This is a genomic window from Faecalibacterium intestinale, assembly GCF_040096575.1.
GTDB classification, from domain to species: Bacteria; Bacillota; Clostridia; order Oscillospirales; family Ruminococcaceae; genus Faecalibacterium; species Faecalibacterium intestinale.
Window position 1 is genome coordinate 1 of sequence record NZ_JBBMEN010000012.1, and the last position, 57,487, is coordinate 57,487.

General features: G+C 60.1%; 53 protein-coding genes (1 of these 53 cut by a window edge). 28 read left to right on the plus strand and 25 right to left on the minus strand.

Annotation, left to right across the window (positions count from 1 at the left end):
* Positions 1-207 precede the first annotated feature (207 nt).
* Together aroD and WMO20_RS09070 are read left to right on the plus strand one after the other, a co-directional pair.
* Positions 208-963, plus strand: coding sequence for a type I 3-dehydroquinate dehydratase (aroD, locus tag WMO20_RS09065; protein WP_349186560.1), 756 nt, complete (start codon positions 208-210; stop codon positions 961-963).
* Between the two features lie 140 nt (positions 964-1,103).
* Positions 1,104-1,706: a Type 1 glutamine amidotransferase-like domain-containing protein gene (locus WMO20_RS09070; protein ID WP_316545362.1), complete on the plus strand. Its 603-nt coding sequence runs from the start codon at positions 1,104-1,106 to the stop codon at positions 1,704-1,706.
* A gap of 92 nt (positions 1,707-1,798) precedes the next feature.
* On the opposite strand, the gene WMO20_RS09075 is transcribed toward WMO20_RS09070, so the two are convergent.
* The 12 genes from WMO20_RS09075 to WMO20_RS09130 form a co-directional block, all read right to left on the minus strand.
* The gene (locus WMO20_RS09075) at positions 1,799-3,010 is read right to left on the minus strand and encodes an NADP-dependent isocitrate dehydrogenase (protein WP_349186563.1); all 1,212 of its coding nucleotides are present in this window, start codon (positions 3,008-3,010) and stop codon (positions 1,799-1,801) included.
* 60 nt (positions 3,011-3,070) lie between these two features.
* The gene (locus WMO20_RS09080; RefSeq protein ID WP_349186564.1) at positions 3,071-4,258 is read right to left on the minus strand and encodes a pyridoxal phosphate-dependent aminotransferase; all 1,188 of its coding nucleotides are present in this window, start codon (positions 4,256-4,258) and stop codon (positions 3,071-3,073) included.
* 231 nt (positions 4,259-4,489) lie between these two features.
* Entirely contained in the window at positions 4,490-5,674 is a 1,185-nt protein-coding gene (locus WMO20_RS09085) for a cation diffusion facilitator family transporter (RefSeq protein WP_349186565.1), read from the minus strand.
* Positions 5,675-5,905: 231 nt separating this feature from the next.
* Positions 5,906-7,102: a dicarboxylate/amino acid:cation symporter gene (locus tag WMO20_RS09090; protein WP_349186566.1), complete on the minus strand. Its 1,197-nt coding sequence runs from the start codon at positions 7,100-7,102 to the stop codon at positions 5,906-5,908.
* Positions 7,103-7,154: 52 nt separating this feature from the next.
* Positions 7,155-8,480, minus strand: coding sequence for an L-cysteine desulfidase family protein (locus WMO20_RS09095; RefSeq protein WP_349186567.1), 1,326 nt, complete (start codon positions 8,478-8,480; stop codon positions 7,155-7,157).
* Between the two features lie 37 nt (positions 8,481-8,517).
* Complete coding sequence (locus WMO20_RS09100; protein ID WP_349186569.1) at positions 8,518-8,697, minus strand: Rid family hydrolase; 180 nt, start codon at positions 8,695-8,697, stop codon at positions 8,518-8,520.
* Positions 8,698-8,872: 175 nt separating this feature from the next.
* Positions 8,873-10,279: an NAD(P)/FAD-dependent oxidoreductase gene (locus WMO20_RS09105; RefSeq protein ID WP_005921675.1), complete on the minus strand. Its 1,407-nt coding sequence runs from the start codon at positions 10,277-10,279 to the stop codon at positions 8,873-8,875.
* A 255-nt stretch (positions 10,280-10,534) separates the two neighbouring features.
* Entirely contained in the window at positions 10,535-11,239 is a 705-nt protein-coding gene (locus WMO20_RS09110; protein WP_316545352.1) for an HdeD family acid-resistance protein, read from the minus strand.
* Between the two features lie 46 nt (positions 11,240-11,285).
* Complete coding sequence (locus tag WMO20_RS09115; RefSeq protein ID WP_349186571.1) at positions 11,286-12,671, minus strand: MATE family efflux transporter; 1,386 nt, start codon at positions 12,669-12,671, stop codon at positions 11,286-11,288.
* An 83-nt stretch (positions 12,672-12,754) separates the two neighbouring features.
* On the minus strand, positions 12,755-13,357 hold the full coding sequence (locus WMO20_RS09120) for a cytidylate kinase-like family protein (RefSeq protein ID WP_055186304.1): 603 nt from the start codon (positions 13,355-13,357) through the stop codon (positions 12,755-12,757).
* 39 nt (positions 13,358-13,396) lie between these two features.
* Entirely contained in the window at positions 13,397-14,776 is a 1,380-nt protein-coding gene (locus tag WMO20_RS09125) for a hypothetical protein (protein WP_349186572.1), read from the minus strand.
* A gap of 31 nt (positions 14,777-14,807) precedes the next feature.
* On the minus strand, positions 14,808-15,647 hold the full coding sequence (locus WMO20_RS09130) for a DUF624 domain-containing protein (protein ID WP_256265941.1): 840 nt from the start codon (positions 15,645-15,647) through the stop codon (positions 14,808-14,810).
* 218 nt (positions 15,648-15,865) lie between these two features.
* Between WMO20_RS09130 and WMO20_RS09135 the strand changes: the two genes are divergently transcribed.
* From WMO20_RS09135 to WMO20_RS09200, 14 genes are all read left to right on the plus strand, one after another.
* Positions 15,866-16,594, plus strand: a complete 729-nt coding sequence (locus WMO20_RS09135) for a lysophospholipid acyltransferase family protein (RefSeq protein WP_349186573.1) — start codon at positions 15,866-15,868, stop codon at positions 16,592-16,594.
* A gap of 41 nt (positions 16,595-16,635) precedes the next feature.
* Positions 16,636-17,388: a hypothetical protein gene (locus WMO20_RS09140; protein ID WP_349186574.1), complete on the plus strand. Its 753-nt coding sequence runs from the start codon at positions 16,636-16,638 to the stop codon at positions 17,386-17,388.
* Positions 17,389-17,390: 2 nt separating this feature from the next.
* Complete coding sequence (locus WMO20_RS09145) at positions 17,391-17,561, plus strand: hypothetical protein (RefSeq protein ID WP_181573081.1); 171 nt, start codon at positions 17,391-17,393, stop codon at positions 17,559-17,561.
* A gap of 357 nt (positions 17,562-17,918) precedes the next feature.
* Positions 17,919-18,989: a bifunctional chorismate mutase/prephenate dehydratase gene (locus WMO20_RS09150; protein WP_349186577.1), complete on the plus strand. Its 1,071-nt coding sequence runs from the start codon at positions 17,919-17,921 to the stop codon at positions 18,987-18,989.
* Complete coding sequence (gene aroB, locus WMO20_RS09155) at positions 18,986-20,029, plus strand: 3-dehydroquinate synthase (RefSeq protein ID WP_112091408.1); 1,044 nt, start codon at positions 18,986-18,988, stop codon at positions 20,027-20,029. The genes WMO20_RS09150 and aroB overlap by 4 nt, the downstream gene beginning before the upstream one ends.
* A gap of 3 nt (positions 20,030-20,032) precedes the next feature.
* A complete protein-coding gene (gene aroC / locus WMO20_RS09160) occupies positions 20,033-21,175 on the plus strand; it encodes a chorismate synthase (RefSeq protein WP_349186580.1) in 1,143 nt (380 codons plus the stop codon).
* A gap of 1 nt (position 21,176) precedes the next feature.
* A complete protein-coding gene (locus tag WMO20_RS09165; protein WP_349186582.1) occupies positions 21,177-22,439 on the plus strand; it encodes a shikimate kinase in 1,263 nt (420 codons plus the stop codon).
* On the plus strand, positions 22,420-22,884 hold the full coding sequence (locus WMO20_RS09170; RefSeq protein ID WP_015537199.1) for a type II 3-dehydroquinate dehydratase: 465 nt from the start codon (positions 22,420-22,422) through the stop codon (positions 22,882-22,884). The genes WMO20_RS09165 and WMO20_RS09170 overlap by 20 nt, the downstream gene beginning before the upstream one ends.
* Before the next feature lie 28 nt (positions 22,885-22,912).
* Positions 22,913-23,929, plus strand: a complete 1,017-nt coding sequence (gene aroF / locus WMO20_RS09175; RefSeq protein WP_015537198.1) for a 3-deoxy-7-phosphoheptulonate synthase — start codon at positions 22,913-22,915, stop codon at positions 23,927-23,929.
* 91 nt (positions 23,930-24,020) lie between these two features.
* Entirely contained in the window at positions 24,021-25,295 is a 1,275-nt protein-coding gene (aroA, locus tag WMO20_RS09180) for a 3-phosphoshikimate 1-carboxyvinyltransferase (RefSeq protein ID WP_349186585.1), read from the plus strand.
* Positions 25,288-26,151 (plus strand): prephenate dehydrogenase, encoded by an 864-nt coding sequence (locus WMO20_RS09185; protein ID WP_349186594.1) that lies wholly within the window; start codon positions 25,288-25,290, stop codon positions 26,149-26,151. Before aroA ends, WMO20_RS09185 begins: the two co-directional genes overlap by 8 nt.
* Positions 26,152-26,173: 22 nt before the next feature.
* On the plus strand, positions 26,174-27,130 hold the full coding sequence (locus WMO20_RS09190) for a helix-turn-helix transcriptional regulator (protein ID WP_308563984.1): 957 nt from the start codon (positions 26,174-26,176) through the stop codon (positions 27,128-27,130).
* A 152-nt stretch (positions 27,131-27,282) separates the two neighbouring features.
* The gene (locus tag WMO20_RS09195) at positions 27,283-28,503 is read left to right on the plus strand and encodes a DUF3048 domain-containing protein (protein WP_349186600.1); all 1,221 of its coding nucleotides are present in this window, start codon (positions 27,283-27,285) and stop codon (positions 28,501-28,503) included.
* Positions 28,504-28,515: 12 nt separating this feature from the next.
* Positions 28,516-29,592: a DUF3048 domain-containing protein gene (locus WMO20_RS09200; protein WP_349186601.1), complete on the plus strand. Its 1,077-nt coding sequence runs from the start codon at positions 28,516-28,518 to the stop codon at positions 29,590-29,592.
* 263 nt (positions 29,593-29,855) lie between these two features.
* Here the strand turns inward: WMO20_RS09200 and WMO20_RS09205 are convergent, their stop codons facing one another.
* From WMO20_RS09205 to WMO20_RS09215, 3 genes are all read right to left on the minus strand, one after another.
* Positions 29,856-30,461 (minus strand): Tat pathway signal sequence, encoded by a 606-nt coding sequence (locus tag WMO20_RS09205; RefSeq protein ID WP_349186602.1) that lies wholly within the window; start codon positions 30,459-30,461, stop codon positions 29,856-29,858.
* 96 nt (positions 30,462-30,557) lie between these two features.
* Positions 30,558-31,232, minus strand: coding sequence for a histidine phosphatase family protein (locus tag WMO20_RS09210; RefSeq protein WP_112091398.1), 675 nt, complete (start codon positions 31,230-31,232; stop codon positions 30,558-30,560).
* A gap of 38 nt (positions 31,233-31,270) precedes the next feature.
* Positions 31,271-31,834: a leucine-rich repeat domain-containing protein gene (locus WMO20_RS09215; protein ID WP_349186603.1), complete on the minus strand. Its 564-nt coding sequence runs from the start codon at positions 31,832-31,834 to the stop codon at positions 31,271-31,273.
* A gap of 412 nt (positions 31,835-32,246) precedes the next feature.
* Here WMO20_RS09215 and WMO20_RS09220 point away from each other — a divergent pair, with 412 nt between their 5' ends.
* The 7 genes from WMO20_RS09220 (at position 32,247) to WMO20_RS09250 (ending at position 37,394) form a co-directional block, all read left to right on the plus strand.
* Positions 32,247-32,942 (plus strand): helix-turn-helix domain-containing protein, encoded by a 696-nt coding sequence (locus WMO20_RS09220; protein ID WP_112091396.1) that lies wholly within the window; start codon positions 32,247-32,249, stop codon positions 32,940-32,942.
* A gap of 117 nt (positions 32,943-33,059) precedes the next feature.
* Positions 33,060-33,677: a twin-arginine translocation signal domain-containing protein gene (locus WMO20_RS09225; protein WP_112091395.1), complete on the plus strand. Its 618-nt coding sequence runs from the start codon at positions 33,060-33,062 to the stop codon at positions 33,675-33,677.
* Positions 33,678-33,847: 170 nt separating this feature from the next.
* Positions 33,848-34,339 carry a twin-arginine translocation signal domain-containing protein gene (locus WMO20_RS09230; RefSeq protein WP_349186606.1) on the plus strand — a complete coding sequence of 164 codons (492 nt, stop codon included), beginning with the start codon at positions 33,848-33,850 and terminating at the stop codon, positions 34,337-34,339.
* A gap of 36 nt (positions 34,340-34,375) precedes the next feature.
* Entirely contained in the window at positions 34,376-34,918 is a 543-nt protein-coding gene (locus WMO20_RS09235; RefSeq protein WP_316540074.1) for a twin-arginine translocation signal domain-containing protein, read from the plus strand.
* A 253-nt stretch (positions 34,919-35,171) separates the two neighbouring features.
* Positions 35,172-35,807 carry a phosphoribosyltransferase gene (locus WMO20_RS09240; protein WP_112091392.1) on the plus strand — a complete coding sequence of 212 codons (636 nt, stop codon included), beginning with the start codon at positions 35,172-35,174 and terminating at the stop codon, positions 35,805-35,807.
* Between the two features lie 479 nt (positions 35,808-36,286).
* A complete protein-coding gene (locus tag WMO20_RS09245) occupies positions 36,287-37,117 on the plus strand; it encodes an MYG1 family protein (protein ID WP_349186608.1) in 831 nt (276 codons plus the stop codon).
* Positions 37,101-37,394, plus strand: coding sequence for a GIY-YIG nuclease family protein (locus WMO20_RS09250; RefSeq protein WP_316540077.1), 294 nt, complete (start codon positions 37,101-37,103; stop codon positions 37,392-37,394). Before WMO20_RS09245 ends, WMO20_RS09250 begins: the two co-directional genes overlap by 17 nt.
* Positions 37,395-38,709: 1,315 nt before the next feature.
* On the opposite strand, the gene WMO20_RS09255 is transcribed toward WMO20_RS09250, so the two are convergent.
* The 10 genes from WMO20_RS09255 to WMO20_RS09300 all read right to left on the minus strand — a co-directional run bounded on the left by WMO20_RS09255 (position 38,710) and on the right by WMO20_RS09300 (position 53,377).
* Complete coding sequence (locus tag WMO20_RS09255; protein ID WP_349186609.1) at positions 38,710-42,561, minus strand: S-layer homology domain-containing protein; 3,852 nt, start codon at positions 42,559-42,561, stop codon at positions 38,710-38,712.
* 19 nt (positions 42,562-42,580) lie between these two features.
* Positions 42,581-42,856: a hypothetical protein gene (locus tag WMO20_RS09260; protein WP_349186610.1), complete on the minus strand. Its 276-nt coding sequence runs from the start codon at positions 42,854-42,856 to the stop codon at positions 42,581-42,583.
* Positions 42,857-43,332: 476 nt separating this feature from the next.
* Positions 43,333-44,247 (minus strand): ornithine carbamoyltransferase, encoded by a 915-nt coding sequence (gene argF / locus WMO20_RS09265; RefSeq protein WP_349186612.1) that lies wholly within the window; start codon positions 44,245-44,247, stop codon positions 43,333-43,335.
* On the minus strand, positions 44,244-45,446 hold the full coding sequence (locus tag WMO20_RS09270) for an aspartate aminotransferase family protein (protein WP_113992464.1): 1,203 nt from the start codon (positions 45,444-45,446) through the stop codon (positions 44,244-44,246). The genes argF and WMO20_RS09270 overlap by 4 nt, the downstream gene beginning before the upstream one ends.
* Positions 45,447-45,815: 369 nt before the next feature.
* Positions 45,816-46,670 (minus strand): acetylglutamate kinase, encoded by an 855-nt coding sequence (argB, locus tag WMO20_RS09275; protein WP_055186682.1) that lies wholly within the window; start codon positions 46,668-46,670, stop codon positions 45,816-45,818.
* A 16-nt stretch (positions 46,671-46,686) separates the two neighbouring features.
* The gene (argJ, locus tag WMO20_RS09280; protein ID WP_349186613.1) at positions 46,687-47,916 is read right to left on the minus strand and encodes a bifunctional glutamate N-acetyltransferase/amino-acid acetyltransferase ArgJ; all 1,230 of its coding nucleotides are present in this window, start codon (positions 47,914-47,916) and stop codon (positions 46,687-46,689) included.
* 33 nt (positions 47,917-47,949) lie between these two features.
* Positions 47,950-48,891 (minus strand): N-acetyl-gamma-glutamyl-phosphate reductase, encoded by a 942-nt coding sequence (argC, locus tag WMO20_RS09285; RefSeq protein ID WP_316540083.1) that lies wholly within the window; start codon positions 48,889-48,891, stop codon positions 47,950-47,952.
* Positions 48,888-50,288 (minus strand): argininosuccinate lyase, encoded by a 1,401-nt coding sequence (gene argH / locus WMO20_RS09290; RefSeq protein ID WP_316540084.1) that lies wholly within the window; start codon positions 50,286-50,288, stop codon positions 48,888-48,890. Before argH ends, argC begins: the two co-directional genes overlap by 4 nt.
* A 134-nt stretch (positions 50,289-50,422) precedes the next feature.
* On the minus strand, positions 50,423-51,655 hold the full coding sequence (locus WMO20_RS09295) for an argininosuccinate synthase (RefSeq protein WP_349186618.1): 1,233 nt from the start codon (positions 51,653-51,655) through the stop codon (positions 50,423-50,425).
* Between the two features lie 663 nt (positions 51,656-52,318).
* Complete coding sequence (locus tag WMO20_RS09300; RefSeq protein ID WP_113992470.1) at positions 52,319-53,377, minus strand: PTS sugar transporter subunit IIC; 1,059 nt, start codon at positions 53,375-53,377, stop codon at positions 52,319-52,321.
* Between the two features lie 391 nt (positions 53,378-53,768).
* Between WMO20_RS09300 and WMO20_RS09305 the strand changes: the two genes are divergently transcribed.
* From WMO20_RS09305 to ptsP, 5 genes are all read left to right on the plus strand, one after another.
* Positions 53,769-55,196, plus strand: coding sequence for a GH25 family lysozyme (locus WMO20_RS09305; RefSeq protein ID WP_349186625.1), 1,428 nt, complete (start codon positions 53,769-53,771; stop codon positions 55,194-55,196).
* A 27-nt stretch (positions 55,197-55,223) separates the two neighbouring features.
* Positions 55,224-55,460, plus strand: coding sequence for a hypothetical protein (locus WMO20_RS09310; RefSeq protein ID WP_349186628.1), 237 nt, complete (start codon positions 55,224-55,226; stop codon positions 55,458-55,460).
* A gap of 148 nt (positions 55,461-55,608) precedes the next feature.
* On the plus strand, positions 55,609-56,262 hold the full coding sequence (locus tag WMO20_RS09315; RefSeq protein ID WP_349186631.1) for a DUF4830 domain-containing protein: 654 nt from the start codon (positions 55,609-55,611) through the stop codon (positions 56,260-56,262).
* A gap of 282 nt (positions 56,263-56,544) precedes the next feature.
* Positions 56,545-56,808: an HPr family phosphocarrier protein gene (locus WMO20_RS09320; RefSeq protein WP_112091379.1), complete on the plus strand. Its 264-nt coding sequence runs from the start codon at positions 56,545-56,547 to the stop codon at positions 56,806-56,808.
* A 103-nt stretch (positions 56,809-56,911) separates the two neighbouring features.
* A protein-coding gene (ptsP, locus tag WMO20_RS09325; RefSeq protein WP_113992473.1) for a phosphoenolpyruvate--protein phosphotransferase crosses the window boundary here: on the plus strand, positions 56,912-57,487 show its 5' end (the start). 1,068 nt of this gene lie beyond the right edge of the window; only the first 576 of its 1,644 coding nucleotides appear in the window; the start codon lies at positions 56,912-56,914; its stop codon lies off the right edge, out of view.

Consider the following 57,487-nt stretch of genomic DNA (forward strand, 5'->3'; position numbering starts at 1 on the left):
CGCTCAAGTATAATACCACACCCCGGGGCGCTTGTCAACACTTTTTGACAAGTTTTTTCCAATTTCTTTGCGCGGGGAAAAAGCTCCTGTTTTTCTCCTATTATAATAACCGTCTTTTCTTGACAAGGCGGCGGGCAAAACGTATTATGGAGTCATTCCAGTATCCTGTATAGGGTAGCTATACTTATTATATAAAGGAGAAGCACCATGTCCTGTGTCAACATCCGCGGCTGCCGCATCGGGGAGGGCCGCCCCAAGGTCATTCTGCCCATTGTGGAGCGCACCGAAGCCGCTATTCTGGAAAAGGCCGTGCAGTTTTCAACGTTGCCGGCCGATTGTGTGGAATGGCGGGCGGACTGGTTCGAGGGCTTTCAGTCCCCTGCTGCCATCGCCCGCTGCATACAGAAGCTGCGGGTCGCCCTGCGGGACAAGCTTCTGCTGGTGACCTTCCGCACCAAGGCAGAGGGCGGTGAGCAGGCGCTCTCCCATCCCGAATACCTTGCCTTTCTGCGCCTGATCCTCGATACCGACTGCGCCGACCTACTGGACATCGAGTTCTTCACCGCCGGGGCAGACCTACCCAAGCTGGTGGAACAGGCGCATTCCGCTGGAGTTGCAGTGGTGTGCTCCAGCCATGATTTTGCCAAGACCCCGCCACGGGCAGAGCTCGTCTGTCGCATGGTGCAGATGCAGCAGGCCGGAGCCGACCTGCCCAAGCTGGCTGTAATGCCCCAGTGCCGCACCGATGTACTGGAGCTGCTGGCTGCCACTGCCGAAATGGCCGACCTTCACCCGGAAACGCCGGTCATTACCATGAGCATGGGGGCGCTGGGCGCGGTGAGCCGTCTGGCTGGGGAGGCCTTCGGCTCTGCCATGACCTTTGCAAACCCCGGGCAGGCCAGCGCACCGGGGCAGGTATCACTGGACATCGTAAATGAAGTGCTGGATGCACTACATTTGTAACCAACAAATCGGAACTTGTCGGGGCAAAGCCCCTCCATCTTGCTGCGCAAGACCGCTCCGTCGCTTAAAAGCCCCACTGGGGCTTTCATTGCTGCGCTGCGCGCTTGCAAACGCGAATTTATATATAAAGGAGAATATTGATGAAACTGTTTTTATGTTCGCACTTTTCAAGCGTAGGAAGTCTGATAAAGGAAGAAATTGAAAATAAAAAAGTCGCATTTATTCCAACAGCTTCGCTGCGTGAAGGCTACACCGGTTATGTCGGCTCGGCTCGAAAATTATTCAAAAAGTTGGGAGCAATCGTAACTGAAATTGATATTTCAGCGGAGACTTATTCAACGATACAGTCTGTTTTTGAAGATGCGGATGTGATATATTTTACCGGCGGAAATTCTTTTTTCCTTATAGACCAGCTCCGTAAAACGGGAACGGATGAGCTGTTGAAGAAAGAATTGGCAAAGGGAAAACTGATGATTGGTGAATCGGCAGGTGCGATTATATGCGCTCCAAGCATCCAATATATCGAGCAAATGGATGAAAAGCCGGAGGACTACTCACAAGAAGATGATGCAGGGCTTGATTTGATTGATTTCTATGTTCTTCCGCATTATCTTACAGCACCATTTAAGAAAGTTACCGAGAAAATAATGACTGAGTTTTCAGATTTGAATCTATGCCCAATTAACAACCGTCAGGGAATTGTAATTGATGGTGAAGGTTCAAAGGTTATTTGCAAAGACTAATTTGTCGCACATCCTGCCTAAAACATAAACCGGAACGATCTTCCCTTTTTCGGGTGGATCGTTCCGGTTTTTATGTTATATTGAAAATCTTTTTATGCCAGCTTGGCTTCCAGACGCTCACGGATGGCCTTGATGAAGCCCTCGCTGTCCACAGCGGTGGGGGTGATGCCCTCTGCCAGACCGCACAGGTCCTTGGTCATGATGCCCTCGTTCAGGGTCTGCAGGCTTGCGGCTTCCAGTGCTTCGCCAAAGTGCACCAGCTCCGGCAGGTTGTCCAGCTCGCCGCGCTTCTTGAATGCGCCCGACCATGCAAAGATGGTGGCCATGGGGTTGGTGGAGGTCTTTTCGCCCTTCAGATACTTATAATAATGGCGGGTGACGGTGCCGTGGGCGGCTTCGTACTCGTACTTTCCGTCCGGGCTGACCAGCACGCTGGTCATCATGGCCAGCGAGCCAAAGGCGGTGGAGACCATATCGCTCATCACATCGCCATCGTAGTTCTTGCACGCCCAGACAAAGCCGCCCTCGCTGCGGATGACGCGCGCCACGATATCGTCGATCAGGCTGTAGAAATAGGTGATGCCGGCAGCTTCAAACTTTTCCTTGTACTCGGCATCGTAAGTCTCCTGGAAGATGTCCTTGAAGGTGTGGTCGTACTTCTTGGAGATGGTATCCTTTGCGCCGAACCACAGATCCTGCTTCACGTCCAGTGCGTAATTGAAGCAGCTGCGGGCAAAGCTGCGGATGGAATCATCCTTGTTGTACTGCCCCTGCAGCACACCGGCACCCTCAAAGTCAAAGACGGTGGCGCGCTGCTGGCTGCCGTCTGCGCCGGTGAACACCAGCTCTGCCTTGCCTGCACCGGGAATGCGGAACTCGGTGCACTTATACACATCGCCGTAGGCGTGACGGGCGATGGTGATGGGCTTTTTCCAGTTCTTGACCACCGGATGGATGCTGTCGATCATAATGGGTGCGCGGAACACAGTGCCGTCCAGCACGGCGCGGATGGTGCCGTTGGGGCTCTTCCACATCTCGTGCAGCTTGTACTCCTCCACGCGCTGAGCGTTGGGGGTGATGGTGGCGCACTTGACCGACACCCCATACTTCTTGTTGGCGAGGGCGGCATCCATGGTCACCCGATCTGCGGTGGCATCGCGGTTGGGCAGACCCAGATCGTAGTACTCGGTCTTAAGATCCACAAAGGGGAGGATCAGCTCGTCCTTGATCATCTTCCACAGGATGCGGGTCATCTCGTCGCCGTCCATCTCCACCAGCGGGGTCGTCATCTTGATCTTTTCCATAGCAGGGTTCCCTTTCCTCTATCGGTTGTGTATTTTATGCCCCGGGTCGGGGCGTTCCGGTTATTTGCGGTAGGCGGCTGCCAGCTTTTCAAAGGCGGGCAGGCTGCGCTTTACCTTTTCGGTGTCGATGCAGTAGGCAAGGCGCACATAGCCCTTTACCCCAAAGCTGTCGCTGGGCACCAGCAGCAGGTCGAACTCCCGGGCTTTCCGGCAGAAGGCGTTAGCATCCTCTTCCAGTGCCTTGGGAAAGATATAGAAGGTGCCTCCCGGGCGCTCCACTTCAAAGCCCAGCGCGGTGAGCTTCTGGTACAGCAGCTCCATGTTGGTCTGGTAGACTGAAAGGTCGCTGGTCACCTTCTGGCAGCGGTTGACCGCCCGCTGGATGATGCTGGGCGGGCAGTTGTGGCCGGTAAAGCGGGAGATCTGGCTCATCATGTCCACAAGGATGTCCTCCCCCTCGCACCCCGGGCGCACCGCCACATAGCCCAGACGCTCGCCGGGCAGGCTCAGGCTCTTGGAGTAGGAGAAGCAGGTCAGGGTGTGGGGGTAGAACGCCGCCGGGTAAGGCACGGTCTTGCCGTCAAACACGATGTCCCGGTAGGGCTCGTCACTGACCAAGAAGATATTGTGTCCGTACTGGGCGCTTTTTTCGGTCAGAATCGCCGCCATGCGGGTCAGGGTATCGGCAGAGTAGACCACGCCGGTGGGGTTGTTGGGGGTGTTGATGAGCACGCAGGTGACCTTTTCGGTCAGCATCTGTGCAAAGGCATCCAGATTGGGCTGGAAGGTGGGTTCCTGCGGCGGCACCACCCGCAGCACTGCGCCGGTGCCCGCCACATAGGGGCCGTACTCCGGGAAGTAAGGTGCAAAGGTCAGCACCTCGTCCCCGGGCTGGGTCACCGCCCGGATGGCGTGGGCGATGGCACCCGCCGCGCCGGTTGTGGGGAAGATGTGCTTTTGCGCGTAGGGCAGGCCGAAGGTCTCGGTCAGATGCGCCGCCACAGCGGTGCGGAAGCCCGGGTCGCCCTGACTGGGGCAATAGCCGTGCAGGCTTACCGGCTCTTCCTGTGCCAGCAGGGTCTGCATGGCTTCGGTAAACTCCGGCGGGCAGGGCACGCTGGGGTTGCCCAGTGAATAATCGAACACATTCTCGCTGCCGATCTGGGCAGCACGCTGTCTGCCATACATGAAGGTCTCGCGGATGACGCTTTTGTTGTTCAGCATGGCGCGGTAGGTTTCGTTCAGCATACTACTTTCCCTCTGCTTTCCTTATGGCAACACCGCACAATTTCCGCCTTACGGCTTAAGCACCACTCCGGCGGCTGCGGCACGGCATCTGCGTTGCCAAAATGCTCGATAATACACAAAGTATTATCTGTGCTTTTGGCTTAGCATCTGCCGCACCTCACTCGCCGTATCGGCACTTAGAATTATGCGGTATTGCCTTATATCGCAAAGCCCGTGCGGGGCGGCTCCCCCTCATTTATGAGCCGCAGCCGTATAGCTCTGTTCCAGCTTGATAATGCAGTTGTAGGCGGGGTCCTGTGCCTTGATGAACTGTTCCATCTGGGTCAGCAGTTCCACCTTGTCCCCGGCATAGCCCGCCGGGAGCACCAGATCAAAAAGCACATTGGTGTGGGTCTTGCCCGGCACGATGCGCAGGTCGTGCAGTGAGAGCGCCGGGTCCAGCTGACGCAGCTTTTCGGTCAGGCGGCTGCGCAGCACCCCCACGGCGGCGTCCGAGGTGACGATGGGGTCATAGTGGATGGTCACCATCAGATGGTCGTGCTTCATAAAGTCCCGCTCGATGTTGTCGATCAGGTCGTGCGCTTCCAGCGGGTCCTGCTCGGCGGGCAGCTCCACATGGATGGACGCAAACTGATGGCCGGGGCCGTAGTCGTGCACCATCAAATCATGTACGCCCAGCACGCCGGGATAACCCATCACAGTCTGTTCGATATGCTCCACCAGATCCTCGCTGGGGCTTTCACCCAGCAGCGGGCTCAGGGTATCCATCACCAGCCCCCAGCCGGAGATCAGGATAAACACTGCCACGCCCACGCCCATCAGGCCGTCCAGCACGTCCCAGCCGGTCACACGGCAGAGGATGGCAGCCACCAGCACGGCAGCGGTGCTCAGCACGTCGTTGCGGCTGTCGGCGGCGGTGGCAATAAGGGTCTCCGAAGCAATAATGCGGCCAATGGTGCGGTTGAAGCCGCTCATCCACAGCTTGACCAGAATGGACACCACCAGCACCGCCACGGTCAGCCAGCCGAACTGCACCGGGGTGGGGTGCAGCGCCTTGGTGACCGACTCCTTCAGCAGGGAAAAGCCGATACCCAGAATGGTCACGCTGACCACCAGCCCCGCCAGATACTCAAAACGGGCGTGGCCGTAGGGATGCTCAGCATCCGGTGCCTTGGCGGCCAGCTTAAAACCCACCAGACTGACGATATTGGAGGAAGCATCCGAAAGGTTATTCAGTGCATCGGCAGTGATGGCGATCGAGCCGAACAGGGTGCCCACCACAAACTTGCCCAGACAGAGCAGGATATTGCACACCATGCCCACCACACTGGCCAGATTGCCGTAGGCGGCACGGACGCGGGAATCCTGCGGAGAATTGGGACGGCGTATAAACAGACGGATCAAAAGCTGCGTCATAAAAGCTCCTTTCAGGCTGCGCATTTTCAGCGCACCCAATGTCCTTCTAGTATAGCATTTTACTTTATGGTTTTAAAGGCGTTTCAAAAATTTCATCCCATTACGCCGGATATCAAACCGGGTTGCCGCACAAAAAGCCCCGGCGGCCATGCGGTCGCCGGGGCTTTTCGGAGATTTTGGGACTGTCTGTTCACAGTCTCTTGTAATTAAGGAGGAGTGCTCAGTTTTTTATCACAGGATCGGGCTTTCGAGGTCGCCGGTATCAGCGATGCCGTGCTTCTCGGCGTAGCCGGTCAGCATCAGGGTCAGCGCGCCGTCACCGGTCACGTTGCAGGCGGTGCCGAAGCTGTCCTGCAGGGCGAAGATGGCCAGCATCAGAGCCGTACCGGCGTTGTCGAACATCAAAACACCGGTGATCAGACCCAGAGAAGCCATGACAGTGCCGCCGGGCACGCCGGGTGCGCCGATAGCGAAGATGCCGAGCAACAGGCAGAACAGGATCATGGTGCCAACGCTGGGCAGCTTGCCGTACAGGATCTTGGAAACGGTCATGCAGAAGAACACCTCGGTCAGCACAGAGCCGCACAGGTGGATGTTTGCAAACAGGGGGATGCCGAAGCTGACCATGTCCTTACGCAGGACCTTGCTCTTGCGGGCGCACTCCAGCGCCACACCCAGCGTAGCAGCACTGGACATGGTACCGACAGCGGTCAGGTAAGCGGGGCCGTAGTGACGCAGCACTTCCCAGGGGTTCTTGCCGGAGTAAGCACCGGCCAGCAGGTACAGCACAGCCAGCCAGATATAGTGACCGGCCATGACGATGACGATGATCTGCAGGAAGGCGGGCAGCTGATGGGTGATGGTGCCCTCGTAGCTCAGGCCGCAGAAGGTAGCGGCAATGTAGAAGGGCAGCACGGGGATGATGACCTTGCTCACGATGTCCAGCACGATGTTCTGGAACTCGGCCAAAAAGTCGCAGGTCAGCTTGCTGTTGGTCCAGGTAGCAGCCAGACCCACCAGAACGCTCAGCACCAGAGCGCTCATAACGCTCATGATCTGGGGAATGTTCAGCTCAAAGACGACACCCGGCAGCTCGCGCAGACCGGCAACATTGTTGTCGATGGACAGGTGGGGGATCAGGCCGTAGCCGGCGCCCATGCTCATGAAGGCTGCGCAGACAGAGGACACATACGCGATGACGATGGCCACTGCCAGCAGGCGGGAGGCGTTTTTGCCCAGCTTTGTAATGGACGGAGCAATGAAGCCGATGATGATCAGCGGCACACAGAAGGTAATGAGCTGACCCATGATGTACTGCAGGGTCACCACAACGCCCATGGTGCTCTCGTTGAACAGCTGGCCAAGGATGATACCAACAAGAATGCCCAGCAAAAGCCGGAAGGGCAGACTATTGAATAGCTTTTTCATAACTTCAGTACCTCTTTCTTTTTGCCCCGGAAAGGGGGCTAGGTGGGGAGACTTATTCCGTCTCCGGGAGGTGTTTGTTCAGCATCAGATCAAGGATCACGCTGTCGCTGGTGCCGTGGGTACTCAGAGTGGCAAAGTTGTCCAGCGTATATTCCACATTGTGCTCCACGATGCCATCGGTGCTCTGCACCCGCACGCCGCGCACACCCATGGCAGCTGCCTGACAGGCGGCGTTGACGCAGGTGGAGATCTTCAGCGCACAGTCGGCCTTTGCACCATCGCATACCATGCCGGTGATGTTGCCCACCATGTTCTGGATGGTGCAGCATACCTCGTGGTAGCCGCCGCCCAGCAGGTAGGCAATGCCGCAGGCTGCGCCGGTGGCGGCTACGGTTGCACCGCAAAGGTTGCTCAGGCGGCCAAACTTAGCCTTGATGCGGATTGCGATCAGGTTGGAAAGGGTCACGGCGCGGAGCATCTTCTCCTCGTCGATGTCCAGCCAGCGGGCAGTAGCTACGACAGGCATGGTAGCCGTAATGCCCTGATTGCCGCTGCCGGAGTTTGCCACCACCGACACCGGCGCGCCTGCCATGCGGGCGTCCGCACCGGCAGAAGCAGCGACCATGGCGTTGGTGGTCAGGTCGCGGGTCATCAGACCCTTGCGGCAGTTCAGCTCCAGATTGCGTCCAATGGCAAGGCCGTATTCCTTGGCAAGACCCTCGTCGCTGATGGTCGTGTTCACCTGTACGGCGCTGCGGATGATGTCGATGGGGTCGTGCAGGGGGTCCAGCTCCTCCGTGCAGTAATCCCAGATGGAGCGGACGGTCAGAAATTCTGCGATCTGCTCCGGGGTCACCACATCGCTGTCCCCGGCGGCGGCAGAGTCGGTGTGCTGCTTGTCCAGCGTAGCTACGCCGTCCTGCTCCACCAGCACCACGTTGGTGTGCAGGTCCCGCACCACCGCGCGGCCGGTGTGGCCGTCAGAAGTGACAAGCACCTCAATGTAGAGCTTCTGCGGCACCTGTGCCACCTCTACCCTGACCTTGCCTGCCCCGACAAGGGCTGCGGCTTCTTCCATCTGCTCCCGGGGCACATAGTTCATGACCTCCAGCAGGTGGACGGGGTCGCCGCCTACGGCACCAATGGCGGCGGCGTAATCCATGCCCTGATACGAGGTGCCCGGAATGCCCGCCGACATGGCGTTTTTGATAATGTTGATGCTGGCGCGGACGGTCACGGCTTCTACCCGTGTGCCGCCTGCCTTGCGGAGTGCTGCGCCCGCCTCTGCGGCGGTGAGAGCAACTGCGCCGGGCTCCGTACAGCCCGTAGCCAGCTCCATCTCACTGTTCAGGATGCGAACGAACATCTGTTTATCCATTTGGTTCACCGTTTCTTTTCTTCCCGTGCGGGGGAACTTACTTTACAGCAATGCACTCGATCTCCAGCGGAGCGCCCTTGGGCAGCTTGCCCACCTGCACCGCGCTGCGCGCGGGGTAGGGCTGCGCAAAATACTCGCCGTACACCTTGTTCATCTCTGCAAAATCGTTGATATCCGCCAGAAACACCGTAGTTTTGACCACATTGGCCAGTGTCATCTCCTGCTGTGCCAGAATGGCCTGGATGTTCTTGAGGGACTATGCAGTCAGCGAGGTTGCCGCCCAGCTAGGCTCCTCGGAAGCCACCATTTACCGCTACCTGAGCAAACTGAAGTGACATTCCTCAACAGCGCAAGCCCGGAAGGTCTGCAACCTTCCGGGCTTGCGTTTATTTTTAGCAGCCTTCTTTTTCAGCCAGCTTGCGGCCCATCAGCACGCCCATGACCGAGGCCATCATCAGTCCGCGCGTCCAGCCGGAGGAGTCGCCCAGACAGTGCAGACCCTGAATGTTGGTGTCAAGGTTCTCGTCCATCTTCACCTTGTTGGAGTAGAACTTCAGCTCCGGGCTGTACAGCAGCGTCTCGTTGGCGGCAAAGCCGGGCACCACCATGTCCAGCATCTTGATGAACTCGATGATGTTGGTCATGGCGCGGTAGGGCATGGCGGCGGTGATATCACCGGCTACGGCGTCCTTCAGCGTGGGCTTCACGTTGGACTGTGCCAGCTCCTTCTGCCACGTGCGTTTGCCGTCCAGAATATCGCCGTAGCGCTGCACCATGATGTGGCCTGCGCCCAGCATATTGGTCAGCTCGCCCACCTTCTGTGCGTAGGCGATGGGCTGGTTGAAGGGCTCGGTAAAGTTGTGGGACACCAAAATGGCAAGGTTGGTGTTCGGGCTCTTCTTTTCCTTGAAGCTGTGGCCGTTGACCACCGCAAGGTCGTTGTCGTAATTCTCCTGCGCCACAAAGCCGCCGGGGTTCTGGCAGAAGGTGCGCACCTTGTTCTTCCAAGGCTTCGGGTAGCCGATGAGCTTGGACTCATACAGCACCTTGTTCACCTTTTCCATCACCTCGTTGCGGCACTCCACGCGTACACCGATGTCCACGGTGCCGGGCTTGTGGGCGATGTGGTGCTCTGCGCAGAGCTTTTCCAGCCAGTCTGCGCCGCGGCGTCCGGTGCCGATGACCACCTCGTCCGCGTACACGGGCAGCAGGCTGTCGCCGTCCTTCAGCAGAACGCCCTTGCAGCCTTCCTCTTCCAGAATGATGTTCTCGCACTCGGTATTGAAGCGCATCTCCACGCCGTTGTCTGCCAGATAGTTCTGGATGGCAAGATACAGCTCCTGCGCCTTCTCAGTGCCCAGATGACGGATGGGGCAATCCACCAGCTTCAGACCCGCGTGGATGGCGTTTTTGCGGATCTCCTTGATGTCCTCACCGGTGTAGATGCCCTCCACATGGGGGTCGGCGCCGAACTCCAGATAAATTTTATCGGTGTAGTCGATGAGCTCCTGCGCAAATTCCTCTCCAATGAGGGTGGGCAGGTCGCCGCCCACCTCGTAGGAAAGGCTCAGCTTGCCGTCCGAAAACGCGCCCGCACCGGAAAAGCCGGTGGTGATGGCGCAGGTGGGGCGGCAGTTGACGCAGTGGCCTACCTCTGCCTTGGGGCAGTGGCGCTTTTCCACCGGCTTGCCCTTTTCCACCAGCAGCATCTTCTTTTTGCTGCCGTGACGCAGCAGCTCCACAGCGGTAAAGATGCCGGCAGGGCCCGCACCCACGATGATCAGATCGTACTTTTCCATGATTTTGTTCCTTTTCCTGTTATAGATTTGCTTGTTTATGCTTTTGGGCAACGTGCTCGCCCTCTCAGTCAAAGCCTGTCGGCTTTGCCAGCTCCCCCAAAGTGGGAGCCCTTGGCAGTCCACGCAAACTTCATCTCTTTGCCAAGGCCTCTCCCTTTGAGGAAAGACTTCCCCCGCGCCGGGGGAAGATGTCGCGCAGCGACAAAAGGGGGAGTGTGTCACCGTAGGTGACGGAGAGGGCGAGGTCGTTTCCCTTTACTCCCGCTCCTCCTGTTCCACGGTGGCGCTCTCGTCCACATGATCCAGTTCCACGGCGGTGGCTTCCGCGTCAGCATGAGCCACATCCGGGGCGACAACGCCGTCGCCGTTCAGATCCTCGCCGGTGATGGATTCCAGCACGGACTGGGTCTCCGGGTGCAGCTTTGCAAAGCGGCGCACGGCCAGCACGGTATACAGAGCGCTGAGCAGGTTGATGGCACCTTCCACGATCAGGATGACGCCGATGGCCATCACCAGCGTTTCCATGGCACCGAAGGGGTTTGCGATCAGGATGACGCCCAGCACCACGCTGAGCACCGGCAGCAGCAGAAAGCCCTTCCAGCTGTCGTAGCCGCAGCGGCGCAGGTCCAAAGCGTTCTGCACCCGGCCAATGGCGTCAAAGATGACGAACAGGCCGAACACGATGGGCAAAATGCTTACCACGATATCGCTGCGCAGCAGCAGAAAAACGCCCAGTGCAAGGCAGACAAGGCCGGAGATCAGGGTAAGCTGGCTCTGGAACACCCCGCGCTCCACCACAAAGTAGCGGATCAGCTGCACCGCTGCGCAGGCCAACACCACGCCGCCCAGCGCATAGCAGACGATGTTCAGCGCCGTGCCGGGCTTCATGACCAGAAAAATGCCCAGTCCGACATACAGCAGGCTCATGAGGATCAGGTTCCACTTCAGCTTTTTTACCATAGAGATCACGTTCCTTTCGTTTGCAGGGCCGCTGCCCGCACCCGGGTCAGTGGTACAGGGGTGCGATGGTGGTTTTGTTGATACGGGCATAGAAGGCCAGGCTCATCAGGATGCTGACGACTTCCGCAATGAGGAAGGCCCACCAGACATTGTTGACGCTGCCGGTCTGTGCCAGCAGCCACGCTGCCGGCAGCAGCACGAACAGCTGGCGGCAGACCGAAACGATCAGGCTGAAAACGCCGTTGCCCAGCGCCTGAAACACCGAGCTGAGCACGATGCTGACGCCCGCCAGCAAAAAGTGCAGGCAGATGATGCGCATGGCCGGGATGCCGATGGCCAGCATGGCGTCGCTGGCGGCAAAGATGCTCAGCACCAGCCCGGGTGCGAACTGGAAGATGCAGAAGCCCGCCAGCATGATGCCTTCGGCGTAGCACACCGACAGCTTGATGGTCTTTTTCACGCGATCCGGTCTGCGGGCACCATAGTTGTAGCTGATGATGGGCACCATGCCGTTGTTCAGGCCGAAAATGGGCATGAACACGAAGCTTTGCAGCTTGAAGTAGACGCCGAACACCGCCACCGCCGTAGCGGAGAAGGCCATCAGGATCAGGTTCATGCCAAAGGTCATCAGGCTGCCCACGCACTGCATGGCGATGCTGGGCAGACCCACGGTGTAGATGCGGCCAATGGCCTTGGCGCTGGGACGGAAGCCCTTGAAGCTGATCTGGATATCCGGGTTTTTGCGGGTGTTGAAGTACAAGGTCATGCCTGCACCGCAGAACTGGCCGATGACTGTAGCCACCGCCGCGCCGGTGGTGCCGGACAGCGCCTGCCCGCAGTAGCCGAAGATGAAGATGGGGTCCAGAACGATGTTGACCACGGCACCCACCAGCTGGCTGATCATGCTCAGCTGGGTGCGGCCGGTGGCCGCCAGCAGCTTTTCGCCCATGGTCTGGGTGAAAATACCCAGACTGAAGATGCAGCACACCGAAAGATACCGGATGCCCTGCTGCGCGATGACGGGGTCACTGGTCTGGGCGTAGAAGTAGGGCTTCATGCAGGTAAGGCCGATGACAAAAAACACCGCAAAGCTGCACAGGGAAAGGAAGATGCCGTTTTCTGCGGTGGCGTTGGCACGGCTCTGGTTCTTTTCGCCAAGGCTCTTGCTCAGCAGGGCGTTCACGCCCACGCCGGTGCCCACGCCTACGGCGATCATGACATTCTGCAATGAAAACGCCAGCGATACGGCGGTAAGGGCGCTCTCGCTGACATGGGACACGAACACCGAATCCACCACGTTGTACAGCGCCTGCACCAGCATGGAGATCATCATCGGGATGCTGAGCTTGAGCAAAAGCGGGTTGATCTCCATGGTGCCCATGATGTTTTCCCGCACCTCGGCGGGTGCGGTCTGCGATTGATTTGTTTTCACGATTTCTCCTTGCCGGAAACGTGGGCAGGGCGCAGAAGCGCCCTGCCCACGTTCTGTCGTTGTTTATTGGGTCTGGCCGGGGGTCACAGCGTCTTTTCCTTTGCGGCGGCTGCGTCCAGGATCATCTTCACGCAGGTCTCGCGGCCAAGGGCGGCGTTGATGGCCAGATCGTAGTTGTGGGCATCGCCCCAGCGGTTCTGGGTATAGTAGTTGTAGTAGGCCGAGCGGTTGCGGTCGGTCTTTTCCACCTCGTCCTTGATGCCCTTTTCGTCCTTGGCCTTTACCAGAGGGTTGGTCTTGGCGTACTGCAGGCGCCACTCCTTGGGTGCATACACGAACACCCGCAGCACATCCTTGCGCTCCCGCAGGACGTAGTCACCGCAGCGGCCAAGGATCACGCAGGGGCCTTCCTCAGCCAGCTGCTTGATGATACGGCTCTGCAGAATGAACACCTGATCGCCCAGCGGCAGCTCGTTGCCCATGGTGTACAGGCTGTACAGCAGGCTGTGGGTATGCCGTTTCTCGCTGGCGGCAACAGCCTCCTCCGACAAGCCGGAGTTCTTTGCTGCCATGGTGATCAGCTCCTTGTCGTAAAGCTTGATGCCCAGTGCATTTGCCACGTCCTCTGCGATGTAGCGTCCGCCGGTGCAGTACTCACGGCCCAAAGTGATGATCGTCTTTGCCATAATGTGTTCCTCCTGTTTCATATATCGCCCTGAAAAAGCTTACGGCTGTGCCGGGGCGTCCCCGGTCTGGCCGCTGGCTTGGGGTTCTGTGCTCGCGGGCGCGGGCTTCGGCTTCGGCAGCCGTACCTCTGCTACCCGCATGGTGCCGGTCTGGTCCACTGCATACACACTGTAGCGCCCGCCTGCGGCCAGCAGCTCCGGCGGGAACTGTACCCCGCCGTCCTCGGTGCGGGTACAGCGCAAAAAGGTGCGGTGGGCGGTGGTGGCGTGCGCCACGCCATCGTGGGGCGCGCAGGCGATCCAGCCGGAAAAATCCTCCGGCAGGTCTGCGGGCTCTCCCCTCCGCTCAAAGTAGTAAGTGCCCGGCTGGGTGCCGGCGTGCAGCTCGCAGCGCAGCCGCCGGGGACGGTCGGCCTCAGCCTCCCGCTGCTTTGGCCGCAGGGCAATGGCTTTGCCGGTAAAGTAACGCATAAAATCCACCAGCGCCATGGTGCAGTTCACTGCGCCGTCAGTATCGGCGGTGGGGTCGTTCAGCAGCACAAAATCTGCCATTACGGCGTCATCGTGGCCAAAGCCGCGCAGCCCCATCCACAGCCGCGTCGGGTCGCGCTGGCCGCGCACCCGCCGCTCCACCTGCACTGCCACCGAGCAGCCGTCGTGGATCTGCTCCCGCAGGTCGGCAAGGTCCATCCATGCCTGCCAGCAGGGATAGCCGCAGCAGCCTGCGGCGGCCGCAGCAAAGGCGGTGTTGCCGGTAGAGCGGGTGCTGCCGTCCTCCATGGCGTAGGCCACTTCTTCCGGCAGGATATCCTCGCCCCAGCGGTTCATCAGCGCCGCCATGACCAGCGGCAGATCCATCTCCCGCCCAAAGCTGGGGTCGTGGGCGGAAAGGCAGTATTCCGGCAGATAGAGCCGCCGGTTCAGCGGGTGGCCGTTGTGCTTTTCCCACGCAAGGGGGCGCACCGCCGCCGCCAGCAGACGCACCGCCGGGGTGACTTTATCGTTGTTGGTGGAAAGGTTCACCTGCAGCTGCACGCCGGTGCCGCCGCCCGGGGCAGCTACCGTGACGGTATCGCCCATCAAAAAGATCATGCCGTCCTCGCTGTGGCTGGACACGCTGCACCGGGGATAATCCGGTGCCCACTTGCCAAAGCTCATCCAGCCCGTCCACGCCCCTGCCGCATATACCCGGCAGCGCACCTCCACCATGGTGTCCCGGGGTGCGTGGGCGTTCCAGCTGACGTTCAGGTTGCAGAAGGCCGGCATGGCAAACTCCGGGGTGGTGTAGCTGCCGTACAAAAGGCTGCGCCCTGCCACGCTGTCCAGCACCAGTGCGCCATTTTCCAGCGCAACGTTGTCCAGCTGCCCGCGGGAAAAGGTCTCTGTCCCCTGCAGCACAAGATTATTCCGTTGTTCCATGGGACATCGCTCCTTTCCGCAGTTTTATCGCTTATTCTTCCGGGGTGTCGTCGTCGGCGTAGTCCTCCTTGAGGGCGGCTTCCAGCTCGGCGTCCTTCATTTTGCGGATGTTCTCCTCGATGTGGAACACCCGGTCGATATCACCGTACACGATCTGGCAGGACACCTCGGTGACGAACCAGAAACCGAAGATCAGCATCAGCAAAAGCCCCAGCGGCATACACAGGATCACCACGCCCCAGAACAGCACCTGCACGATGGCGGCAGCCAGTGCGTGGGGCAGAAAGGCGATCATGCAGTTGATGCTGTTTTTCAAAGTCAGGCTCAAAGGCTGATCCAGCAGCACCACCTGCGGCCACATATAGGCAAACAGCATCTGGAACAGCACCAGATTGAGCACCGTAGCCACCCACAGCGGGATGCCCACGTTCGTGCCGTGGTACAGCATATTGAAGCAGAAATAGACGAGGAAGATCTGCAGCGTGACCACCACGGTGTACAGCACGCCCGGCGCAAGGCTGGCTTTAAAGTTGCGCTTGAACGCCTTGCGGTAGGTCACCCACCAATAGCCCGCCTCGTCGCGCAGTGCGCGCAGGACGGTATCGTACATTCCTGCCAGTGCCGGGCCCGCCAGCAGACCGCCTACGGCGGCGCTGCCCAGCATCACCGGCAGGCTGTTCTGCAAAAAGCCGATGTACACCAGACAGATGACCGGTGCAAACCCGATGCAGGTCAGCAGGTTTGCAAGGAACATCCCGTTCATATCACGGCCTACAAGCTCAAAAAAGCGGCCGATGCCGGTCTTGCGGGGGGCGTCCTTTTCGACACCCTTTCCGGCCTTGAAATCATTGGCAGAAGGAAAAAGACCCATAGTAACTGCGGTACCTCTCTTACGTTTTTAACCGGCACCGCAGGCGTTTTGTCTGGAAAGTGCCATTGTGCTAACTTTACAGATATAAATATACCTGTATTTTGTCAACTTTGCAAGATACAACCGGGGCTAATTGTAAAAAAATATTTATCTCTCCCTTTTTTGTGCAAAGTGTGCTACAATGACAATGGCATTTTTTGCAATAGGAGGAAACTATTATGAGCATTCTTCGCACCATTGCGATGTTTATTTATCTGTTCGGGTACATGATCCTGCATTACAGCATTCTGCGCCGCGCCGAGCGCGCCGCAGCCGCCGGAGATACCGCCACCGTGGAGCAGATCGTGAACCAGCATATCCCCCGCTGGAGCCGGGGCATTTTAAAGGTGACCGGTGTGTCCCTGTCCGTGGAAGGGCTGGAGAACATCCCCAAAGACCGCCCCTGCGTGTTTGTGGCGAACCACCGCAGCTACTACGACATCCCCTTGCTGCTGGCCGGGCTGGAAAAGCCCCACGGCATCCTTGCCAAGGAGGAGCTGGAAAAGATCCCCCTGCTCAACCGCTGGATGAAGCTGCTGGGCTGCGTGTTCGTGCAGCGTGACGATGTGCGCGCCTCGGTGCGGGCGCTGAACGATGCCACCGCCATCGTGGAGGGCGGCCGCAGCTTTGTCATCTTCCCCGAGGGCACCCGCTACAAGGGCGAAGAGGGCGGCGCAGGCGAGTTCAAGGCCGGTGCTTTCCGCATTGCGGTCAAGACAAGTGCCCCGGTGGTGCCGGTGGCTGTGACCGGTGCCCGCGCCCTGTTTGAGACTAACGGCAACCGCTGCCGCCCGGGCAGTGTGCGCATCAAGATCATGCCCCCCATCCAGACCGCCGGCATGAGCAAGGCCGAGCAGAAGCAGCTGCCCGATGCCGTGCGCCAGAGCATTCTGGCTGCACTGAAGTAACAGCCTTTCCCGCCCGTTTCATCACACAGGAGAACTATTTTATGGCAAGCTACCGTTACGAACGCGACATCGACCCCAAGGACCTCAAGCCCCGCAAACAGCGGCAGTACAGCCGCAAGGAGCGCTGGGCAAACTGGTGGGACTACAACCTGAAATGGGTGCTCATCTTCGGCATTGCGGGTGCGTTCGTGGCGTACTGCTTTATCGGGCAGTATTTCCTGACCACCCACCCGGATTACAACGTGGCGGTGGTCAGCCCCCACTACCTGCCCGAAGCCACCGTCACCGCCCTGCAGCAGCAGCTTGCCGCCTATGGCGAGGACTGCAACGGCGATGGCAAGGTGGTGGTGAAGCTGAACCAATACACCATGGCCTTCAACAGTGAGGACTCGGACGCCTATCTGGATATGGCGGGCACCACCAAGCTTTCCACCGATATCCAGAGCTCCCTCAGCTCCATCTTTATCCTGTATGACCCCGCTGGCTTCCAGCAGACCACCGGCACGTTGCGGTATCTGGACGGCCATCTGCCCAAGTCCGATGCCGACAGCGACTGGTGGAACATGGTCTACCGCTGGACGGACTGCCCGGTGCTGACCGGGATGGAGCTGGGCAGCTACACCTCGGACGCGGTGCAGAGCGCCAGCGGCGACAGCCAGCAGCTGCTGGCAGATTACTATATCGGCATCCGGGGCGCATGGCTGAAGGAATCCGCTTCCCTGCTGGAAAACAGCGAGCCCCTTTGGGCAAGCCTGACCGCCGGGGCGGTTTCCACCGCCGGGGAGGGGCATTAAAGATGCGCTTCCGCATCAAAGCCGGCGGCCCCGCTGCCCGGTTCACCTTTGACCGTACTCCCAAGCCCCAGCCGCCCGCGCCGCCTGTCCCCCGCGCCGCAGACCTTGATAACCCCTACGGGCGCTATTACGGCAAAGCCCGCAGCTGGGAGGATATTTTGAAGAATAAATAGTTGAACTCCCCCAGTCATCGCTGCGCGATGCCAGCCCCCTCGGAGATGGGGCCTTTGGCAAAGAGGTAAAGTTTGCTTTCTCGCCAGAGGCTCCCTCCCAGAGGGAGCTGTCAAAACCGTCAGGTTTTGACTGAGGGAGTTCTGTTTCAACGCACCCACCGTTCGTTTTCCCTGCTTTTCAGGGCGCAAAAACGGACTGTGGGTGCGTTTCTGTTTTCTATTTTCGTCTTTTTACCCATGGCTGATTTGAAATTTTCTCCACCCTCAAATGGAGGGCGGTTTGTTGTTTCCCTGTCCCGGTTATGGTATACTTACTAGGTATCCCCGCAAAAACCGACCAAAAAGGATGTGACCCCCATGGACGCACTGGAACAAGCCCGTGCCGAGATCGACACGGTGGATGCGCAGCTGGCTGCGCTGTTCGAGCGCCGGATGGCTGCTGTTTTACAGGTGGCCGAATATAAGCGGGCGCACGGCCTGCCCATCTACGATGCCGCCCGGGAGGCCGCCGTGCTGGAAAAGGCCGCAGCCCGCATTCAGCAGCCCGCGCTGCGCCCTTACTATAAAGACCATGTCCAGCACCTGATGGATCTTGCCAAGCAATACGAAGCCGCTGTGCTGGGACGTAATCGCGCCGCCTATCAGGGAGTGGAGGGGGCGTTTGCCCACATCGCCCTCAAGGCGCTGTTCCCCCACGCCGAAGCCGTGAGCTATTCCACGTGGGACGAGGTATTCGAGGCCGTTGCCGCGGGCGAAGCCGCTCACGGCGTAGTACCCTTTGAAAACAGCCACGCCGGGGACGTTTCCGCCGTGCTGGACCTGTGTTATAACCACCCGGAGCTGTGGGTGGTGGATGTGTACGACCTGCCCATCTCCCAGAATCTTCTGGTGCTGCCGGGCACCCAGCTTTCCCAGCTGCGCACGGTGTACAGCCACCAGCAGGCCATCGCCCAGAGCGAGACCTTTTTAAAGCAGTTCCGTCTGCCCGCCACCGCCATGGCCAACACCGCTATGGCCGCAAAGTTCGTGGCAGAAAGCGGCGATGCGACAAAGGCCGCCATTGCCAGCGCCGAGACTGCCGCGCTGTACGGGCTGGAAATTCTGGTGCCCAACATCAACACCGACGGCGACAACACCACCCGGTTCATCGTGCTCAGCCGCGAAAAGCCCACGGCGGGCAACCGGTTCTCGCTGCTGTTCACGGTGGACAACAAGCCCGGCAAACTGGCGGAGGTGATTCAGGTCATCGGTGCCAGCGGCTTCAATATGGAGTCCATCAAGAGCCGCCCCATGCCGCACGTCCCCTTTGAATATTATTTTTACGTAGAGCTGGTGGGCGATGCCGCCGCCGGCGAGACCGCCGCGCTGCTGCGCGAGCTTGACCGCACCTGCCGGACGGTGCGGCTGTTAGGAGTGTATACAAAATGAGTGATTTTATCGGAACCAAGCTGACCATGAATCTGGGCGAGCGCAGCTACGACATCATCGTCAAGCGCGGCTCGCTGGAAAACCTGTACCAGTTCGCCCGGCTGGACCGCCGGGTGGCGGTGGTCACCGACAGCGGTGTGCCCGCACAGTACGCACAGATGGTAGCTGACCAGTGCAAGGACGCCACCATCATCACCGTGCCGCAGGGCGAAGCCAGCAAGAGCTTTAAAATTCTGGAAACTGTGCTGCGGCAGATGCTGGACTTCGGCATGGGGCGCGGCGACCTTGTGGTAGCCGTGGGCGGCGGCGTGGTGGGCGACCTTGCCGGGTTTGCCGCTTCCATCTATATGCGCGGCATTGATTTTATCAACTGCCCCACCACCACCCTTTCCATGATCGATTCCTCCATCGGCGGCAAGACCGCCGTGGATCTTGGCGACACCAAAAACATCGTAGGTGCTTTCTGGCAACCCAAGCTGGTCATCGTGGACCCGGACACCCTGTCCACCCTGCCCCGCCGCCACTTCATCAACGGTCTGGCCGAGGCCGTCAAGGCAGGTCTCTTGGCTGACCCGGAGCTGTTCTCCATCTTTGAAAAAGAGGACGTGGACGACCGCATCGGCGAGATCATCTGCCGCAGCCTGCGCTTTAAAAAGAGCATCGTGGAGCAGGACGAGACCGAGCAGGGTATGCGCAAAGCGCTGAACTTCGGCCACACCATCGGCCACGGCATCGAAGCCGTGAAGGGCATCAAGGGACGCCGCACCACCGGCCTGTTCCACGGCGAGTGCGTGGCGCTGGGAATGCTGCCCATGATCGAATCCAAGGCGCTGCAAAAGCGGGTGCGCGGCGTGTACCGCCGCTTAGGCCTGCCCACCCGCACCGCCTACGATAAGGAAAAGGTACTGGCTGAGATGCTGCACGACAAAAAAGCACAGGGCGGGCAGATCACCATCATCAAGGTGCCCGGCCTTGGCTGCTGGCGCGCCGAGACCATCCCTGTGGAGGGGCTGCGCCCGCTGCTGGGCATGGAGGACTGACCCATGAAAAACACCTTTGGCAGCGACCTTTCGCTGACCATCTTCGGCGAGAGCCACGGCCGCGCCGTGGGCGCGGTGCTGGACGGCATGGCCGCCGGTGTGCCGGTGGACGAGAGCTTTCTCGCCGCCTGCATGGATAAGCGCCGTGCCCGGGGCGACGGCCTTTCCACCCCCCGGGTGGAAGCGGACGCGGTGCAGCTGCTGTCCGGTGTGGTAAACGGCCACACCACCGGCACCGCCATCGCCCTGATGATCGAAAACCAGAACACCCGCAGCGCGGACTACGCCAAGACCGCCGACCTTCTGCGCCCCGGCCACGCGGACTTTACCGCCTACGCCAAGTACCACGGCTTTCAGGATGCCCGGGGCGGCGGGCACTTTTCCGGCCGGGTGACCGCTGCCCTTGTGGCGGGCGGCAGCATCGTGCTTGCCGCATTGCAGCGGGCGGGCATTGATATCACCACCCACATTGCCCGGTGCGCAGATATTGCCGATACGCCCTTTGCGCTGGACGACCCCGCTGCCCTTGCGGCACAGGCGGAGACGCTTGCCAGTAAGACCGAGGGCTTTGCGGTGCTGGATGCCGCCGTGGAAGAACCCATGAAAACTGCCATCCGCGCCGCAGGTGCCGAGGGCGACAGCGTAGGCGGCGTGCTGGAGACTGCCATCCTCGGCCTGCCCGCCGGCATCGGCGAGCCTTACTTTGACAGCGTGGAAAGCGAGATCGCCCACTTGGCCTTTTCCGTCCCGGCGGTCAAGGGCATCGAGTTCGGCACCGGCTTCGGCTTTGCCGGGCTGCGTGGCTCGGAAGCGAACGATGCCTTCCGCATGACGGCAGAGGGCGCGGTGGTCACCGCCACCAACCACAATGCGGGCATCAACGGCGGCATTGCCAACGGTATGCCGGTGGTGTTCCGCACCGCCGTCAAGCCCACCCCCAGCATCTACAAGCAGCAGGACACGGTGGACTACATCGCAAAAAAGGACGCGCAGCTGTCCATTCAGGGACGGCACGACCCCTGCATCGTGCCCCGGGCCGCCATTGTGCAGACCTGCGCCGCCGCCCTTGCGGTGGGCGATCTGCTCACCGCCCGGTACGGTGCCCGGTGGATGACCGACCCCACCGGCTACCGGAAGGAGGACTGAGATGGAATACGGACTCATCGGCGGCAAGCTGGGACACTCCTACTCCAAGACGATCCATGAGCTGCTCTGCGGGTACAGCTATGAGCTGTGCCCCCTGCCCACCGAGGCAGACGCCCGCGCCTTTTTGCAGCGGCGGCAGTTCAAGGCCATCAATGTGACCATCCCCTATAAAAAACTGGTGATGGATTACTGCTCCTTTATCGACCCCCGCGCCCGCGCCATCGGCGCGGTGAACACGGTGGTGAATAAAAACGGCCTGCTCTACGGCTACAACACCGATTATCTGGGCTTTGCCCACCTGTGCGAAGCCCACGGCGTGGAGCTTGCGGGCAAGACCGTGCTCATTTTAGGCACCGGCGGCACCCATAACACCACCCGCGCGGTGGCACTGGACAAGGGCGCTGCCAAGGTGCTGACCGTCAGCCGCACTCCCGACCCGGAAAAGGGCGAGCTGAGCTACGCCGAAGCCGTGCGCAGCGGCGCACAGGTGGTATTCAACACCACCCCCGCCGGGATGTACCCCAACGTGGGCGTGTGCAGTCTGGACGTCGCCGCCCTGCCCGGGCTGGAAGCCGTGGTGGACGTGGTCTATAACCCCAACAAGACCGAACTCATCCTCCGCGCCGAGGACGCCGGTGTGCCGGTAGCCGTAGGCGGGCTGGAGATGCTGGTGGCACAGGCGGTGTACGCCGCCGAATACTTCCTTGGCCGCAAGTTCGAGGACGCCCCGGCTGAGGTGCGGCGCATCACCGCCGCGCTGCGCCGCGAGACGCTGAACATCGCCCTTGTGGGAATGCCCTCCTGCGGCAAATCCACCCTTGGCCGCCTGCTGGCAAAGCTGCTGGGCAGACCGCTGGTGGATCTGGACGAGGAGATCGTCAAGGCAGACGGACGCAGCATCCCGGATATCTTTGCCGCCGAGGGCGAAGAGGGCTTCCGCGCAAAGGAAGCCGCGCAGATCGCCCGCTTCGGCAAGGAAAAGGGGCTTGTGCTCTCCTGCGGCGGCGGCGCGGTGAAGCGGGCAGAGAATGTCCGCGCCCTGCGCCAGAACGGCGTGGTGCTGTTCATCGACCGGCCGGTGGAAGCGCTGGCTGTGGGCGGCGACCGCCCGCTTTCTTCCAGCGCCGAAGCGCTGCGCACCATGGAAGCCCAGCGCCGCCCGCTGTACCTTGCCGCCGCAGATGCGGTGATTTCTAACACCGGCACGCTGGCCCAGACGCTGGCAGCTGCACAGGAGGCACTGGATGAAATTTTTGATTCTTAACGGGCCAAACATCAATCTGGCGCGCTGGTCTGAGCCCGGCGTGCCCGGCGAAGTGGACTACACCGGCCTGATGGACTATGTGCAGGCGGGCTGCGACCAGCTTGGCATCGAGACGGACATCTGCCAGTCCAACCACGAGGGCGATTTGATCGACGAGATCCAGTCCGCCCCGGGGCGGGTGGACGGCATCGTGCTGAACCCGGGCGGCTACGCCCATTACAGCGTAGCCATTCTGGACGCACTGCGGCTGTGCAGCGTGCCCGCCGTAGAGGTGATGCTGGACGCCCCGGACGAGCGCGAGCCCTTCCGCAAAACGGACGTGGTGTCCTTTGGCTGTCAGGGACATTTTATCGGCGAAGGCCCGCAGGGCTACCTGCACGCCTGCATCTGGCTGGCGCAGCTGCTTCGCACCGACGGCTCCAGTAAGGCACATATCGTGATGTAAAGAACAAACAGGAAAGGAACGACCTCCCATGATCATCTCCACCAAAAAAGGCACTCCCAAAGAGGAACTGGAAAAGATCGTTGATAAATTCGAAAAGCAGGGTCTGGATGTGACCCTGATCACCGGCAAGGACTACAACGTGTTCGGTCTGGTGGGCGACACCACCAAGATCGACGAGCGGGACGTGCTGGCAAACCCGTGGATCGACAACGTTACCCGCGTGTCTGCGCCCTATAAGCGCGCAAACCGCCTGTTCCACCCCGCAGACTCGGTCATCGACTGCGGCGGCGTGAAGATCGGCAGCAAGGAAAAGATCGCCGTTATGGCAGGCCCCTGCAGCATCGAGAACGCCGAGCAGGCACTGCGCATCGCGCAGGGAGTCAAGGCGGGCGGCGCAGCGCTGTTCCGCGGCGGTGCCTACAAGCCCCGCACCTCTCCCTACGCCTTTCAGGGTCTGGAGACCGAGGGCATCTTGGACATGGTAAAGGCCCGCGAAGCCACCGGTCTGCCCATCGTCTCCGAGCTGATGAGCGAGGACCGCATCCCGGAGTTTGAGGAGTATGTGGACGTGGTGCAGATCGGCGCACGCAATATGCAGAACTTCCAGCTGCTCAAGGCGGTGGGCAAGATGCACAAGCCTGTGCTGCTCAAGCGCGGCCTGTGCAACACCATCGAGGAGTGGATCATGAGCGCCGAGTACATCATGGCAGGCGGCAACGAGCAGGTCATCTTCTGTGAGCGCGGCATCCGCACCTTTGAAAAATACACCCGCAACACGCTGGATCTTTCCGCTGTGCCCATCATCCACGAAAAGACCCATCTGCCCATCGTGGTAGACCCCAGCCACGCCACCGGCAAGGCCAATCTGGTAGAGCCGATGATGATCGCCGCCGTGGCTGCCGGTGCGGACGGTCTGGAGGTGGAGGTGCACTACGACCCCCAGCACGCATGGAGCGACGGCGCACAGTGCCTGACCCCGGACGCCTTTGCACAGGCCATGGCCAAGTGCCGTCAGGTGGCTTGGGCCATCGGCCGGGAGATGTAAACCGTTTACCCCTCAGGCGCTGGCGCGCCAGCTCCCCCAAGGGGGCGCCTGAAGCGCTGCCCGTGGGAAATTGCAAAAGGATAACACCGCTATGCTAGTAACCATCAGACCTGCCCCCGGCGGCATCGGGGGCGTGATCGCCGCGCCGCCCAGCAAAAGCATGGCGCACCGCGCCGTGCTGTGCGCCGCGCTGGCTGTGGGGCGCTCCCACATCACCCATCTGGAATTCAGCAAGGACATCTCTGCCACCCTGTCCGCTGCCGCGCAGCTGTGCGCCGCTGTGGACACCGGCGCGGACGATGCCACTGTGCAGGGGCTTGGGCATTTTCTGCCCCTGACCGCCCCGGTGGACTGCTGCGAAAGCGGCAGCACCCTGCGGTTTTTGATCCCCATTGCCAGCCTGACCGGCCAGCCGGTCACCTTTACCGGACGCGGACGACTGATGGAGCGCCCGCAGTCCGTATACGAAGCGTTATATCGCGAGCAGAATCTACGATTTGAGCAGTCCCCCGCCGGGCTGACCGTGGAGGGCGCACTGACCCCCGGGGACTACCGGCTGGCGGGCAACGTGTCCAGCCAGTTCATCAGCGGGCTGCTGTTCGCGCTGCCCTTGCTGCCCGGGGATAGCACCCTGCACCTCATCCCCCCGGTGGAGAGCCGCAGCTACATCGACATGACCCGCGCTGTGCAGGCCGCCTTTGGGGTGCACAGCCGCTGGCTGGACGAAACCACTCTGCTGCTGCCCGGCGGGCAGCAGTACCGCCCCTGCGACTACAACGTGGAGGGTGATTACAGTCAGGCCGCGTTTCCGGCGGTGCTGGGCGCGGTGTGCGGCGGGGTGACCATCACCGGCCTTGCGCCGGACACTTTGCAGGGCGATGCCGCCATTCTGGACATCTTGCGCCGGTGCGGCGCGGTGTTCACCCGCACCGGCGACAGCGTCACCTTTGCAAAAGCTCCCCTGCATGGGGTGGACATCGACCTTGCGGACTGCCCCGACCTTGGCCCCGTGCTGATGGTGCTGGGTCTGCTGTGCGAGGGCACCACCGTCATCCGCAACGCCCAGCGGCTGCGCCTGAAAGAGAGCGACCGCATCGCGGCTATGGAAGCCGAGCTGCGCGCCTGCGGCGGCGTGCTGGAAAGCGACGGCGGCACCATCACGGTGCACGGCTGTGCTGAGCGTCTGCACGCCCCTGCCGCCCCGCTGCACGGCCACAACGACCATCGGGTGGTCATGAGCCTTGCGGTGCTGGCTGCTGCCGCCGGGCTGCCCCTGACCGTGGACGATGCCGAAGCCATTCAGAAGAGCTGGCCCGGCTTTTTTGCAGATGCAGCGCCGCTTGGCGTGGAGGTAGAAGATGCTTGATAAAACAAAACGTTATCTCGTAGTGGGTCTGGGTCTGCTGGGCGGCAAGTACGCGCTGGAGCTGACCCGCGCAGGCTTCCATGTGGACGGCATCAACCGCAGCGAGGGACACTTGCAGTACGCGCTGGAGCACGGCTATATCGCCGGCGGTAAGACCCACGATTTTGAGGATCTTGTCCGGCAGGCCGACCATATCATTTTTGGCCTGTACCCCACCGCGCTGCTGGACTGGTTTGGTACCTACGGCCATCTGCTCAAGCCCGGGTGCATCTTTACGGATGTTTCCGGCGTCAAGACCGGCCTTGTGGAGCCGGTGCAGGCGCTGTGCCCGGCGGGGGTGGAGTTCATTGCCAGCCACCCCATGGCAGGCCGCGAGACCTCCAGCGTGGAGCACGCCGCCGAGGTGAATTTTGCCCCGGCAAACTTCATCATCACCCCCACCGAGAAAAACACCCCGGCGGGCATCCAGTGGGCAAGGGAGCTTGCCGAGGTGCTGGGCTTCAAGCACATCTGCACCCTGACCGTGCAGGAGCACGACCGGATGATCGGCTATGTCAGCCAGCTGTGCCACGCCATTGCCGTAAGCCTGATGTGCGCCAACGACAACTCCTCGCTGTGCGAGTACACCGGCGACTCCTTCCGGGATCTGACCCGCATTGCACGCATCAACGATAAAATGTGGGCAGAGCTGTTTTTGTGGAACAAGCAGAACCTGATCAGCGAGATCGACCAGTTCGATTCTGCTTTGCAGGAAATGCGCGCCGCCCTTGTGGCAGACGACCGGGACAAGCTGGAAGAAATGTTCCGCCTTTCCACCCAGCGCCGCGCCGCCTTTGACAAAAAGCTGCCGGAATAAACCGTGACGGAGGTATTGCCCCATGCCCAAGCAGGAAGGACAGAAATCCAAGCTGGTAACACTGCTGCGCATCCTTGAGCAGCGCACCGACGAGAACCACCGCCTGAACGTGCCCCAGCTGGTGCAGCTGCTGGAAAATCAGGGCATTCTGGCCGAGCGCAAGAGCATTTACAGCGACATCGACACCCTGCGCAGTCTGGGCTACGACATCCAGCTGCAACGTGGGCGCGGCGGCGGGTACTGGATGGCAAGCCGTGCATTCGAGCTTTCGGAGCTGAAGCTGCTGGTGGACGCGGTACAGTCCAGCAGCGTCATCTCGGCGCGCACCAGCAAGCGCATCATCCACAAGCTGGAAGCCCTCTGCTCTGACTACGAGGGCACCCAGCTGCAGCGTCAGGTGTATGTGGACGGACGTCCCAAGACCGACAGCCAGACCCTTTTGTACAGCATCGACGCCCTGCACACCGCCATCAACCGGGGGTGTCTGGTGCAGTTCCGCTACAAGGGCAGCAGCGCCGTGCGCACCGTAAGCCCGTGGCAGCTTGCGTGGGAAAACGGCTGCTATTACCTCATTGCCTATCAGGACGAAAAAGCGCCCCCGGTGCGCCACTACCGGGTGGACCGGATGGCCGGGGTGCTGGTGCTGGACGAGCCGCGCCGGGGCAAGGAGTTCTTCCGCACCTTCGACCTGCCCGCCTACCTGCGCAAGCACTTCAATATGTTCGGCGGCACCGAGTACCGGGTCACCCTGCGGTGCACTGCTGACCTTGAGCCGGTCATGCGGGAGCGCTTTGGCCGCGAGCCGGTGTTCTGCCCGGAGGACGCGGAGCACTTCCACTTTGACGTGCCCATCTGCGTCAGCCAGCAGTTTTTCGGCTGGGTGTGCGGCTTTGGCGGCAAGGTAGAGGTCACCGCCCCCGCCGCCGTCCGCGCCCAGCTGCACGAGATGCTGCAGAGCTTAGCAGAGCAGCACGGGTAAAGCGCTTTGCCGTTAATTTTCACTTTACAAACGCCGCAAGAACTATTACAATCAAAGCAGTGCCGAAGGGCCGTTCGTTTTCATCCACCGCGCGCAACCGTTCCGACAGCGCCGGGGCTGCGCAGAGCTTTCTTGATCAGGAGGTTTTTTGCATGAAAAAGATCACGCGTCGTACCGTTCTCCGTGTCTCGGGGCTGGCAGCCGCCTCGCTGGCTCTGTCCGGCTGCGCGCCCGCCGGCAGCGCCTGTGTGGGCAACGGCTTTTCCGGCTGGCTGCAGCAGACCTTCGGGAAGGGCAGCTCTGCATCCTCTGAAAGCACCGAAGCCGCAGCCCCGGACGCAGGAGCGGCATCCGAAGCCCCGGCAGAGAGCGCCGACAGCAGCCTGCCCGCCTATAACGCCGACCCCCTTACCGGCGAGCCGCGCCGCAGCAACGGCCGTATTGTCGGCGTGATGGTGAACAACATCAGCAACACCCAGCGGCAGAACGCCCGCCCGCAGCGCGGCATCGGCTCGGCTGACCTGCTCATCGAGAGCAAGGTGGAGGGCGGCATCTCCCGCTTCTGCGCGGTGTACCACGACGCCAACGCCATCCCGGAGGTGGGCCCGCTGCGCTCCGGCCGCGACCAGTTTTTGCAGCTGCTCATGCCGTGGCAGGCGCTGTACTACCACGACGGCGAAAGCGCCCCCTGCACCAAGTTCATCAACGTGTATCACTACTCCGGCCTGAACATCGGCGGCAAGAGCTATTTTAATACCACTACTCACCCCCATGTGGCGCACCGCGACAGCCGCAGCCGCAACGTGGCGTATGAGCACACCGAGTTCACCTCCGGCGCTGAGATCCGGCAGGCCGCCGCCAACGCAGGCATCGGGCTGGAATATCCCTACGAGAGCACCTTCTTCCGCTTTGCGGACTACCGCACCGGCGCAGAGAACAAGATGTCCGGTGCTGCCGCCGCCAAGACCATCAACATCGTGCACTCGGACAGCTACAAGACCACCTTCAGCTACAACCGCTGGGATCACCTTTATAAAATGTCCATGTACAGCCGCGCCGACGGTGCTTTTGAAAACACCGTGGACGAGCTGACCGGAAAGCAGCTTGGCTTTACCAACCTGCTGGTCTGCTTTGCAGGCATCGCGGACTACCCCGGCGACTCCGGCGGCGTGCAGCAGGTGGACTATGTGTCCGGCGGCGAAGCCTATTTCTTCACCCGGGGCGCGGTGCAGCACGGCACATGGCAGAAGGCATCCCCGGAGCACCCGCTCAAGGTCTATGCCGCCGACGGCAGCGAGATCTGCTTCAACCGCGGCAAGACCTATCTGGCCATCGTGGACGACGACGAGTGGCAAAACTTTAACTATCAGTAAGGGGAGAAACCCATGAAACGCAAATGGAGCCTGCGCCTTGGTGCAGCCGTGCTGTGTGCGGTGCTGCTGGGCAGCTGCGGGGGCACCGCCGCTGCGCCGGCAGAAAGCACCGCCCCGGCAGACCCGCTTACCGGGCAGCAGCTGCTGTACCCGGAGCAGCGGGCGGCGGCGGTGGTCATCGAGAACACCACCGGCAGCACTACCCAGTGGGGCATCGGCAGCGCCTCGGTGGTGCTGGAAGCCCTGACCGAGAGCAGCAGCTCTACCGAGCTGTGTCTGGTATACCCCGCCCTCAGCGCCATGCCCGTGGTAGGGCCGGTGACGCGCGGGCAGGACTTATACTGGCGGCTGCTCAGCGGGCAGCAGGTGCTGCCCATCCAGTGCGGCAGCAGCGCATACGCCAAACGGTATCTGGAATACTACAATCTCCGCGCGGTGGACGCGCAGGAGGTGGGGTGCAACGCCTTTGTCAGCACCGGTTACAGCTGGAACAGCACGCCCCTGTGGCGCACCAGCGGCAAAGCCGTTTCCTCGGTGCTGGACAGCCTGAGCATCTCCGCCGCCGTAAACCAGAACGCCGCCGGCAGCGAGAGCGAGACGGCAGGCGTTCTGCCCGCTCTGCTGCCCCAGCGGGACACCGGCCATCTGCCGGATGCAAACGCCGCCGATGCGGTAAACGTGACCGTGAATTTCCAGTCCGGCGGAGCTACCGGCTTTGTCTATGACGACGCCCTTGCCGCCTACGGGATGCTGCACGCCGACGGCACCCCGCAGCTGGATGCCAACACCGGCACACAGGCAGCCTTTGACAATCTGCTCATCCTGTACAGCGGCTCCTCCCTGCGGGACGACGGCCGCACGCTGGACTACGACCTTTCCATGGGCGGCGGCGTCTGGCTGAACGGCGGACACCTGTGGCAGATCACATGGACGCAGGGCACCCAGAGCACCCTTGCCCTCTACGATTCCAACGGCAAGCCGCTGGAACTCCCGGCAGGGCGCAGCTACATCGCCCTGCTTTCCAGCCTTACCGGGCAGGAGCTGCTGGTGCAAAACAGCACCGGGGAAGCGCTGGTAGGTGCCGGGTGACCACGTCAGAAGAGCCTGAGAAGGCGCACGTCGGGAGAAACTCCCCCAGTCTCGCTGCGCTCGACAGCCCCCTCTAGGATGGGGCCTTTGGCATAGCGGTACAGTTTCCGGCTATAGTGTAAAGCTTGCGGGCGCGCCAGAGGCTCCCTCCCCGAGGGAGCTGGCAAAACCGTCAGGTTTTGACTGAGGGAGTTAAGCTGAGAGGGTCTCAACAAAAAAGAGCCATTGCACGCATTTTGTGCAATGGCTCTTTTGGTATGCTGTTACAGATCCACCACGCTGCCGACCTCGGCGGGGGTGGTGGGCACAGGGCCCAGAGCGGCTTCATCGGTATTACGGCGCACCGTAAAGATGGCGCTGCGCCCGGCGGCAAAGTCCGGATGCCATGTCAGCGCAAGGGTCTGCCAGTCCTCCGGCACAGCGCAGAAACAGTGCAGCAGCGCACCGCGTCCGGCGGCAAGGTTCAGGGTGAACACCGAAGCATCCGCCGCGTTCTCGCTGTACAACGGGGCGGCAAAGCTGCCGCAGGGCACGCTCTGGCCGTTGCAGGCAGCGGTCACGCCGGTGCCCATGCTGTACAGCTGCTCCCGGGTGCGCAGACCGCGGCTTTGCAGATAGCTGGTATCCACCGGCAGGCTGGCTGCCGAAAGGTTTTCCACCGAGAGGTACACCAGTACGCCGCCCAGCTCCGGTGCCGGGGCATAGCCCAGCAGCTCCACGGCAGCTTTGCCGTCCAGCAGGGCAGGCTCGCCCGTAAGACACGGCTGCTGCGCCGCAGCACAGACCCCGGTAAGCAGCGCAGCCGCAAGGCTGACCGCACCGGAACCGGCACATTTCAGGAATGACCGGCGGGAGAGGGATTGGGACATGACAGCGTTCCTCCTGTGTACGATACAATACTACCCTTTAACAATAAAGGATTCTGCGCGTTCTGTCAAGGGGCAGCGGAAAACTGTAACCCTTTCTTATTCGTAAGCCTCGTTTTCCTCGGCTTCTGCCTGTCCCTGCAGGGTGTCGGCGTAGCCAAAAGGTACGATGTCGATGGCCTCCACCAGCTTGTCCCGCATCCACAGCTGCACATCGGTCTGCACGGTGTAGCCGCAGCCCGGGTCTGCCATCCACTGCTCGGGACGGCGGGTGGGCACGGCGCGCTGGCTGAGCATACTCATGATCACGCCGCCGTGGGTCACGCAGGCGGCCTCGGTAACGTCCATGCGGATCATGTACTCAAACAGCTTCATAAGGCTGTCGGCGCAGCGGGCGTGGAACTGCTCGGTGGGCTCTGCGCCCTCCGGCAGATAGCCGGAACCCGGGGTGATCCACTTTTTGAAGTCCTCGTCCTGCACGAGTTCCTTCACCGGTCTGCCCTCAAACTTGCCAAAGCCGGCTTCCCGCAGATCGTGCACCGTAAACTGGTGGGCAGCCCCGGGGAACAGGATGTTGGCGGTCTCCACCGCACGCAGCAGCGGAGAGGAAAAGACGGTGTCTACCTGCGGGTAGGCGAACCGCTCCTTCAGGTCAGCCAGCTGAGCGCGGCCCTCGTCGCACAGGGGCAGGTCGGTGCCGCTGCCGATGTACAGGCCCTGCAGGTTGCCCGCGGTTATGCCGTGGCGGATGAGATGAAGCTTGAAGGTTTTCATGGATCACACCTCTTTTGGTTTAAAATTACGGAATAGGCTTAGCCCTCGGCGTAGTTGACCTCCACGGTGGTGGGGAACACATTCATGTCCAGACGGCAGTTGTCGCGGATGGTCACGCTGGTCAGGGCGTTGCAGTCCTTGAAGGCGCCGGTCTTGATGTAGCCCACGCTCAGGGGGATGTTGACTTCGGTCAGGGCGGTGCAGCCGTTGAAAGCGCCGGCCTCGATGTACTCCACGCCGTCAGCGATGTTCACGGTGGTCAGGGCAGTGCAGTCCTTGAAGGCGGTAGCGCCCACGCTGGTAACGGTGCCCTCCACCTCAACGGTGGTGATCTGGTCGGCCTGATCAGCCCAGGGAGCCGGAGCATCCTTGGTGAAGTTGGTCATACGGCCGGTGCCGCTGATGGTCAGGGTGCCGTCAGCCAGTGCCCAGGTCACACCCTCGCCGCAGCTGTTGTTGACAGCAGCGGTGGAAGCAGCCACAGAAGAAGCGGCTGCGGAAGAAGCAGTGGACTTGGAACCGCCGCAGCCGGTCAGGGCGATGGCGGCGATCAGGACAGCAGCGGCAGCGCTGCACAGACGGACTTTGCGCTCGAGTTTCATGATGAAGTTTCCTCTTTCTTATTCTTGGTATATTACCTTTTATAGCGTCTGCCTTGCCCTTCGCCAATTTGTGCGCCGGTCAAGAACAGTCGCCAAAAAGAGATTATAGCACAAACTGCAGAAAGATGGAACCACCTGTTTGAAAAAATTTTGTTTCGGAAAAGAACGACTTTCACCACGGCTGTCGTTTTTCTGCCGTGTCGGAAACACAAAATCTATGTGTTAATACCCATAGTTTAGCATAGATGTGGGGCCCCGGCAAGACTTTTGACAATAATGACGAAAAAAGACGAAAAATATCGGCATTTTTCTTGCTTTACAAGTCGTTTTCCAATGTGTATAATCAACCTGTTGTAAACCAAAAACAAGGATATCACCAAAAAATCCCTTCGGATATTGAGGAGAGCATACCATGGAGTTCAATCGTATCATCAAGCTGCTGCGCAAGGAGCGCGGCATTACCCAAAAGCAGGCGGCAGAGGATCTGGGGGTCTCTCAGGCGCTGCTGTCCCACTACGAAAAAGGCATCCGCGAGTGCGGCTTGGACTTTGTGGTGCGGGTGGCAGATTATTATAATGTTTCCTGCGACTACCTGCTGGGCCGCAGCGCCGAGCGCAACGGCATGATGCTCTCTGCCGAGGATCTGCCCAACCCCGAAAAGATGAAGGACAACGTCTACCACGGCAGCGTTTTGCCCACCATGAACAAAAAACTCATCTCCAACAGCCTGAACGTGCTCTACGCCAAGATCGGCCAGTGCCACAGCAAGGCGCTGACCACCGAGGTGAGCGCTTACCTGATGATGGCGGTTGCCAAGATGTTCCGGCTGCTCTACTCTGCAGAGCCGCACAACGCCTCCAGTATGTTCAGCATCGAGCCCCGCCGCTGGCACGGCTATTCCGATGCCGTGATGCGGATGGCAGAGTCCAATGTGGAAGCGCTGCTGGACGGGCAGGACGTAAACGGCGGCGAGGGCGTCAAGGATCCCGCCTGCCTTGCCATGACCACCGAGAGCCTGACGCGGGAGTTTCCGCTGTACACGCCCAGCCTGTTAAATCTGGTCAAAACCAGCGAGACCCACGTCAAGGGGCTTTCGCCGCAGGAGTGACCCCGCTTGTGAAATTGTTGTAAATAATCGACACGGGCTCTTGCATCTGTGTGCCGGAAACGGTATAACCAGAGGAAGAAGAATTAGAAACTGACCCTTCAAGGAGGATATAAACCTATGTCTACTGTTATTTCCCGCCGCAGCTTCCTCAAGTGCACCGGCGTATCCGCTGCTGCACTGGGTGCAGCCAGCCTGCTGGGCGGCTGCCAGTCCAACGGCGATGACACTGTGGTAGAGGTCAAGGTCGGCGATACCGTCCGCAGCTGGAACGGTCTGGGCGTGCAGCTGACCAGCGTGTTCCACCTGACACAGGACCCCGTGCAGCCGGCGGGCTACGAGTATCTGGGCGTGCGGGTGACCACCGTCAACCGCAGCAAGACCGAGAGCTACGCCATCGGCGCACAGGGCATTGATGCCATCAACGAGGCCTACCCCGTGCCCCCGCTGGAGAACGTGGACGCAAACTTTCAGGCCATGGCCGCTGCCACCCCGGACTTTACCGCCGTCTGCGATGGCCAGCCCGCAGCCTGCTGCGCCAATATCTCGCTGTACAACGCCAATTCCCAGAGCTTTTCCGATACAGAGAGCCTGCCCCCGCAGGGCAGCGCCTACATCGTGCTGATGATCATGGTGCCCAAGGACTGGAAGCAGCTGAAGGTCACCTACGTGCCCACCTTCCTGGAGGGCAAGAGCCTGACCTTTGTCATGAACGCTTCCGATGTGATCCGCAGCTGACACAATTGCCAAAAAATCCGCTTAAGCTTCGTCTAAAATGTACGATGCTGCCACAAAATCTTCACATTTGTTTTGCGGAAAATCATTGACATTTTTCTCTGTTTCGCCTATTGTATAGGTAGTGCCTTATGGCAGAATCTGTATTGATGTGTTCTGAAGGAGGAACGAATATGACTGGGGAATTTTCCCGCCGCTCTTTCCTGAAATATACCGCACTTACCGCTGTAGTTGTAGCTGGCAGCAGTCTGCTGACCGGCTGCGGCGGCGATGCCCCGGTGCAGCGCGCCGTCGGCACCAGCAACAGGGTGCTGAAAGTCGTATCCAAGCTGGAGCAGGTGGAGTGCGATGCCGCTTCCGATACCACCTTTAAGCTGGTGGTGACCAACGGCCGCAATAACGCACTGGAAGTGACCAAGGCAAACTTTGCCGTAAAGGCAGACGGGTATCTGGCCTACCAGAACGATAAGCTGCAGGTGACTTCTCCTGATGCGCTGAGCCATCAGGTCAAGAAGGGCGAGACCGTTACTTATTATGTGACCGCAAAGGGTCTGAACGCGCTGACGGACGGCCCGGTGACCTTTACCTTCTATCCCGATTTGGAATACAGCGAGTTCAGCGCCAACTGGGAGCTGACCGCAGACGCCTTGAAGTCTGCGACCTGAGCCCCAACATACTGGTAAAAAACGGAGGAACAAGCTATGTCTTATACATTTTCCCGCCGCGCATTCCTGAAGTATTCGGCAGCCACCGCAGTGGCTGTGGCCGGTGCCAGTCTGCTGGGCGGCTGTGAGTATCAGGATCCCAACAACCCGGTAAGCAAAGCGCTGCCCAGTGCGATCACCAGCGAGCTGCAGGTGATCGGTGGTCTGCGGGGTTTGAAGATCGAAAACGGCACCTGCACGATGGAAGTCGACATCGAGTCTGGCCGCGCAAACCCCATCCCGCTGGATCCCTACCGCTTCTCTCTTGCCATCAAGGACGCCGAGGGCAAGCAGGTCTACTTCAGCGGAAACAACGGCGGCGTGAAGATCACGGACGCCGAGAACAGCCTGATCGTGAAAAAGACGCCCATCACGCTCCATCTTGAAGCCGCCAAGGTGCCCGACCTGCAGGACGGCTACACTGTGGTGTTCAAGTATATGCCCATCCGCGAGAACTCTGAGTACTCCATGACTTGGGAGATCACCAAGGAAGTGTACGACAAGGCTCTGGCCGAGGCCGCCAAGAAGAGCAACGGCTGAGCAGATACATAACGCTGCGCTTTTACCAAAGACCGCTGCGCATTTTGCGCGGCGGTCTTTTTGCATCCAAGTTTTCGGCGATATGTCTGTAAAAAAGCAAGGTTTTTCGTCAGGTTTGTGTCTTGTGCACAGCGGCATTTTTCAGTACAATAAAGAAGCAGAGAAGAAAAATAAGCGCAGCAGCCGGAACGCTGCCGCGCTGTTTTGTATTTTGCGGCGCAGCTGCGCCCGGTGAAAAAAGGAGTGCTGTACAATGATCAACATGGTCAAGCTTCCCACCAGCAAAAGCGAACTGTTCCTGCGGGTGGCCAAGGGACATTTTGCCACCAGCCACAGCCACATCAACTATTACATCGACGTGACCACCCAAAAGACCCGCCTTTCCGAGGCAAAGGCCGTGGCAAAGGAGCTGGTCAGCGCTTACCAGCACAGCACCATCGTGGATACCGTGCTCTGTCTGGACGGCACACAGGTCATCGGCACCTGCCTTGCCAACGAGCTGACCAAGGACGGCTTTACCAATATGAACGCCCACAAGACCATCTATATCGTCACGCCGGAGTACACTTCCGGCAGCCAGATCATTCTGCGGGACAATCTCGCCCCCATGGTCAAGGGCAAGCACGTGCTCATCCTTGCGGCATCCATCACCACCGGCTACACCATTCAGGCAGCCGTGGAAGCCGTGAACTACTACGGCGGCATCGTGGCAGGGCTTTCGGCTATTTTTGCCACCACCCACGAGTGCTTGGGCTACCCGGTCACCTCCATCTTTGACCCCACCTGTCTGCCGGATTACGCCAGCTTCGACTCCCGCGACTGCCCCCTGTGCAAAGCCGGGCAGCACATTGACGCGCTGGTGAACAGCTTTGGCTATTCGGCGCTGTAACGCAAATGCCAAATGATTGAAAATGCGCTCCGCGTTGCTCTGCGCATATTCAGCGGAAAATATCTTTTAATTTCGGGGTTCAGGAAAGTCTGCGGAGCTTGTCGGGGCAAAGCCCCTCCATCTGCTAACGCAGACCGCTCTGCCGCTTAAAAGCCCCACTGGGGCTTTCATTGCTGCGCAAACGCGGACTTTCCTGAACCTCTTTTTCACGGAGAAAGGATATTAAATGCAGTTTTCGGTTACGACCCCTCCTGTGAAAATGCGTTTGGAGTGCTCCGCAGAGCGCGACAAACGCGAATCTTTAAATCATATTTCCGCTAAACATGGCTAGAGCGCAGCGGAAGCCATTTTCAATCGTCCTACGCAAAAGGAACGGCAGTGCTGCCGTTCCTTTTTGTTGTCCCACGGGCGGGATTGTGCTATACTGATACCAGACAAAACTAAGGTGTATCTGAAAGTAAAGAAGAGGTATCAAATCCATGAAAATTCCCGCAAACGGTTTTACCCACGCCGGCAAGTTCCATGCCGATGACGTGTTTGCTACGGCGCTGCTGCAGATCCTGCGCCCGGATATCAAGATCACCCGGGGCTTTACCGTGCCTGATGATTTTGACGGCATCGTGTATGATATCGGCTTTGGGATGTTCGACCACCATCAGGAGCCCCGGGAGTACCGCGCCAACGGCGTGCCCTACGCGGCCTTTGGCCTGCTGTGGCGGGTGCTGGGCCCCGGCCTTGTGGGCGAGCGGCAGGCGCGGCTCATTGACGAAAACTTTATCCAGCCGCTGGACCTGAACGACAACACCGGCGAGCAGAACAGCCTGTGCGATGCCATCGGCTTTTTTAACCCGGTGTGGGACTCCAAAGAAGATCAGGACAGCTGCTTTTTCAAGGCGGTGGCCGTGGCAAAGCAGATACTGGAAAACCAGATCGACAGCGCCAACGCCGTGAACCGTGCGGACGAAAAAGTGCAGCAGGCGTACCGCAACTCCCGCGACGGCATCGTGGTGCTGCCCTGCTATCTGCCGTGGAAAAACGGCTTGTACAAGACCGATGCCCTGTTTGTGGTGTACCCCAGCCAGCGCGGCGGGTGGAGCGCCCAGTGCGTCACCGACCACAAGACCAAAAAGTCCAAGCTGCCGTTCCCGCAGTCGTGGGCGGGGCAGCCGCAGGAGGCCATCGAGCAGAAGAGCGGCATCCCGGGCATCAGCTTCTGCCACGCCAGCCGCTTTTTGATCACCGCCAAGGACAAGGAGACCGCCCTTGCCGCCTGCCGTCAGGTGCTGAAGAACAATGGCCGCCTTGCCTGACGCCGCCTACGTCTACATGGTGCGCTGCACCGGCGGGCAGCTGTACACCGGTTGGACGAACCACCCCGCTGCCCGGCTGAAAGCGCACCAGAGCGGCAAAGGGGCACGCTACACCCGCGCCCACGGCGCAGTAGGGTTTGCCTATCTGGAGCGCTGCGCGGACAGGAGCGCCGCTTTGCGGCGGGAAGCCGCCCTGAAAAAGCTTTCCAAGGCGGAAAAAGAGGTGCTGTGCGCCGCATGGCGCGCCGCCGGGTGTCCCGGGGTGGAGAACGATTGAAAATGCCCTCCGCTGCTTCCGGGTTGCGGCACCCAGCATCCGCATCGTGCCTTGAGCGGCACTCGCGTCTTGCTGGCCGCTGCCCCAACAACTCCTCCCTGTTTCCGCCGCTGGCGGCGGTCGTCGTTGTTGCAGCGGAAAATATCTTTTAATTTTCGGGATAGCGGAGTGACCGCGTTTGTGGAGCGCAGCGTAGCAATGAAAGCCCCAGTGGGGCTTTTAAGCGGCAGAGCGGTCTGCGTTAGCAGATGGAGGGGCTTTGCCCCGACAAGTTCTGCGGACGCTCCGCTATCCCATTTTCACGGGTGGGGTCGTAATGGCAAGCGGCATTTGCAGCGCCTGCTTCCTGCGGAAGCGGCGGCGCTGCGGAGAAGCAACCTCGCCCTCTCCGTCTGCTCACTACGTTCGCATCCACCTCTCCCAAGGGGAGAGGCCTTGGCAAAGAGATAAAGTTTGCGTGGACTGCCAAGGGCTCTCCCTTTGAGGAAAGACTTCCCCCGCTCCGGGGGAAGATGTCACCGCAGGTGACAAAAGGGGGAATCTGTCAAAGCCGTCAGGCTTTGACTGAGAGGGCGAGGACGCTGCGACCAGCAGGAGCAGACGGAAGGGGTATTCCCAGGCTATCAGCTTTATACCCGAGCAGTAAACTGTGCCGCTATGCCAAAGGCTCCCTCCCAGAGGGAGCTGGCAAAGCCGTCAGGCTTTGACTGAGGGAGTTCCCCTATAACGCAGCAGAGCCGTCCGGTAGTTGCCGGGCGGCTCTGCTGTGCTTATTGGAAAGGATCGATCGGGAGATGGCAATTGTTATGTTTTGCCGGGCGCGGCTTTTTCAGCCGGGCACGGACGCGGATGACCGATGCTCCGGTCACACGCTTGACGGGGCGTAATGATGCCTTTAGCCCCTATCAGGAAGGGAGGTTCTGTGTCATGCTTAGTGTACCACGATTTGCCCGCTTTGGACGATTTTCGGCACGAATCGACCCGCAAATGCGTTGAAACGACCCGGCGGCGCAAGAGCAGCCGGACGCACCCGCAAAAAGCAGAAAACCGCCCGGCTTGCGGTTACCGGACGGTTTTCTGTCTCTATAGGAAAATATGGGAATGACGTGCTTTCAGAGTACATCTCTGTCCCTGCATTATACCACCGGCGGCAGAAAAAGTGGAGTGCTTTTGCACGAAATCCCCAATAATGGCTCGAAATGCCTTTTACCGGGCGGCATCGCGGCGCAAAACGCCAGCCAACGCAAAAAGGGACTGCTGCACAGCGCTGTGCAGCAGTCCCTGCGGGGTTATAAGGGGTTACGGGTCAGCGGGCTCAGCCGCGCTGCTGATAGGTCTTCCAAGTGCGGATGACCTCCAAGCGGCTTACGCGGCTGCCGGGCTTGAAGCTGCCGTCCTGTGCAGACATCAGGCCGGTATCCACTGCCCAGCGGATGGCCTGCAGCTCTGCGGCATCGGCTGCCACATCGTTGAACAGTGCCGTGCTCTGGGTAGCGGGCTTGCCTGCGGCAGTCCACAGTGCAACAGCCAGCTGCTGACGGTTAGCGGGGATCGCCACACCCTCGGGCAGAACGCTCTTCAGGTAGGCGGTGGTGCCTGCAATGTAAGCGCCTACGCCAACGGCTGCGCCGCCCACAGCGGCTACCATCACGATAGCGCCGCCGCCGTCATCGCTGGGTGCGGGTGCGGGAGTGGGAGCGGGAGTCGGCTCAGGATCGGGAGTCGGAGTCGGGGTGGGAGTCGGCTCGGGATCAGGAGTCGGGGTCGGATCCGGGTTGGGAGTGGGAGTAGGATTCGGATCCGGGTCGGGAGTGGGAGTAGGATTCGGATTCGGGTCGGGAGTCGGATTCGGATCCGGGTTCGGGTCGGGAGTCGGATTCGGATCCGGGTTGGGATCGGGAGTCGGATTCGGATCCGGGTTGGGATCGGGAGTCGGATTCGGATCCGGGTTGGGGTCGGGAGTAGGATTCGGATCCGGATCGGGGGTCGGCTCGGGATTGGTCCCCTTCACAACGTAAGTGCCCACCTTTTCGGTAATGGTCGCGTTATAGTTCTCGTCCGCCGTCACCTGAACGTACACATTGTAGCTGCCGGGGGCGGTGGGGACAGTCTCGCTGCGGTCGGTGTCGGTGCCGTACAGCAGGGTGGTCTGCGGGTCGGCACCGTTGTACTTATCGCCATTGTAGGTCACCGTGTTCTGCGCAGCATCGTAGGTAAAGTTTTCGGCTACGGGCGTGTAGCGGACGGTGTACTGCCCGACTAACGGATACTGGGAATCGTTATCCTGATTGCCATTATAGTAGTTGTTACCGTTCACCGCAAGGCGAACTTCGTAGGTACCCACCTCGGTAGGCACAGAGGAGAAGTAAGAGTTTGGTTCGTCGTAGTACCGAAGTTCAGCCTGCGGGAGTTCCTCCTCACCGAAATACCGCTTGCTGGTATCTCTATAGGTCACCGTGCCGGTCTTGACATCCCATTCGAAGTCATCGAGAGCCGGGGTATACTTGATCACGGTTTCGCCGATATCGACCCAACCGCTCGTGTATTTATCGCCCTCTTCAGCTACAACGCGCTTTTTATAGATGCCATAGTTGTCCGGCTCGCCATAGGGGATGCTGTCAAACTCCTTATCATCGTAGGTGCGCACATAGACAAGTCTCAGCTTGCCCACGCCCTCCTGATAGCAGGTAACCTTTGTACCCTCCGGCGTTTCATCAGTGGTAAAGTCTCCCTCGCCCAGGGAAGAGAAGGGCAGCTTTTCTCCTTTGGTCTGATTCACCACAATGGGATTGCCGTCATTCAAGGCGGTCAGGGTCAGTGTCAGGCCGTCTGCGGAAAGCTGTGCGCCGGTATAATCGCTGGCCGGAGCACCATTGATGTTCTTGACCGGCTCGCTGAAGGTGATAGTCATCTCGACATCGCCGATACGGTAAAGCTCCTTGGTCTCCTTCGTCACGCCGTTTACGCTTTCCACCGTGCCGTCGTCTGCAACGATCAGCTTGCTCAGCTGCTGACCATTAGCACGGTGCCGGCTTTCGATGGGGCTAAAGCTCACCGTATTGGAAACAGCAGCCTTGCTGGAAGTATCCGCCATCAGGCTGCCGGTGATCACGGCATTTCGGATGACCGTTCCTTCCAATGTATAATAGTCGGGCAGCTTGATATTGTTGAACACGCCGCCAAGGATCTGGGCATTACTACTATCCAACTGGACAGTTGCGTCGAACTGACCGCCGTTGATGGTGCCACTAGCCTTAACATTCTTCTGGAAGGTGCCGCCGGTGATGGTGCCGTTATAGCCCAAAGTGACATCCGCTTCGAACTGACCATCGGTGATCTCGCCGTAAGCTTCGACGCTCTTCTGGAAGGTGCCGCCGGTGATGGTGCCGCTATAGCCCAAAGTGACATCCGCGTCGAACTGACCATCGGTGATCTTGCCGTAAGCTTGGACGCTCTTCTTGAAGATGCCGTTGGCGATGGTTCCATTAGCTTCGACGCTCTCCTGGAAGGTGCCGCCGGTGATGCTGCTGTTTTCATCCGCGTGGACAGCCTTCTGGAAAGTGCCGCCCTCAATAATGGCGTTCTGGGCGGTAATAGGCGCGCCTGCCTGAATGTCCGTAACCGTCACATCCGTCAGCACGATCTGATCGGAAGCAATGGCCTTATGATAGGGGTTGATGGTATCCGAGGTCAGATCCACCGGGCTGCTGCCATCGGGGCTGGTGAGGATAAGCCCCGACATCGTTCTATAACCATCCTCGACCACAAGGTACTGCCAGCCAAGACCCTCATAGATATCGCCGGTCACACCATCCTGGTTCACGGAATGCGGGGTCACACCGGTCAGGTCGGGCAGACCTTCTTCGGTAATGCGCAGGGGCTTGAGGTTGCTGGGATCGCCAGCCTGATTTACCAGAATCTCCTTGCCATCGTTGTTGCCGGTGATATGCAGTACATTGCCCTCGGCATAGGTCTGTTCATTGTAACTGTTGACCGCTGCATCGTTGATGCTGTATACATCGGTGTTCAAGGTAAGCTCTGCGCTGGCATTGCCCACCAGATAGATGGTATTGACAGAAAGGGGCAGGTCTCTGCCGTTGATCGCAGTCACACCGCCGTTGCGCACGGTCAGCGTGCTGAGCTGCTGGCCATCGGCAAGCGCATTCTTTATGCTGGTGCCGTCAGACAGCTGGCACAGAACGGTGTCGGAAATGGCAAGGTCGCCAAACCTGTCAAAGCTGAAGCTCTGGGCCACTGCCTTGGAAATGGTGCACTTGCCAGCGCAGTAGAGGTAATCAAAGGTGCCGCCCTCGATCGTGACATCTCTGAAGTCAGCCTGACGGATGATGCCGTCGGTCACGGTAGCATTCGAAAGCTTGACAGCGCAGTTGATGGGCACTGCGCTCAGCTTGCTGAAATCGATTTCCTTACCGCCCTGATCCTCGAGCTCCAGCTGTCCGGTCGCACTGGCGATATTGGGGTAGCAGGTATAAGTCCAGCCCTTGCCAAAGTATTTGCAGACCTGATCCATGCCCTCGTTCAGATTGTACACACAGGGCACACCGTTCACATCGGGCAGACCCTCACCGGTAAAACTCAGTTCCTTGTCCATGGACGGGATCGGGGTCAGTGCTACAGGCGCGTTGCTCTTTGAAGAAAGCTGCGGGAACATACTGACCTCGGCAGAGATCGTTGTACCGTCTCCACTGATGGAAATCGTGCCATAGCCGTTCAAGGAGGCGTTGCTGATACCTACAGGCAGGGAGCGGATGTCGGACGTGCCACCGATTGCTGCCGCCCATGCAACGCAGCCGGGGGCGTACTGCACCTCCAGCTTCAGGCTGTGATCGCTGTACCGCTTGAGCATATACACATCCCCGGTCACCGGCTGGCCGTTCAGGGTGCAGCCCTCCGGCAGGATCAGCTTGTGTGCCTGCTGCTGCGTAGCGGACTTCAGGCCGGAAATATCCTTGAAGTAGCCGCCCTTAACGCTGCCGCCGTTCTCGGTCAGCTTACCGTAGGTGCCGCCGTCAATGGTACCGTTTTCCAGCACTGCTTCGGCGTAGCTGCCGCCCAGAACGCAGGCATTCGGGTTCTTGATCCAAAGCTGGCCCTTGACCACGCCGTCCAGCAGATATACTTCATAGCTGGAAGTCGAGATGGCCACATTGCAGCTGGCATCGCCGTCAAAAAACGTACTCTGTCTTTGCGTTTGCAACGCCGGCAATGGCCAGCCAGTTGTTGGAGCTGTCGTAGCTCCAGCCGGTGCCGGACTGCTTTTCGGGCAGACCGTCCGCGCCGATCTCGATCGTAACGACGGGATTTGTTGTTTCCTCGTTCGTACCGGCAGCTGTCGTCTCTGCTGCCGCAGCAGACGTCCCAGCATCTGCAAATGCAGATACCGGGAGGATGGAGAGCACCATACTGAGCGCCAGTATCATGCTCACGATGCGTTTTTTCATGATATCCTCTCCTTTGTTGATCGATTTGCCCGGCTGTCCTCCCAAACGGAACAACCGGAACGGACAAAAGGCCAAGTTGAGTATAACACTAAAGTTTATGGAAATAAAGCATTTTCGCCCGCCGCATCTGCCAAAATTTGGTACAAAAATATGGGCAAAATCACCATACGGGGGCTTAACTCCCTCAGTCAAAACCTGACGGTTTTGCCAGCTCCCTCGAAAATTACCCCTTCCGTCTGCTCCCGTTGGTCGCGCAGCGTCCTCGCCCTCTCAGTCAAAGCCTGTCGGCTTTGGGAGAGGTGGATGCGAACGTAGTGAGCAGACGGAGAGGGCGAGGTTGCTTCCCGCAGTGCCGCCGCTTCCGCAGGAAGCAAGCGCTGCAAATGCCGCTTGCCGCCGCGACTTCTTCCGTAAAAAAGCAGTTCCGAAACGCCCGCAGGCGTTTCGGAACTGCAATAATAAAGTATAATTTCCGCTTATTTGCCCGCCAGCAGCACCGCCAGCACGGCTTTCTGGACGTGCAGACGGTTCTCTGCTTCGTCAAAGATCTCGTCCGCGTGCTGCTCGAACAGGGCGGTGGAGATCTCCTCGCCCCGGTGGGCGGGCAGACAGTGCAGCACCAGCGCGCCCGGCTTTGCGTTTTCCAGCAGACGGCCGGTGAGCTGGAAGCCCACAAAATCCCGCAGACGCTGCTCGCTTTCAGCCGTGCCGGGGGCAGTGGTGTTCCACGCGGCGGTGGCTACAATGTCCGCATCCCGCAAGCCCTCGGCGGGGTCGGTGGTCAGGTGGAAGGCATTGCCGTATTCGTGGGCAAACATCAGCACATCCGCTGCCGGGCGGTAGCCCGGGGGACAGACGCAGGATACCTGCATCCCCGCCAGCAAGCCGCCCACGATCAGGCTGTTTGCCATGTTGCTGCCATCGCCCACAAAGCAGAGCTTCAGCCCCGCCAGCGTGCCCCGGCGCTCCCGGATGGTCATCAGGTCAGCCAGCACCTGACAGGGGTGGGCGTAGTCGGTAAGGCCGTTGATCACCGGAATGCCGGAAAGCTCCGCCAGCTCTTCCAAATCCCGCTGGCGGTAGGTGCGCCAAACGGCGCAGTCGTAGTAGCGCCCCAGCACCCGGGCGGTGTCCCGCAAAGGCTCGCCACGCCCGGCCTGCAGCTCGGCGGTGTTTATGTAGTTGCCAAGGCCGCCCATCTGGTACACGCCCACCTCAAAGCTGGTGCGGGTGCGGGTGGATGCCTTGGAGAACAGCAGCGCCACGCTTTTGCCCGCCAGCAGCGGCTCGGTGCGGCCTGCCTTGCAGTCCGCTTTCAGCTGGTCTGCCACATCCAGAATATGGGTCAGCTCGGCAGGGGAAAGGTCGCCCATTTTCAGCAGATTTTTCATGCCTGCTCCTTCGGAGCGGTCGGCTCCATCGTGCCCAGCACCTCGGCCAGCACCTCCAGCGCCATGTCTACTTCGTGCTCGGAGACGGTAAGCGGCGGCAGCAGACGCAGCCGGGTCTTTGCGGTAAGCACCAGCAAGCCTTTTTCGCGGCAGGCAGCCAGCACATCCGCAGCCTGCACGTCAAAGAATTCGATGCCCACCATCAAGCCGATGCCGGAAATGTTCTTGACGTGGGGCAGCTTTGCCAAGCCGGTGCGCAGCTGTACGGCGCGCTCGCTGACCTGTGCAAGGAAGCTCTGGTCCAGACGATCCACCACCACGTTGGCTCCGGCGCATACCACCGGATTGCCGCCGAAGGTAGAGCCGTGGGTACCGGGGCCCATGCCCTCGGCTACCTTTTCATTCATCAGCACCGCGCCGATGGGCAGGCCGCCGCCCAGCCCCTTGGCAAGGGTGACGATGTCCGGCTTGAGGTTATAGTGCTCGCAGCACAGGAAGGTGCCGGTGCGGCCTACGCCGGTCTGCACTTCGTCCACGATGAGCACAAGGTCTTTTTCGTCGCACAAAGCGCGCACGGCCTGCACATACTCCGGGTCCAGCGCCATCACGCCGCCCTCGCCCTGAATCAGCTCCATCATCACGGCGCAGGTGTGGCGGTCTACCAGTTCCCGCAGCGCTTCGATATCCCCCGCCGGGACGTACTGGAAGCCCTCGTTGAAGGGGCCGAAGTAGTTATGGAACACCTCCTGCCCGGTGGCGGTCAGGGTGGCAAGGGTGCGGCCATGGAAGCTGTTGACCAGCGTGATGACATTGTAGCGGTCCTTGCCGTAATGGTCCACGCTGTACTTGCGGGCGGCCTTGATAGCGCCCTCGTTGGCTTCGGCGCCGGAGTTGCCGAAGAACACCTTACTCATGCCGGTGCGCTTGCACAGCTTTTTCGCCAGCTTGCCGCAGGGTGCGGTATAGTAGAGGTTGGAGGTGTGCTGCAGCTTGTGTGCCTGCTGGGACACGGCTTCTGCCCATGCAAGGTCGCAGTAGCCAAGGCTGTTTACCCCGATGCCGCTGGTGAAGTCCAGATACTTCTGTCCCTCAGGGCCCTCGGCGTACAGCCCGTGGCCTTTTTCCAGCACGATGGGGCTGCGGTTATAGGTGTGCAGGACGTACTCGTTGTCCCGCTTGATGACTTTTTCAGAATCCATAGGTGTACCTCCTGTAACATGGAGCGATTGCGCAAAGCCTTGCGGCTGACGCTCGGAACATTGCTGCACACGGGCAGCGTCCTCGCCCTCTCAGTCATCGCTGCGCGATGCCAGCTCCCCCAAAGTGGGAGCCCTTGGCAGTCCATGCAAACTTCATCTCTTTGCCAAGGTCTCTCCCTTTGAGGAAAGACTTCCCCCGCACCGGGGGAAGATGTCGCGCAGCGACAAAAGGGGGAGTGTGTCACCGCAGGTGACGGAGAGGGCGAGCCCGCTAAAATAAAAGCATCAGCATTATGCCAACCGCCGCGCAGCAGCGGAGCGGTTTCGTTGCCTTTATTATAACTTTCCGCCGGCGATTGCGCAATCTTTTTATTCGCGGTGGCTGCGGCGGTAGAAGCGGGTACCGGAGCCGCGGTCGGAGAACAGTTCCAGCAGGATGGAGTGCGGCACGCGGCCATCAATGATGACCGCTTCGTGCACGCCCTGATAGATGGCATCCGCCATGCCGCCGATCTTGGGGATCATGCCGCCCGCAATGATGCCGGCGGACTTGTAGCCCTCGATCTCGGTCACTTCCACCTCGGGGATGAGGGTGGTCTCGTCCTCCTTATCCCGCAGCAGACCCGCGATATCGGTCATGGACACCAGCTTTTCCGCCTTGAGGGCAATGGCGATCTGCGCCGCGGCGGTGTCCGCATTGACGTTGTACGCCTGCCCGAGGTCATCCATGCCCACGGTGGCGATCACCGGGATAAAGCCGCCGTCCAGCAGGCTTTCGATCAGGGTGGCGTCCACATGGACGATCTCGCCCACATGACCCAGCTGGGGGTCCAGCTCGGTGCAGCGGAGCATCTGTCCGTCCATGCCGCACAGACCCACGCCGCGCCCGCGCAGCTTTGCCACAAGGTCCTTGTTCACCTTACCGGCCAGCACCTGCTGCACGATCTCCATGGTGGCATCGTCCGTCACCCGCAGACCGTTTGCAAAATGGCTCTCCACGCCCACCTTCTTGAGCATCTCGTTGATGGCGGGGCCGCCGCCGTGCACCAGCACTACCCGCACGCCCAGCAGCGTCAGGGTGACAAGGTCGTTCATCACGGCGTTTTTCAAGCTCTCGTTGATCATGGCGTTGCCGCCGTACTTGATGACCATGGTTCTGCCATGGTACTTTTGGATATAAGGGGTGGCTTCCGAAAAAAGCCGCGCCATTTCTTCGTTTTTCATCTGTTTCGCGCTCCTGTCAGGTTCTGTAATCGCCGTTGATCTTCACATAGTCGTAGGTCAGGTCACAGCCCCATGCCTTGGCGCTTGCATCGCCGGTGCCCATATCCACCTTGACCAGAATATCGTGCTCTGCCAGCACCTTGGCGGCTTCGTCCTCGCTGTAAGGGTGGTAGGCGGCGTTCTCGCACACATACACCTCGCCCGCCTTGCTGGAAAGCCAGACGCAGACTTTATCAATGGAGAAATCGCCGGGGGTGTAGCCGATGGCGCACAGGATGCGTCCCCAGTTGGCATCGCGGCCAAAGACCGCCGCCTTGAACAGGTTGGAGCAGACCACGCTGCGGCTGACGGCGCGGGCGGTCTTGAGGTCGGGCGCGTGGGTCACCTCGCAGGTGATCAGGTGGGTGGCACCCTCGCCGTCTCCGGCGTGCTCGGCGCACATATGCTCTGCAATGGCGGTCAGCGCTGCCACAAAGGCGGCGTAGTCCGCGTTCTCCTCGCAGATCTCCGGGTTACCCGCAAGACCGGATGCCATGATGATGAGGGTATCGTTGGTGGAGGTGTCCAGATCCACGCTCATCTGGTTATAGGTGCCGGGCACAACGGTCTTGAGCGCCTTTTCCAGCAGCGCGGGCGAGACGGCGGCGTCGGTGGTGTAGAACGCCAGCATGGTAGCCATGTTGGGGGCGATCATGCCGCTGCCCTTGCCGATGGCACCCACAGTGCACACCTTGCCGCCCAGCTCGAACTGGATGGCGTACTCCTTTTTATGGGTGTCGGTGGTCATGATGGCAGTGGCGGCGTCCGTGCTGCCCTGCGCGGTGGCAGCCAGCTTTTCTGCCGCTGCCGGGATTCCCCGGGCAAAGGGGTCGATGACCATGGGCTGACCGATGACGCCGGTGGAGGCGGGCAGAACGTCCTTTTCGTCCATGTTCAGCGCCTTGCCCACCAGTGCACAGCACTCCTCGGCCAGTGCCACGCCGTTGGCGGCGCAGGTATTGGCGTTGCCGCTGTTTACCACGATGGCCTGTGCATAGCCATCGGCCAGATGGGCGCGGTCCACCTTGATGGGCGCACCGCAGACCTTGTTGGTGGTGTACACGCCCGCAGCAGCGCAGCGCACCTCGGCCTTGATCAGCGCCAGATCGTATTTTTCGCTGTGATTTGCCCGGATGCCGCAATGGACACCGGCGGCGGCAAAACCCTTGGGCGCGCAGATGCCGCCCGCAACTTCCTTATACTGCATAACGATTTTCCTTTCCCACAAAGAAAAACAAGTTTATTCCAACCCTTTGGTCTCTTCCAGACCCAGCATCAGGTTCATGCACTGGACGGCGGCACCGGAGGAGCCTTTGCCCAGATTATCAAACAGCGAGACCAGCATCATCTGATCTCCGGCGGCGTTCACGGTCAGGTACAGCTCCATACGGTCGGTGCCCGCCATGGCATTGGAGTACAGGCCGTTTTCCGGCAGCGGCTCGTTCAGGCCGTGCACCTTGACGGTGGCAGCGTCCTTGTAGTAGTCCGCAAGGGCGGCAGCTACGGCTTCGGCAGTGGTGCCCGCAAGGCCAAGGTCCAACGGCACCAGCACCTGCATCCCGCAGTAGTAGTCGCACACCACCGGCACGAACATCGGCGTGTGCGCAAGGCCGCTGATCTTCTGCATCTCCGGCAGGTGCTTGTGGCCAAGGCTCAGGCCGTAGCTCTTGGGCGCATCCAGCTTGCTGTGCGCCGGGCGGTCGGGGCTTTCGTAGTCCGCGATCATCTTTTTACCGCCGCCGGAGTAGCCGGAGATGCCGGTGCAGCTGAAGGGGTAGTCCTTTGCCACCAGCCCCAGCTCCACCAGTGGGCGGGCAATGCTGATAAAGCCGCTGGCATAGCAGCCGGGCACCGCCACGCGGTAAGAGTTCTGAATTTTTGCCTTCTGCCCCTTCAGCTCCGGGAATCCGTAGTCCCATGCGGCATCGGTGCGGAAGGCGGTGGAGGTGTCCAGCACCTTCACGTCCGGGCGCAGCAGGGGCATGACTTCTTTAGAAGCTGCATCCGGCAGGCAGAGGAAGGCAAGGTCGGCAGAATTGATGACCTTTGCCCGCTCGTGCACGTCCTTGCGCCCTTCGGCGGAGATGGACAGCAGCTCGATCTCCGGGCGGGCTGCCAGACGGTCGGCAATGCGCAGGCCGGTGGTGCCGGAAGAGCCATCAATAAATACCTTTACCTTCATGCGTTTTCCTCCTCCCATGCGTCCAGCCGCGCCGTTGCCAGCGCGATCTGGCGCTGGACGCTGGCGGCGCTGGGGCCGCCGTAGCTGGTGCGTCCCTCGCAGCAGTGCACAAGGTCGATGGCATCATAGATATCGTCCTCAAACAGCGGGCTGTAGGTCTGGAACTGGGTCAGGGTCAGCTCTTCCAGCGTTTTGTCGGCAGCAATGCAGTCCGACACCATGCAGCCGGTCAGCTTGTAGGCATCCCGGAAGGGCATCCCCTTCTTGGTCAGGTAGTCGGCGCAGTCGGTGGCGTTGATAAAGCCCTTTGCGGCGGCGCGGCGCATATTGGCGGGCAGGGTCTTCATGGTATCCAGCATGGGGGTGATGGTCTTGAGACAGAGTTCCAAGGTATCCACTGCATCAAAGATGGCTTCCTTGTCCTCCTGCATATCCTTGTTGTAGGCCAGCGGCAGGCCCTTCATCATCACCAGCAGGGTGTTCAGGTCGCCGTACACGCGGCCGGTCTTGCCGCGGATCAGCTCCGTGACATCCGGGTTTTTCTTCTGGGGCATGATGGACGAGCCGGTGGTAAAGGCATCGTCCAGCTCGATGAACTTGAACTCCCAGCTGCACCACAGGATGATCTCCTCCGAAAGGCGGGACAGGTGCATCATGCAGATGGAGATGGCGCTTGCCAGCTCGATGCAGAAATCACGGTCGGACACGCCGTCCAGACTGTTGGCACAGGGGGCGGCAAAGCCCAGCTTTTCGGCGGTGAAATCCCGGTCCAGCGGGTAGGTGGTGCCTGCCAGTGCGCCAGAGCCCAGCGGGCACTGGCTGTCCATGCGGGCGGTGGCGTCCGCAAAACGGTCAAGGTCGCGCAGCAGCATGGAAGCGTAGGCCATCAGCGCGTGGCCGAAGGTGATGGGCTGGGCGCGCTGCAGGTGGGTATAGCCGGGCATGACGGCGGCGGTATTCTCCGCAGCCTTTTTGCACAGCACCCGCACCAGCTCCACGATGTAAGCCTGCAAAGTTTTGCTGTAATCCCGCAAAGTCAGGCGGATATCCAGCGCCACCTGATCGTTGCGGCTGCGGCCGGTGTGCAGCCGCTTGCCCGCATCCCCGATGCGGGCGGTCAGGGTCTGCTCCACAAAGGTGTGCACGTCCTCGGCGGCGGGGTCGATGGTCAGCGCACCGCTGGACAGGTCGTCCGCGATGGAGGCCAGACCGCTGAGGATATCCGTGCAGTCCTGCTCCGAGATGATGCCCTGCCGTGCCAGCATGGCGGCATGGACGCCGCTGCCGCGCATATCCTGCGCGATCATCCGCTGATCGAAGCGGATGGAGGAGTTGAAGTCGTTGACGCGGCTGTCCACCGCCTTGGAAAACCGACCCTTCCAGAGTTGTTCTGCCATAATATAAACTCCTTATAAAAACGGCAAAGCCGCCGCAGGGGAAAACGCTCCTGCGGCGGTGCCGCCGGCAACGATGCCGGTGTGAGAACCCGCGTGTGAAAGTGTGAAAACACACGCAGTCGAAAATGTTGCGATTACTTGACCTCCGGCCAGCTCTTGGACAGCTTTGCGCGCTCCTTGATGGACAGGCCGAACAGGTTGATGAAGCCGGTGGCATCGGACTGGTCGTAATCCTTATCGACGCCGAAGGAAGCGGTCTGCTCATCGTACAGGGTGAACGGAGAGGTGACGCCGGCGTTGATCATGTTGCCCTTGTAGAGCTTCAGCTTCACATCACCGGTCACGGTCTTTTCCAGACTGTCGGCAAAGGCATCCAGTGCCTCGCGCAGCGGGGTGAACCACTGGCCGTTGTACACGATGTCGGCGTACTTCTGTGCCAGCTGTGCCTTGAAGTGAGAGCTTTCCTTGTCCAGCGTGATGGTCTCCAGCACGTCGATGGCCTTGTACAGGATGGCGCCGCCGGGGGTCTCGTACACGCCGCGGCTCTTCATGCCCACCAGACGGTTCTCCACGATGTCCAGCAGACCAATGCCGTTTGCGCCGCCCAGCTTATTCAGGTACTCCACCAGCTCCACAGCGCCCATCTCCTTGCCGTCCACGGCAGTGGGGATGCCCTTTTCAAAGTGAATGGTCACATAGGTGGGAACATCGGGTGCCTGCTCGGGGCTGACACCCAGCTCCAGGAAGCCGGGCTTATTGTACTGGGGCTCGTTGGCGGGGTTCTCCAGATCCAGACCCTCGTGGCTCAGATGCCACAGGTTCTTGTCCTTGGAGTAGTTGGTCTCACGGTTGATCTTCAGGGGGATGTTGTGCGCCTCGGCGTAGTCGATCTCCTCGTCACGGCTCTCGATGTCCCACTCACGCCACGGAGCAATGATGGCCATATCCGGGCACAGTGCCTTGAGGGTCAGCTCAAAACGCACCTGATCGTTGCCCTTGCCGGTGCAGCCGTGGCAGATGGCATCTGCACCCTCCTTGATGGCGATGTCTGCCAGCGCCTTGGCGATGCACGGACGTGCAAAGCTGGTGCCCAGCAGGTAGTCCTCGTACTTCGCGCCGAACTTCAGGGTGGGGAAGATGTAGTTCTCCACAAAGTCCTTCTTCAGGTCCAGCACATACAGCTTGGATGCGCCGGTAGCCTTGGCCTTTTCTTCCAGACCGTCCAGCTCGGTGCCCTGACCCACGTCACCGGAAACAGCAACGACCTCGCAGTTGTTGTAGTTTTCCTTCAGCCAGGGAATGATAATGGAGGTATCCAGACCGCCGGAGTAAGCCAGCACGACTTTTTTGATGTTTTCCTTTTTCATGATAAACGCGCTCCTTTTAATAAAAATACACTTTTGTTCTCTGATGCGCATTTCCCTTCGCATCCTCTGTCTTTCGTTTGCGGTTGATGCTTTTATTATACGCAGTGCGGGTTTTCCGTCAATGCTAAAAACTGCCAAACATAGCGCCCGTTTCGCTTTTCTTTTGGTTTAATCTGTATCTTTATGCAAATACTTTTAAATATATGCGCTTTTTATGCAATTTGAGTGTATTTTTTCATGGGGTATTGCGGGGACTCCCTCAGGCAAAGCCTGACGGCTTTGCCAGCTCCCTCGGGGAGGGAGCCTCTGGCGCGGCGGTAAAGTTTGCGGTCAAACCATAAAGCTTATGGGTGCGCTAAAGCCTTCCCCCGGTCGGGGGAAGGTGGATGCGAACGCAGTGAGCAGACGGATGAGGGCGCAGGCAAGCAGCAGCTTACGGCAAATTACCCCTCATCCGGCGCTGCGCGCCACCTTCCCCCCAAGGGGTGAAGGCTTCAGCGGTAGCGGCAAACTTTGCGGTTTAGCCGGAAACTGTGCCACCATGCCAAAGGCCCCATCCCAGAGGGGGCTGGCACGGCGCAGCCGTGACTGGGGGAGTTCGTCCCCCTACAAACAAAACCACCGGAGCATCCGCAGATGCTCCGGTGGTTTAACTATAACTATTTAGTTCAGCTTCAAATCGCCTTCCTTGATCCAGCCCAGCTTGCGCTCCACCGCGCAGAACACCACGCTGAGCACGGCGGGCAGCACAAAGCACAGCAGCACCATAGCAGCCCAGTCCATGGGGGTGATGGCGGCCTTGGTACCGGCGGCAATGTCGCTGACCCAGCCGGTGTAAACGCCGATCTGACCCACCAGACCGCAGGTGCCCATGCCGGAGGACACCGCCGCGCCGTTCATCTCAAAGTGGAACAGACAGGTAGCCAGCGGGCCGGTGATGGCACTGGCCAGCGTGGGGGCGATCCAGATGCGGGGGTTCTTGATGATGTTGCCCATCTGCAGCATACTGGTGCCCAGACCCTGACTGACAAGGCCGCCCACGCCGTTCTCCTTGTAGCTCATCACGGCAAAGCCCACCATCTGGGCGCAGCAGCCTGCCACGGCAGCGCCGCCTGCAAGGCCGGTCAGACCCAGTGCGGCGCAGATGGCAGCGGAGGAGATGGGCAGGGTCAGCGCCACGCCCACGATGACCGACACCAGAATGCCCATGACCAGCGGAGCCTGCTCGGTGGCCCACATGATCAGGGTGCCCACCTGACTTGCGGCTGCACCGATGGGGGCGGCGATGAGCATGGACAGCCCGACGCCCGCAAAGATGGTCACCAGCGGGGTGACAAGGATATCCACCTTGGTCTCCTTGCTCACGGCCTTGCCCAGCTCTGCCGCCACAATGGCAATGATGAGCACAGCCAGCGGGCCGCCTGCGCCGCCCAGCGCATTGGCCGAGTAGCCCACGGTGATCAGGCTGAACAGCACCAGCGGCGGGCAGTGCAGTGCCCAGCCGATGGCACAGGCCATGGCGGGGCCGCTCATGGCAGTGGCGTAGCCGCCCAGATCCACCAGCAGGGCAAGACCGGTCTGCTGACCCACCGTCTTGATGATGGTGCCGATCAGCAGGCTGGCGAACAGACCCTGTGCCATTGCGCCCAACGCGTCAATGAGGTAACGCTGCGGAGAGATGACGATATCTTTCCGCGCCAAAAATTCTTTCAGCTTCGACATAAAACTTGCCTTTCTATCCAAAACAGATCGTTAAAGTTACGAACGTATGCCCTGTATCATACCATACACCTGTCAAGACAGCAAGGGGTTGCTGGAAAAAATGTGAAATTTCGGCTTTGTGCAATGTTCTGCCCTGCCGGAACGTATTCCATTTGGAACATTTTCCGACACACTGCCCCGGTGGAGAATTTGTGTAGAAGCCCGCTGTGCCGTTGACTGCTCCCCGCGTGCGGGTGTATACTAAAGGAAACGTAAAGTTATCATCCGCCGTCCTTTTTATCCTGAATCCATGGGCGGCGTGGAATAAAAGCAGGCCCGCCCCGGGCAAGGGGGCAAAGACCCGGGCAGCGCTACGCTGCACCACCGGGAGATTCGGAGGCAGAGACGACAGATGAAAAAACGATTTGACCGATCCGGCACAGCCCGCCGCAAAGCGGCGGCAGCCGTTGCAGCGCTGACCATGGCGCTGGTTCTGGCTGTGGGCGGCGCAGGGGCAGCGACCCTGCTGTCTGCACAGCCGGAGACTTTGACCGTGGGTGCAGTCGTGCCCCACATCACCGCCGAGGTACCGCAGGCAAGCAGCCCGGCAGCAGCCGACCCTGCTCCAGCAGCGGAGAGCACAGTGACCGCCGCCCCGGAGCCGGCAGCAGAAAGCGCCGCACAGCCGCAGCAGACTGCGCCCGCCCCGGAACAGACAGAAAAGCCGGAAACCACTGAAACCGCCCCGTCTGCACCGGAAGAAACCGCCAAAGCACCGGAAGCCCCGGCGCAGCCCGCCGGGGACGCCGCACTGGAAGAGGAGAACTCCCCCGCCATGCTGCTGGAGGAGACCCCGGAGCTGGCCGCACAGGACCCGCAGGCTCCCGCAGCGGACGGCACCGCCCAGAACGACACCGCCAGCCAGCACACCCCGGAGGGCAGCGTGCTGCTGACCCCGGAGCAGATCCAGCAGGCACTGGATTCCGGCGCGCTGGAGGATGCCGAAGCACAGTGCATCGACCTGACCGATGAAAACGGTTTTTTCCGGTGGCTGTTCAACTGGCTGTTCGGCACCAAAGACAAGGAAGAAGAACCCGCCTACTCCGGCTGGCGCACCGAGAACGGCAAGACCTACTACTACGCGCAGGACACCAACAAAAAGGTCACCGGTCTGCGCTCCATTGACGGCAAGCTGTATTATTTTGATGCCAACGGCGTAAAGCAGGACAACGTGACCTTTGGCATCGACGTGTCCAAGTATCAGTCCGGGCTGGACTGGAACAAGATCAAAAAATCCGGCGTGAGCTTCGTCATCATCCGCATCGGCTACCGTGGCTACGGTGCTGCGGGAAACCTGGTCAAGGACCCCATGTTCGAAGAGCACTTCACCAATGCCCGCAACGCGGGACTGAAGGTGGGCGTGTATTTCTTTACGCAGGCCGTAAACGAGGCCGAAGCGCAGGAGGAGGCCGAGGGCTGCAACTGGGCGCTGAACGGCCGGATGCTGGACTACCCCATTTTCTATGACACCGAGGCTTCCACCGCTCCGGGCGGCACCGGTCGCGCTGACGGTCTGGGCGTTGAGGATCGCACCAAGTGCGCCATCGCCTTCTGCGAGCGGGTAAAGGAGCTGGGCTACAAGCCCGGCGTGTACGCTTCCACCACATGGTACCGCAAGCGGGTGGACTACAACACCCTGCGCAGCCGCTACACCATCTGGAACGCCCACTACGGCGTCTCCTCCAGCCCCATCGGCTGTGATCTGTGGCAGGGCACCGAGAAAGCCCGCATCAACGGTTACAGCGGCGAGCTGGACGCCAATATCAGCTATATCGGGTAACAACCCAAAGGCTGCTGCACACGCTCTGTGCAGCAGTTTTTTTCTTGCCGTGGGACGATTTTAAATGGCCGCCGCGTGCGCTTTGGCCATATTCAGCGGAAAGAATATTTTTTATTTTGGGTTTCAGGAAAGTCTGCGGACTTTCCTGAAACCCTTTTTCACAGGGAGGGACAAATCGGTAAACATCTGCTGCTTGTCTTTACGACCCCACTCGTGAAAATGCGTTTGGAGCGCTCCGCAGAGCGCGACAAACGCGAAATTTAAAATAATTATTCCGCTGATGATGTGCAGAGCGCAGCGGAGCACATTCTAAATCGTCCCCCCTGCCGCAAAAACAGGGCATACTCCCCTGTTTTTGTGCATAAGCTGGTGGCAGAGTATGCAAGCGCAAATGGCGGGGAGGCATGGGGATATGTTTGTGGTAACACTGAGCAAGACGAGCCTGAAAAAACTGGGAGCAGGGGCGGCGTGCTGCGCACTGGTGGTGTTCAGCGCCATGCTGGGACGATTCATCAGTACCCGGACGGTGGCAGTAGCTGCCCCGGTGAACCGTATCGAGAGCGCGCAGGACATCCAGACATGGTTCACCGGCTACGGGCTGGAGGTGGACGGCGCGTCCATTACGGCGGATAAGGTCAAAATTCCCCGCAAGTGGGACGACAGCTTTTCCGCTTTCAACGGGGTGGTGCAGCAAAGCGGCATGGATCTTGCCCGCTACAAGGGCAAAACGGTGGAAAAATGGTCGGCGCTGCTCCCGGCGGCAAGCAGCGGCGAGACCAGCCGCTACGGGGTGCTGCTGGTGTACAAAAAGAAAGCCGTGGGCGCGTATCTGCTGGAAAAGCCCTCCGGCACGGTGCTGGGGCTGCAGGACGCCCAGAACGAGCTGGCAAAGCAGACCTCCGGCGAGGATTACAGCGGCGACTGGGGCGAGCGGCACGATGAGCAGCTGACCGACAGCACCGCACAGCAGACCTCCGGCGAGCCGGAGACAGCGCCCGAAGCCGCCCCGCAGGCAGCGCCCTACACCGAGCTGCCGCTGGACGCAGAAGGGTACCCCGTGGAATAGGGACGGCATCCGGGGGAAAAACGACCTTTTTTAAGCTCTTGTCCGGCAGTTGCACAAACTGCCTAGTTTTTACAAACGATTCGACAAAAATTAGACAAAACACGGATTTTTGTCGCATCCGTATGTTCAAATATAACAAAAAATTCTTGTAAAAATCGGCAATATGAAACGGTGCAAAAATACCGGGACGGGTTTATAATAGTAGTATACCAATCCCCATTGGCAAAGCCATGCTCCGGGACTGAATGTGCAGTCCGGGCAGAGGGATCAAGTAAGGAGAAAATGATTATGAAGGAATTTCAGTACACTGTTAAGGATGCCTGCGGCATCCATGCCCGTCCCGCCGGTCTGCTGGTCAAGACCGTGAAGGGCTTTGCAAGCACCGCTACCCTCGAGAAGGACGGCAAGAGCTGCGATATGCGCAAGCTGATGGCTCTGATGGGCATGGGCGTCAAGCAGGGCGAGACCGTGACCATCAAGGTCGAAGGCGATGATGAAGAAGCAGCCGCAGAGGCCATCCAGAAGTTCCTGAGCGAGAACGTCTGAGCCGCGGCGTAAAAGCCGAGCCCTCGCGGGAAAACTGCGGGGGCTTTTTTGACAAAATGCCGGGCGCTGTATGCCCCGGCTGTAAGTGGAAGGAGAACGTGCTATGCAGGTAGGCACCGGCAAAAGCGTGCTCAATGGCATCGCCATTGGCAAGCTGAAGATCTATAAGAAAAAAGATACCGCGATTTCCACCGCTCCCGTGGCAGATACCGCCGCAGAACTGGAGCGTTTTGAAGCTGCCCGCCAGAAGGCCATTGAGCAGCAGACCGCCCTGTACGAAAAGGCACTGGCAGAAGCCGGTGAGGACATTGCCGAGGTGTTCAACATCCACGCCATGATGCTGGATGACGACGACTTTGTGGATGCCATCAAGGAGATCATCAACGGGCAGAAGATGTGCGCCGAGTACGCCGTCAAGACCGCCGGCAACAATCAGGCTGCGGTGTTCTCTGCCATGGACGACCCGTATCTGCAGGCCCGCAGCGCGGATGTGCTGGACATTGCGCAGGCCATGCTGGACATTCTGCAGGGGGTGGACAACGCTTCCCTGCAGGGCACCGAGCCCAGCATTCTGGTAGCCGAGGATCTGGCTCCCTCCGAGACCGTGCGCATGGACAAGAGCCTGTTGCTGGGCTTTATCACCCGCGAGGGCAGCTCCAACAGCCACACCGCCATTCTG

Coding starts and splice junctions, on each gene's coding strand:
- aroD (WP_349186560.1), top strand. CDS start 208: ATGTCCTGTGTCAACATCCGCGGCTGCCGCATCGGGGAGGGCCGCCCC.
- WMO20_RS09070 (WP_316545362.1), top strand. CDS start 1,104: ATGAAACTGTTTTTATGTTCGCACTTTTCAAGCGTAGGAAGTCTGATA.
- WMO20_RS09075 (WP_349186563.1), bottom strand. CDS start 3,010: ATGGAAAAGATCAAGATGACGACCCCGCTGGTGGAGATGGACGGCGAC.
- WMO20_RS09080 (WP_349186564.1), bottom strand. CDS start 4,258: ATGCTGAACGAAACCTACCGCGCCATGCTGAACAACAAAAGCGTCATC.
- WMO20_RS09085 (WP_349186565.1), bottom strand. CDS start 5,674: ATGACGCAGCTTTTGATCCGTCTGTTTATACGCCGTCCCAATTCTCCG.
- WMO20_RS09090 (WP_349186566.1), bottom strand. CDS start 7,102: ATGAAAAAGCTATTCAATAGTCTGCCCTTCCGGCTTTTGCTGGGCATT.
- WMO20_RS09095 (WP_349186567.1), bottom strand. CDS start 8,480: ATGGATAAACAGATGTTCGTTCGCATCCTGAACAGTGAGATGGAGCTG.
- WMO20_RS09100 (WP_349186569.1), bottom strand. CDS start 8,697: ATGACACTGGCCAATGTGGTCAAAACTACGGTGTTTCTGGCGGATATC.
- WMO20_RS09105 (WP_005921675.1), bottom strand. CDS start 10,279: ATGGAAAAGTACGATCTGATCATCGTGGGTGCGGGCCCTGCCGGCATC.
- WMO20_RS09110 (WP_316545352.1), bottom strand. CDS start 11,239: ATGGTAAAAAAGCTGAAGTGGAACCTGATCCTCATGAGCCTGCTGTAT.
- WMO20_RS09120 (WP_055186304.1), bottom strand. CDS start 13,357: ATGGCAAAGACGATCATCACTTTGGGCCGTGAGTACTGCACCGGCGGA.
- WMO20_RS09125 (WP_349186572.1), bottom strand. CDS start 14,776: ATGGAACAACGGAATAATCTTGTGCTGCAGGGGACAGAGACCTTTTCC.
- WMO20_RS09130 (WP_256265941.1), bottom strand. CDS start 15,647: ATGGGTCTTTTTCCTTCTGCCAATGATTTCAAGGCCGGAAAGGGTGTC.
- WMO20_RS09135 (WP_349186573.1), top strand. CDS start 15,866: ATGAGCATTCTTCGCACCATTGCGATGTTTATTTATCTGTTCGGGTAC.
- WMO20_RS09140 (WP_349186574.1), top strand. CDS start 16,636: ATGGCAAGCTACCGTTACGAACGCGACATCGACCCCAAGGACCTCAAG.
- WMO20_RS09145 (WP_181573081.1), top strand. CDS start 17,391: ATGCGCTTCCGCATCAAAGCCGGCGGCCCCGCTGCCCGGTTCACCTTT.
- WMO20_RS09150 (WP_349186577.1), top strand. CDS start 17,919: ATGGACGCACTGGAACAAGCCCGTGCCGAGATCGACACGGTGGATGCG.
- aroB (WP_112091408.1), top strand. CDS start 18,986: ATGAGTGATTTTATCGGAACCAAGCTGACCATGAATCTGGGCGAGCGC.
- aroC (WP_349186580.1), top strand. CDS start 20,033: ATGAAAAACACCTTTGGCAGCGACCTTTCGCTGACCATCTTCGGCGAG.
- WMO20_RS09165 (WP_349186582.1), top strand. CDS start 21,177: ATGGAATACGGACTCATCGGCGGCAAGCTGGGACACTCCTACTCCAAG.
- WMO20_RS09170 (WP_015537199.1), top strand. CDS start 22,420: ATGAAATTTTTGATTCTTAACGGGCCAAACATCAATCTGGCGCGCTGG.
- aroF (WP_015537198.1), top strand. CDS start 22,913: ATGATCATCTCCACCAAAAAAGGCACTCCCAAAGAGGAACTGGAAAAG.
- aroA (WP_349186585.1), top strand. CDS start 24,021: ATGCTAGTAACCATCAGACCTGCCCCCGGCGGCATCGGGGGCGTGATC.
- WMO20_RS09185 (WP_349186594.1), top strand. CDS start 25,288: ATGCTTGATAAAACAAAACGTTATCTCGTAGTGGGTCTGGGTCTGCTG.
- WMO20_RS09190 (WP_308563984.1), top strand. CDS start 26,174: ATGCCCAAGCAGGAAGGACAGAAATCCAAGCTGGTAACACTGCTGCGC.
- WMO20_RS09195 (WP_349186600.1), top strand. CDS start 27,283: ATGAAAAAGATCACGCGTCGTACCGTTCTCCGTGTCTCGGGGCTGGCA.
- WMO20_RS09200 (WP_349186601.1), top strand. CDS start 28,516: ATGAAACGCAAATGGAGCCTGCGCCTTGGTGCAGCCGTGCTGTGTGCG.
- WMO20_RS09205 (WP_349186602.1), bottom strand. CDS start 30,461: ATGTCCCAATCCCTCTCCCGCCGGTCATTCCTGAAATGTGCCGGTTCC.
- WMO20_RS09210 (WP_112091398.1), bottom strand. CDS start 31,232: ATGAAAACCTTCAAGCTTCATCTCATCCGCCACGGCATAACCGCGGGC.
- WMO20_RS09215 (WP_349186603.1), bottom strand. CDS start 31,834: ATGAAACTCGAGCGCAAAGTCCGTCTGTGCAGCGCTGCCGCTGCTGTC.
- WMO20_RS09220 (WP_112091396.1), top strand. CDS start 32,247: ATGGAGTTCAATCGTATCATCAAGCTGCTGCGCAAGGAGCGCGGCATT.
- WMO20_RS09225 (WP_112091395.1), top strand. CDS start 33,060: ATGTCTACTGTTATTTCCCGCCGCAGCTTCCTCAAGTGCACCGGCGTA.
- WMO20_RS09230 (WP_349186606.1), top strand. CDS start 33,848: ATGACTGGGGAATTTTCCCGCCGCTCTTTCCTGAAATATACCGCACTT.
- WMO20_RS09235 (WP_316540074.1), top strand. CDS start 34,376: ATGTCTTATACATTTTCCCGCCGCGCATTCCTGAAGTATTCGGCAGCC.
- WMO20_RS09240 (WP_112091392.1), top strand. CDS start 35,172: ATGATCAACATGGTCAAGCTTCCCACCAGCAAAAGCGAACTGTTCCTG.
- WMO20_RS09245 (WP_349186608.1), top strand. CDS start 36,287: ATGAAAATTCCCGCAAACGGTTTTACCCACGCCGGCAAGTTCCATGCC.
- WMO20_RS09250 (WP_316540077.1), top strand. CDS start 37,101: ATGGCCGCCTTGCCTGACGCCGCCTACGTCTACATGGTGCGCTGCACC.
- WMO20_RS09260 (WP_349186610.1), bottom strand. CDS start 42,856: ATGAAAAAACGCATCGTGAGCATGATACTGGCGCTCAGTATGGTGCTC.
- argF (WP_349186612.1), bottom strand. CDS start 44,247: ATGAAAAATCTGCTGAAAATGGGCGACCTTTCCCCTGCCGAGCTGACC.
- WMO20_RS09270 (WP_113992464.1), bottom strand. CDS start 45,446: ATGGATTCTGAAAAAGTCATCAAGCGGGACAACGAGTACGTCCTGCAC.
- argB (WP_055186682.1), bottom strand. CDS start 46,670: ATGAAAAACGAAGAAATGGCGCGGCTTTTTTCGGAAGCCACCCCTTAT.
- argJ (WP_349186613.1), bottom strand. CDS start 47,916: ATGCAGTATAAGGAAGTTGCGGGCGGCATCTGCGCGCCCAAGGGTTTT.
- argC (WP_316540083.1), bottom strand. CDS start 48,891: ATGAAGGTAAAGGTATTTATTGATGGCTCTTCCGGCACCACCGGCCTG.
- argH (WP_316540084.1), bottom strand. CDS start 50,288: ATGGCAGAACAACTCTGGAAGGGTCGGTTTTCCAAGGCGGTGGACAGC.
- WMO20_RS09295 (WP_349186618.1), bottom strand. CDS start 51,655: ATGAAAAAGGAAAACATCAAAAAAGTCGTGCTGGCTTACTCCGGCGGT.
- WMO20_RS09300 (WP_113992470.1), bottom strand. CDS start 53,377: ATGTCGAAGCTGAAAGAATTTTTGGCGCGGAAAGATATCGTCATCTCT.
- WMO20_RS09305 (WP_349186625.1), top strand. CDS start 53,769: ATGAAAAAACGATTTGACCGATCCGGCACAGCCCGCCGCAAAGCGGCG.
- WMO20_RS09315 (WP_349186631.1), top strand. CDS start 55,609: ATGTTTGTGGTAACACTGAGCAAGACGAGCCTGAAAAAACTGGGAGCA.
- WMO20_RS09320 (WP_112091379.1), top strand. CDS start 56,545: ATGATTATGAAGGAATTTCAGTACACTGTTAAGGATGCCTGCGGCATC.